General features: G+C 59.0%; 44 protein-coding genes and 1 pseudogene (1 of these 45 running past the window's edge). 18 read left to right on the forward strand and 27 right to left on the reverse strand.

Annotation, left to right across the window (positions count from 1 at the left end):
• The first annotated feature begins 48 nt into the window (after positions 1–48).
• From nirB to ACWJJK_RS11925, 6 genes are all read left to right on the forward strand, one after another.
• The gene (gene nirB / locus ACWJJK_RS11900) at positions 49–2,487 is read left to right on the forward strand and encodes a nitrite reductase large subunit NirB (protein WP_156881207.1); all 2,439 of its coding nucleotides are present in this window, start codon (positions 49–51) and stop codon (positions 2,485–2,487) included.
• 5 nt (positions 2,488–2,492) lie between these two features.
• On the forward strand, positions 2,493–2,813 hold the full coding sequence (nirD, locus tag ACWJJK_RS11905; RefSeq protein ID WP_442777779.1) for a nitrite reductase small subunit NirD: 321 nt from the start codon (positions 2,493–2,495) through the stop codon (positions 2,811–2,813).
• Between the two features lie 63 nt (positions 2,814–2,876).
• On the forward strand, positions 2,877–5,603 hold the full coding sequence (locus ACWJJK_RS11910; protein WP_454128105.1) for a molybdopterin-dependent oxidoreductase: 2,727 nt from the start codon (positions 2,877–2,879) through the stop codon (positions 5,601–5,603).
• A gap of 506 nt (positions 5,604–6,109) precedes the next feature.
• Positions 6,110–7,435 (forward strand): CmpA/NrtA family ABC transporter substrate-binding protein, encoded by a 1,326-nt coding sequence (locus ACWJJK_RS11915; RefSeq protein WP_077729547.1) that lies wholly within the window; start codon positions 6,110–6,112, stop codon positions 7,433–7,435.
• Positions 7,432–8,010 (forward strand): ANTAR domain-containing response regulator, encoded by a 579-nt coding sequence (locus ACWJJK_RS11920; RefSeq protein ID WP_077729548.1) that lies wholly within the window; start codon positions 7,432–7,434, stop codon positions 8,008–8,010. The genes ACWJJK_RS11915 and ACWJJK_RS11920 overlap by 4 nt, the downstream gene beginning before the upstream one ends.
• Before the next feature lie 288 nt (positions 8,011–8,298).
• On the forward strand, positions 8,299–9,567 hold the full coding sequence (locus ACWJJK_RS11925; RefSeq protein ID WP_454128106.1) for an alginate export family protein: 1,269 nt from the start codon (positions 8,299–8,301) through the stop codon (positions 9,565–9,567).
• Between the two features lie 195 nt (positions 9,568–9,762).
• Here ACWJJK_RS11925 and pntB read toward each other — a convergent pair whose 3' ends face one another.
• The 3 genes from pntB to ubiG form a co-directional block, all read right to left on the reverse strand.
• On the reverse strand, positions 9,763–11,163 hold the full coding sequence (gene pntB / locus ACWJJK_RS11930; protein WP_077729550.1) for a Re/Si-specific NAD(P)(+) transhydrogenase subunit beta: 1,401 nt from the start codon (positions 11,161–11,163) through the stop codon (positions 9,763–9,765).
• A gap of 15 nt (positions 11,164–11,178) precedes the next feature.
• Positions 11,179–12,741: a Re/Si-specific NAD(P)(+) transhydrogenase subunit alpha gene (locus tag ACWJJK_RS11935; protein ID WP_077729551.1), complete on the reverse strand. Its 1,563-nt coding sequence runs from the start codon at positions 12,739–12,741 to the stop codon at positions 11,179–11,181.
• A 287-nt stretch (positions 12,742–13,028) separates the two neighbouring features.
• Entirely contained in the window at positions 13,029–13,769 is a 741-nt protein-coding gene (gene ubiG / locus ACWJJK_RS11940) for a bifunctional 2-polyprenyl-6-hydroxyphenol methylase/3-demethylubiquinol 3-O-methyltransferase UbiG (protein WP_156881211.1), read from the reverse strand.
• A 107-nt stretch (positions 13,770–13,876) separates the two neighbouring features.
• Here ubiG and purE point away from each other — a divergent pair, with 107 nt between their 5' ends.
• The 3 genes from purE to recQ all read left to right on the forward strand — a co-directional run bounded on the left by purE (position 13,877) and on the right by recQ (position 17,798).
• On the forward strand, positions 13,877–14,365 hold the full coding sequence (gene purE / locus ACWJJK_RS11945; RefSeq protein ID WP_077729553.1) for a 5-(carboxyamino)imidazole ribonucleotide mutase: 489 nt from the start codon (positions 13,877–13,879) through the stop codon (positions 14,363–14,365).
• Between the two features lie 113 nt (positions 14,366–14,478).
• Positions 14,479–15,609, forward strand: coding sequence for a 5-(carboxyamino)imidazole ribonucleotide synthase (locus ACWJJK_RS11950; RefSeq protein ID WP_156881212.1), 1,131 nt, complete (start codon positions 14,479–14,481; stop codon positions 15,607–15,609).
• A 35-nt stretch (positions 15,610–15,644) separates the two neighbouring features.
• The gene (gene recQ / locus ACWJJK_RS11955; RefSeq protein ID WP_077729555.1) at positions 15,645–17,798 is read left to right on the forward strand and encodes a DNA helicase RecQ; all 2,154 of its coding nucleotides are present in this window, start codon (positions 15,645–15,647) and stop codon (positions 17,796–17,798) included.
• Positions 17,799–17,954: 156 nt separating this feature from the next.
• Here recQ and ACWJJK_RS11960 read toward each other — a convergent pair.
• The 7 genes and pseudogenes from ACWJJK_RS11960 to ACWJJK_RS11990 all read right to left on the reverse strand — a co-directional run bounded on the left by ACWJJK_RS11960 (position 17,955) and on the right by ACWJJK_RS11990 (position 26,762).
• A pseudogene (locus ACWJJK_RS11960) lies at positions 17,955–18,910 on the reverse strand (IS110 family transposase).
• A 421-nt stretch (positions 18,911–19,331) separates the two neighbouring features.
• Positions 19,332–20,471 (reverse strand): PhnD/SsuA/transferrin family substrate-binding protein, encoded by a 1,140-nt coding sequence (locus ACWJJK_RS11965; RefSeq protein ID WP_156881839.1) that lies wholly within the window; start codon positions 20,469–20,471, stop codon positions 19,332–19,334.
• Positions 20,443–23,205, reverse strand: coding sequence for a SpoIIE family protein phosphatase (locus tag ACWJJK_RS11970; protein ID WP_454128107.1), 2,763 nt, complete (start codon positions 23,203–23,205; stop codon positions 20,443–20,445). The genes ACWJJK_RS11965 and ACWJJK_RS11970 overlap by 29 nt, the downstream gene beginning before the upstream one ends.
• Before the next feature lie 932 nt (positions 23,206–24,137).
• The gene (locus ACWJJK_RS11975; protein WP_156881840.1) at positions 24,138–25,163 is read right to left on the reverse strand and encodes a chemotaxis protein CheB; all 1,026 of its coding nucleotides are present in this window, start codon (positions 25,161–25,163) and stop codon (positions 24,138–24,140) included.
• Positions 25,164–25,558: 395 nt separating this feature from the next.
• Positions 25,559–26,008 carry a DUF1249 domain-containing protein gene (locus ACWJJK_RS11980; protein ID WP_077729558.1) on the reverse strand — a complete coding sequence of 150 codons (450 nt, stop codon included), beginning with the start codon at positions 26,006–26,008 and terminating at the stop codon, positions 25,559–25,561.
• 19 nt (positions 26,009–26,027) lie between these two features.
• Positions 26,028–26,432 carry a 6-pyruvoyl trahydropterin synthase family protein gene (locus ACWJJK_RS11985; RefSeq protein WP_077729560.1) on the reverse strand — a complete coding sequence of 135 codons (405 nt, stop codon included), beginning with the start codon at positions 26,430–26,432 and terminating at the stop codon, positions 26,028–26,030.
• A 30-nt stretch (positions 26,433–26,462) separates the two neighbouring features.
• The gene (locus ACWJJK_RS11990; protein ID WP_156881841.1) at positions 26,463–26,762 is read right to left on the reverse strand and encodes a PilZ domain-containing protein; all 300 of its coding nucleotides are present in this window, start codon (positions 26,760–26,762) and stop codon (positions 26,463–26,465) included.
• A gap of 174 nt (positions 26,763–26,936) precedes the next feature.
• On the opposite strand from ACWJJK_RS11990, the gene ACWJJK_RS11995 reads away from it, so the two are divergent.
• The 3 genes from ACWJJK_RS11995 to ACWJJK_RS12005 all read left to right on the forward strand — a co-directional run bounded on the left by ACWJJK_RS11995 (position 26,937) and on the right by ACWJJK_RS12005 (position 29,972).
• Entirely contained in the window at positions 26,937–27,953 is a 1,017-nt protein-coding gene (locus ACWJJK_RS11995) for a tryptophan--tRNA ligase (RefSeq protein ID WP_156881842.1), read from the forward strand.
• A gap of 65 nt (positions 27,954–28,018) precedes the next feature.
• Positions 28,019–28,738: a DUF2459 domain-containing protein gene (locus ACWJJK_RS12000; protein ID WP_156881843.1), complete on the forward strand. Its 720-nt coding sequence runs from the start codon at positions 28,019–28,021 to the stop codon at positions 28,736–28,738.
• A gap of 214 nt (positions 28,739–28,952) precedes the next feature.
• Positions 28,953–29,972 carry an FAD-dependent oxidoreductase gene (locus ACWJJK_RS12005; RefSeq protein ID WP_156881844.1) on the forward strand — a complete coding sequence of 340 codons (1,020 nt, stop codon included), beginning with the start codon at positions 28,953–28,955 and terminating at the stop codon, positions 29,970–29,972.
• Between the two features lie 26 nt (positions 29,973–29,998).
• Here ACWJJK_RS12005 and ACWJJK_RS12010 read toward each other — a convergent pair whose 3' ends face one another.
• The 3 genes from ACWJJK_RS12010 to motA are packed head-to-tail and all read right to left on the reverse strand — an operon-like array spanning position 29,999 to position 32,581.
• The gene (locus tag ACWJJK_RS12010) at positions 29,999–30,748 is read right to left on the reverse strand and encodes a class I SAM-dependent methyltransferase (RefSeq protein ID WP_086134806.1); all 750 of its coding nucleotides are present in this window, start codon (positions 30,746–30,748) and stop codon (positions 29,999–30,001) included.
• A 12-nt stretch (positions 30,749–30,760) separates the two neighbouring features.
• Positions 30,761–31,705 (reverse strand): flagellar motor protein MotB, encoded by a 945-nt coding sequence (gene motB, locus ACWJJK_RS12015; protein WP_086134807.1) that lies wholly within the window; start codon positions 31,703–31,705, stop codon positions 30,761–30,763.
• Between the two features lie 21 nt (positions 31,706–31,726).
• Positions 31,727–32,581 (reverse strand): flagellar motor stator protein MotA, encoded by an 855-nt coding sequence (gene motA / locus ACWJJK_RS12020; protein ID WP_156881845.1) that lies wholly within the window; start codon positions 32,579–32,581, stop codon positions 31,727–31,729.
• A 344-nt stretch (positions 32,582–32,925) separates the two neighbouring features.
• Here motA and htpG point away from each other — a divergent pair, with 344 nt between their 5' ends.
• The gene (gene htpG, locus ACWJJK_RS12025; protein ID WP_156881846.1) at positions 32,926–34,827 is read left to right on the forward strand and encodes a molecular chaperone HtpG; all 1,902 of its coding nucleotides are present in this window, start codon (positions 32,926–32,928) and stop codon (positions 34,825–34,827) included.
• Positions 34,828–35,154: 327 nt separating this feature from the next.
• Positions 35,155–35,535 (forward strand): DUF423 domain-containing protein, encoded by a 381-nt coding sequence (locus ACWJJK_RS12030; protein ID WP_205781107.1) that lies wholly within the window; start codon positions 35,155–35,157, stop codon positions 35,533–35,535.
• 8 nt (positions 35,536–35,543) lie between these two features.
• Here the strand turns inward: ACWJJK_RS12030 and ACWJJK_RS12035 are convergent, their stop codons facing one another.
• The 6 genes from ACWJJK_RS12035 to ACWJJK_RS12060 all read right to left on the reverse strand — a co-directional run bounded on the left by ACWJJK_RS12035 (position 35,544) and on the right by ACWJJK_RS12060 (position 43,685).
• Entirely contained in the window at positions 35,544–35,732 is a 189-nt protein-coding gene (locus tag ACWJJK_RS12035) for a hypothetical protein (protein ID WP_077729570.1), read from the reverse strand.
• 195 nt (positions 35,733–35,927) lie between these two features.
• Positions 35,928–36,236 carry a DUF2288 domain-containing protein gene (locus ACWJJK_RS12040; RefSeq protein WP_086134810.1) on the reverse strand — a complete coding sequence of 103 codons (309 nt, stop codon included), beginning with the start codon at positions 36,234–36,236 and terminating at the stop codon, positions 35,928–35,930.
• Between the two features lie 262 nt (positions 36,237–36,498).
• Complete coding sequence (locus ACWJJK_RS12045) at positions 36,499–36,711, reverse strand: DUF2934 domain-containing protein (RefSeq protein WP_077729572.1); 213 nt, start codon at positions 36,709–36,711, stop codon at positions 36,499–36,501.
• A gap of 444 nt (positions 36,712–37,155) precedes the next feature.
• A complete protein-coding gene (locus tag ACWJJK_RS12050) occupies positions 37,156–38,316 on the reverse strand; it encodes a WD40 repeat domain-containing protein (protein ID WP_156881847.1) in 1,161 nt (386 codons plus the stop codon).
• Positions 38,317–38,520: 204 nt separating this feature from the next.
• Positions 38,521–41,970 carry a translocation/assembly module TamB domain-containing protein gene (locus tag ACWJJK_RS12055; RefSeq protein ID WP_156881848.1) on the reverse strand — a complete coding sequence of 1,150 codons (3,450 nt, stop codon included), beginning with the start codon at positions 41,968–41,970 and terminating at the stop codon, positions 38,521–38,523.
• On the reverse strand, positions 41,967–43,685 hold the full coding sequence (locus ACWJJK_RS12060) for an autotransporter assembly complex protein TamA (protein ID WP_454128108.1): 1,719 nt from the start codon (positions 43,683–43,685) through the stop codon (positions 41,967–41,969). The genes ACWJJK_RS12055 and ACWJJK_RS12060 overlap by 4 nt, the downstream gene beginning before the upstream one ends.
• 101 nt (positions 43,686–43,786) lie before the next feature.
• Between ACWJJK_RS12060 and lysM the strand changes: the two genes are divergently transcribed.
• Positions 43,787–44,248: a peptidoglycan-binding protein LysM gene (gene lysM / locus ACWJJK_RS12065; protein ID WP_077729576.1), complete on the forward strand. Its 462-nt coding sequence runs from the start codon at positions 43,787–43,789 to the stop codon at positions 44,246–44,248.
• A 248-nt stretch (positions 44,249–44,496) separates the two neighbouring features.
• On the opposite strand, the gene parC is transcribed toward lysM, so the two are convergent.
• On the reverse strand, positions 44,497–46,731 hold the full coding sequence (parC, locus tag ACWJJK_RS12070) for a DNA topoisomerase IV subunit A (protein WP_454128109.1): 2,235 nt from the start codon (positions 46,729–46,731) through the stop codon (positions 44,497–44,499).
• Between the two features lie 429 nt (positions 46,732–47,160).
• Here parC and pyrC point away from each other — a divergent pair, with 429 nt between their 5' ends.
• Together pyrC and ACWJJK_RS12080 are read left to right on the forward strand one after the other, a co-directional pair.
• Positions 47,161–48,204, forward strand: a complete 1,044-nt coding sequence (gene pyrC / locus ACWJJK_RS12075; protein WP_454128110.1) for a dihydroorotase — start codon at positions 47,161–47,163, stop codon at positions 48,202–48,204.
• Positions 48,205–48,328: 124 nt separating this feature from the next.
• Entirely contained in the window at positions 48,329–49,528 is a 1,200-nt protein-coding gene (locus ACWJJK_RS12080) for a transglycosylase SLT domain-containing protein (protein WP_077729645.1), read from the forward strand.
• A gap of 424 nt (positions 49,529–49,952) precedes the next feature.
• Here the strand turns inward: ACWJJK_RS12080 and ACWJJK_RS12085 are convergent, their stop codons facing one another.
• The gene (locus ACWJJK_RS12085; protein WP_346425837.1) at positions 49,953–50,309 is read right to left on the reverse strand and encodes a DMT family transporter; all 357 of its coding nucleotides are present in this window, start codon (positions 50,307–50,309) and stop codon (positions 49,953–49,955) included.
• A gap of 662 nt (positions 50,310–50,971) precedes the next feature.
• On the opposite strand from ACWJJK_RS12085, the gene ACWJJK_RS12090 reads away from it, so the two are divergent.
• Positions 50,972–51,274: a BON domain-containing protein gene (locus ACWJJK_RS12090; RefSeq protein WP_077729580.1), complete on the forward strand. Its 303-nt coding sequence runs from the start codon at positions 50,972–50,974 to the stop codon at positions 51,272–51,274.
• Between the two features lie 70 nt (positions 51,275–51,344).
• Here the strand turns inward: ACWJJK_RS12090 and ACWJJK_RS12095 are convergent, their stop codons facing one another.
• The 6 genes from ACWJJK_RS12095 to ACWJJK_RS12120 form a co-directional block, all read right to left on the reverse strand.
• Positions 51,345–52,187 carry a metallophosphoesterase family protein gene (locus tag ACWJJK_RS12095; RefSeq protein WP_454128111.1) on the reverse strand — a complete coding sequence of 281 codons (843 nt, stop codon included), beginning with the start codon at positions 52,185–52,187 and terminating at the stop codon, positions 51,345–51,347.
• 39 nt (positions 52,188–52,226) lie between these two features.
• The gene (locus ACWJJK_RS12100) at positions 52,227–53,159 is read right to left on the reverse strand and encodes a diacylglycerol/lipid kinase family protein (RefSeq protein WP_454128112.1); all 933 of its coding nucleotides are present in this window, start codon (positions 53,157–53,159) and stop codon (positions 52,227–52,229) included.
• A 21-nt stretch (positions 53,160–53,180) separates the two neighbouring features.
• On the reverse strand, positions 53,181–54,698 hold the full coding sequence (locus ACWJJK_RS12105) for a R3H domain-containing nucleic acid-binding protein (protein WP_434130337.1): 1,518 nt from the start codon (positions 54,696–54,698) through the stop codon (positions 53,181–53,183).
• 154 nt (positions 54,699–54,852) lie between these two features.
• Positions 54,853–56,343 (reverse strand): SpoVR family protein, encoded by a 1,491-nt coding sequence (locus tag ACWJJK_RS12110; RefSeq protein ID WP_077729584.1) that lies wholly within the window; start codon positions 56,341–56,343, stop codon positions 54,853–54,855.
• Positions 56,340–57,602 carry a YeaH/YhbH family protein gene (locus ACWJJK_RS12115; protein ID WP_077729585.1) on the reverse strand — a complete coding sequence of 421 codons (1,263 nt, stop codon included), beginning with the start codon at positions 57,600–57,602 and terminating at the stop codon, positions 56,340–56,342. The genes ACWJJK_RS12110 and ACWJJK_RS12115 overlap by 4 nt, the downstream gene beginning before the upstream one ends.
• 23 nt (positions 57,603–57,625) lie before the next feature.
• Positions 57,626–57,671, reverse strand: the end of a protein-coding gene (locus tag ACWJJK_RS12120; RefSeq protein WP_077729586.1) for a PrkA family serine protein kinase. The gene runs 1,877 nt beyond the window's last position; only the last 46 of its 1,923 coding nucleotides appear in the window; the start codon falls outside the window, past its right edge — the gene reads right to left on this strand; the stop codon is at positions 57,626–57,628.

The raw sequence follows: 57,671 nt of genomic DNA on the forward strand, positions 1-57,671 counted from the left end.
TACGAAAGTTGATTTGACGAATGGGATTCATCCCGGAGGAGGTAAGCCATGAAAAAACAGAGACTCATCGTAATCGGCAACGGTATGGCCGGCATACGCACAGTCGAGGAGCTGCTGAAAATCGCTCCCGACGCATACGACGTCACCGTGTTCGGTGCCGAACCGCACTGCAATTACAACCGTATCCTCCTGTCCCCGGTCCTGGCCGGCGAGAAGACGCTTAACGACATCATCTTGAACGATGACGACTGGTACGCGTCGAACGGCATCACGCTGCACAAGGGGCGGAAGGTCGTCGCGATCGACCGTCGGCGGCGGCTGGTTCGTACCGAAGACGGACTGGAGGCCGGCTACGACCGGCTGCTGCTCGCCACCGGCTCCATGCCTTTCATGCTGCCGGTCCCAGGCAGGGATCTGCAGGGCGTAATCGGTTTTCGCGACATCCGCGACGTGGAACTGATGCTGGAGGCTTCGCAGAAGTACCGGCATGCGGTCGTCATCGGCGGCGGCCTCTTGGGGCTTGAAGCGGCCAACGGGCTGAAAAAGCGGGGGATGGCGGTTACTGTCGTGCATCTCCTCGATACCCTGATGGAAAGGCAACTGGACAAACCTGCCGCGGACCTTTTGAAACGGGCGCTCGAGGACAGCGGCCTCGATTTCCGAATGGAAGCGCAGACCGAAGCCATCCTCGGCCACGACCGCGTCACCGGCGTACGCTTCAAGGACGGCTCGGAAACCCCCGCCGATCTGGTAGTCATGGCGGTGGGCATCCGCCCCAACGTCGATCTCGCCAAGAGCGCCGGCATCCATTGCGAGCGCGGTATCCTGGTCAACGACACCCTGCAGACTTTCGATCCCCGCATTTATGCCGTAGGCGAATGCGTGCAACACCGGAAGCAGCTTTTCGGCCTGGTGGCCCCGCTTTTCGAGCAGGCCAAGGTCTGCGCGAATCACCTGGCGGAATACGGCATCGCGCGCTACGAGGGCTCGGTGACGTCCACCAAGCTGAAAGTGACCGGCATCGATCTTTTCTCCGCCGGCGAGTTTCAGGGCGGAAACGGCTACGAAGAATTGTTGTTTCAAGATCCCGCCCGAGGCATCTACAAGAAGCTGGTGGTCGAATCCAACCGCATCAAGGGCGCGGTGCTTTATGGCGATACCGGCGACGGCGCCTGGTACTTCCAGTTGATGCGGGACGGCACCGATATCTCCGCTTTCCGGGAAAACATCCTGTTCGGGCAGGCGCATCTGGGCGATGCCGGCCACGGAGCGGACAACCGCGCGGCGCTCATGCCGGACACGGCGGAGGTCTGCGGCTGCAACGGCGTGTGCAAGAAGACGATCGTCGACGCCATCGTTCAGAAAAAGCTATTCACCCTGGAGGACGTGCGCACCCATACCAAGGCATCGGCTTCCTGCGGCTCGTGCACCGGTTTGGTCGAGCAGATCCTGCAAAGCACCCTGGGCAGCGATTACTCGGTCAGTCCGGCCAAAAAGCCGCTGTGCAAATGCACCGACCATACCCATGAAGAAGTGCGAGAGGCGATACGCGCGGAGAGCCTGAAGTCGATTCCCGAGGTGATGCGCTTCCTAAACTGGAAGACAGTCGACGGCTGCCATTCCTGCCGCCCCGCGCTCAATTATTACCTGCTCTGCCAGTGGCCCAACGAATACCGGGACGATCCGCAGTCGCGCTTCATCAACGAGCGGGCCCACGCCAATATCCAGAAGGACGGCACCTATTCGGTGGTGCCGCGGATCTGGGGCGGCGTCACCAATCCTCGGGAGCTGCGCGCCATCGCCGACGTGGCCGAAAAGTTCGAGATTCCGACGGTCAAGATCACCGGCGGCCAGCGTATCGATCTCCTGGGCGTCCCGAAACAGCAGCTTCCGGCGGTTTGGGCGGAACTCGGCAAGCACGGCCTCGTCTCCGGCCATGCCTACGGCAAATCGCTGCGCACGGTGAAAACCTGCGTCGGCAAGGAATGGTGCCGGTTCGGCACGCAAGATTCCACCAAGATGGGCATAGACCTCGAAAAAATGACCTGGGGGTCGTGGACGCCGGCCAAGGTCAAGATGGCGGTATCGGGCTGCCCGCGCAACTGCGCCGAGGCCACGATCAAGGACTTCGGCGTGGTGGCGGTGGATTCAGGCTGGGAACTTCACGTCGGCGGCAACGGCGGCGTGAAGGTCCGCGCCACCGATTTTCTGTGCAAGGTCGATACGGAAGAGGAAGTGAAGGAATACTGCGGCGCCTATATGCAGCTATACCGGGAAGAAGCCCGCTACCTGGAGCGGACCGCGCACTGGATCGAACGCGTCGGTCTCGCTTATGTCCAGGAGCGCATCGTCTCGAATCCGGAAAGCCGACGCGCCTTGTACGAGCGGTTTCTCGAATCGCAGAAAAGCGCCCAGATCGATCCATGGGCGGTTCTCGCCAAGGAATCCGAGCGGCAACACTTCGAACCCTTGAGGAAAGTAGGATGAATGTCATGAGCGACTGGATCGAAATCGGCCGAATCGAGGACATTCCCCGCCAAGGCGCTCGCGTCGTCGCCACGCCGGCCGGCAATGTCGCCATCTTCCGCACCCTGAACGACGAAATTTTCGCGGTTCGCGACCTCTGTCCGCACAAAGGTGGGCCGCTCTCCCAAGGCATCGTATGCGGAAAGCGGGTGGCCTGTCCGTTGCACAACTGGGTGATCGACCTGGCGTCCGGCGATGCCGCTCCGCCGGACGAGGGCCGAACGGCATGCTTTCCGGTAAGGCTGGAAAACGAAAGGTTGTGGTTGCAGCTCGACAGGCCGGAATAGCCGGAATTCCGTGAACGTTTGCCCTTATCCCAGCCACACTTCGTTATTAAGAGGAAGAGAAACGTGAGTTCTGCACCGCTCTCAGATCCGTCCTTAACAGCGGACGATGCGCCCATCGCCACCACCTGTCCCTACTGTGGCGTCGGCTGCGGCGTGCTGGCCAAGCCGCGCGGTCCCGAGTCGGCGGACATCAAGGGCGATCCGGAACATCCGTCCAATTTCGGGCGGCTTTGCTCCAAGGGCTCGTCGCTCGGAGAAACCCTGTCGCTGGAAACTCGGCTGCTTTATCCCGAGATCAGGGGCCGGCGGGTGAGTTGGGACGAAGCGCTAGGCACCGTCGCCGACACGTTTCGACGGATCATCGATATCCACGGTCCCGACTCGGTGGCGTTCTACGTCTCCGGTCAGCTCTTGACCGAGGACTATTACGTCGCGAACAAGCTGATGAAGGGTTTCATCGGCTCTGGAAATATCGATACCAATTCCCGCCTCTGCATGTCGTCCACGGTCGCGGCCCAGAAACGGGCCTTCGGCGAGGATGTCGTGCCCGGCTGTTACGAGGACCTGGAACTGGCCGATCTCGTCGTGCTGGTCGGTTCCAACGCGGCCTGGTGCCATCCGGTGCTGTTTCAGCGTCTGGTTGCGGCCAAACGGGAAAATCCCCGCCTGAAGATCGTCAACATCGATCCGCGCCGCACGGCGACGAGTCAGTCCGCCGATCTATATCTCCCGATACGGCCGGGTACCGACGTGGTTCTGTTCAACGGACTCCTGAATTATCTGCGCCAGGATGACAGGATCGATTTCGCCTTCCTGGAAAATCATCTCGGTCGCTATGCCGAAGCGTTCGAGAACGCGCGCAAAACGGCTCCTTCCTTGCCTGCTGTTGCCAGGATCTGCGGTATTCCCGAAGAGGACCTCGCGAGCTTTTACCAATGGTTCGCCCGCACCGAAAAAGTCGTCACCGCCTGGTCGCAGGGCGTCAACCAGTCGTCCAGCGGCACCGACAAGGTCAACAGCATCATCAACGTTCATCTTGCCACCGGGCGGATCGGCAAGCCGGGCATGGGCCCCTTCTCCCTGACCGGCCAGCCCAACGCCATGGGCGGGCGGGAGGTCGGCGGACTCGCCAATCAGCTCGCGGCGCATCTCGACATCGAGAATCCCGAACACCGGGCTCTCGTGCAGGAGTACTGGAATGCGCCGCGCATGCTGGATAAGTCCGGACTCAAGGCCGTGGAGCTGTTTCAGGCGATCGCCGAGGGACGCATCAAGGCAGTCTGGATCATGGCCACCAATCCGGCCGTTAGCCTGCCGGACGCGAACGCGGTGCGGAACGCGCTCCGCCGCTGCGAATTCGTGGTGGTTTCCGAATGCGAGTCGGGCACCGACTTGGGCGCCTACGCACATGTGAACCTGCCCGCGCTGGCCTGGGGTGAGAAGGACGGCACCGTCACCAACTCGGAGCGTCGCATTTCCCGGCAGCGGGCATTTCTGACAGCGCCGGGCGAAGCCAAGCCGGATTGGTGGATCGTCAGCCGGGTTGCCCAGCGGATGGGATACGAGGAAGGTTTTCGCTACGGGTCAGCTTGGGAAATTTTCCTGGAGCACGCCCATTTGTCCGGCCTTCGGAATGACGGCAAACGGGTGTTCGACATTTCCGGTCTCGCGGAACTCGATCGCGCCGGCTATGAAGCCTTGAAGCCGATCCAGTGGCCGGTAAATGGGCATCATCCGAACGGCGCGTCTCGCCTGTTCGACGCAGGCGGGTTTTCAAACTTCGGCCGCCGCGCCGGAATGGTGCCGGTGGTCCCCAAAGCGCCGGCCAACCCGCCCGACGCGGCCTATCCGCTCGTGCTCAACACCGGGCGCGTCCGCGATCAATGGCACACCATGACCCGCACCGGCAAAACCGCCCGCTTGACCAACCATGTTCCCGAGCCTTACGCCGAGCTGAACCCCCGCGATGCGGCCCGATTCGCCATTCAGGACGGAACCCTGGTTCGCCTCGAGAGCCGGTTCGGCCAAGCCTTGGTCCGCGCCCGCGTCAGTAAAGATCAGCAGCCAGGATCGGTGTTCGTGCCCATGCACTGGAGCGGACCTTATGCCAGCAAAGGCTTGATCAATGCCTTGGTCAACCCGGCAACCGATCCGATGTCCGGCGAACCCGAATCCAAGCACACACCGCTCCGGATCGCGCCCTATCCGCCGGCGTGGCACGGCTTCTTGCTGTCGCGCGAACCGCTGGGCGCTATCGAGGTCGAGTACCGCGTCACGATACGGGGAGACGGCCATTGGCTTTACGAGCTGGCACATTCCGAGTCACCTTCGGACTGGCCTGTCTGGATGCGCGGCTTGTTCGCCCATCCCTCGGGTTCGCGCGAATCCGCGTCCGCCGAGCCGGTGCCCGGCAGGGAAGAATGGCTGGAGTTCGCTGACATCCACTCGGGCCGGTACCGCTGCGCACGCCTCCTCGGCGGACGTTTGCAGTTTTGCGCCTTCATAGACCGGAGCTTCGAGCTGCCGCCGCGCAGTTGGCTAGCCGGTCTATTCGCACTGGATGAAGTGCCCGATCGGGCACGCATGAGCCTTTTGGCCGGAAAACCGGCTTCGGCCGAGGATGATCAGGGGCGTATCGTCTGCTCCTGTTTCGGGGTCGGCATCAATACCTTGAAACGCGCCATTCAGAAGCAAAATCTGTCGACAACGGAACAAATTGGTGCAGCACTCAAAGCGGGAACCAATTGCGGTTCCTGTATTCCCGAGCTCAAGTCCTTATTGCAGGGGTAAAAACACCAGCGCCGCTGCGGCGGCACAAGGCGTCTAGCATTGCCTCGTATTTGTGCACTTCAACGGCCTATGTTCCTATTTAAGGCATCGCTTATCTCGGCCTAATTCAAAATCGCTTTTAATAAAGAATTCATGTTTGTAGGGTGGGTTAGGCCGGAGGCCGTAACCCACCGAGCGACCTCGAATCGGTGGGTTACGCGGAGCCTGTCGAAGGGCCTGTCCCGAGCGGAGACTAGGGGCTAACCCACCATCGATGGGTTTCGCTTCGCTCTACCCATCCTACGATGAATGTTCACTCGAATGCCGAACGGAATGACGTAGGTCGGCAATCCCTTGCCGACTGTCTGGGCTACGGCCAAGCACTGGACCGTATGGCACGATCATTGCTGAAACCATAACGTCGTGGCAGGCTACTCGCGTCGTAACTGCTATCGGAGCCGATACGCTCTTGACGCTTCACAATCCAATCCATCCTGGAGAATTTTGGACAAGGAGACCCTTAACTCATGACCTCGGTTCCCCAATGGCTGCGCCCTGGCGTTCATGCGGCAGGCGGCGAAGGACTCGAGAAAACCCAGATCGACTTGGGTTTCATCCCGCTGACGGACTGCGCACCGCTCGTCATCGCCTACGAAAAAGGTTTTTTCCGGAAACACGGGCTGGAAGCGAGACTTTCCCGAGAGGTGTCCTGGGCCAATATCCGCGACAAGGTATTCGCCGGCTTGCTGGACGGCGGTCATATGCTGGCACCCATGCCCATCGCCACGACGCTCGGTCTCGGGGAACTGAAAAAACCGACCATCGCCGCTCTGTCCCTGGATCTCAACGGCAACGCCATTACCGTTTCCCTGGACTTGTACCGGCGCATGGCCGAACTCGATCCGGCGGCGGCAGCCGAGCGGTCCATGAGCGTCCGTGCACTGAAGAAAGTCATCGATACCGGCAAACACGCGGGGCGCGAGCCCTTGTGCTTCGCAACGGTATTTCCGTTCTCCCCCCATAACTACATGCTGCGCTACTGGCTGGCCGCCGGCGGCATCGATCCGGACCGCGACGTGCGCCTGGTCGTGATCCCGCCGCCGCACATGGTGAAGTACCTGAGCAGCGGAGAAATAGACGGTTACTGCGTCGGAGAACCGTGGAACGCGCAGGCCGTGGCCACCGGCGTCGGACGCACGCTGATCACCGATTATGAAATCTGGAACAACAAGCCGGAAAAAGTGCTGGGCGTGAACCGGGAGTGGGCCGAACAACATCCCAACACTCACCGCGCCATGCTGATGGCGCTGCTGGAGGCGGCGCAATGGATCGATCAACCGGAAAACCGTATCGAAGTGGCCGATATTCTGGCTCGGGAGGAATACGTCAACGCACCGGCTGACGTGGTGAAAATGTCCATGGTCGGCTCGTTTCGCTACCAGGTCGACGCCGCGCCCGCGCCGCTTCCCGACTTCAACGTGTTCTTCCGTTATGCCGCGACGTTTCCCTGGCGCTCCCATGCCGTCTGGTTCATCACTCAGATGTACCGTTGGGGACAACTCCGCGATCCCGTAGACATGCGAAAGCTTGCCGAAGAGGTCTATCGGCCCGATCTTTACCGCGAAGCCGCCCAGGCTCTGGGCCTGCCCTTCCCCACCGCGGACTACAAGACCGAGGGGCAGCACGGCGAACCGTGGACGCTTCGGGAAGCCACCGAGCCGATGATCCTGGGTACGGACCGGTTCCTGGACGGCGGCACCTTCGATGCGCTCCGTCCGGTGGATTATCTGGAGCGCTTCGAACTGCACAATCGGCAGGTTTCACTGGACGAACTGGCCAAGGTCAATCCATGAGCCTCAGAATCATGCTGGTCGATCAGGATTCGGCGCGCAGCGCCATATTGGAGCAAGCGCTGCACGATGCCGGCCATCAGGTCGTCGCCCGGATCAAGCACGGCCACAACCTGCTTCGGGAACTCAAGGAATGTCAGCCGGACATGGTGATCATGGATCTGGAGGCGCCGGGCCGCGACACCTTGGAGCAAATGCGGGAGATCAGCCGCGACCAGCCGAGACCGATCATCCTTTTCTCGAACAAGCGCGACGGCGATTACATCCGCCAGGCCGTGCAGGCCGGGGTAAGCGCCTATGTGGTGGACGGCCTCAGCCAGGAACGCATCATGCCCATCGTCGAGGTGGCCATGGCCCGTTTTCGCGAATTCGAGGCGCTCAAGCGCGAACTGCACGAAACCAAAACCCAGCTAGCCGACCGGAAAGTGGTGGACAAGGCCAAGGGCATTTTGATGCAGCGGAAGGGAATGAGCGAGGACGAAGCGTATCAGTTGCTGCGCAAAACGGCCATGAGCCGCAACATGCGCATCGCGGACGTCGCCAGGACCCTGCTTACCCTGGAAGGGCTGACGGACTGACTTCGGGGCGAATTCCGCCCGCCTTTCGCGCATCGCGCACTCTTTTGTCGCACCCGATGCACCAGCCCACCCGCCCGGCGCCTCCGCACTGCGCCGCCAGCTGCTGTTTCAGAGCTGTTTAGCGCGTTAAACGAGCTTGGCACGCTTCCTGTTAGTCCTATGAAAGCTAGAGTCGCGCGCTGACGGCGGCGCTCGACTTCCGGACAAAGGCGTCCTCCCGCAGCTCTTCAACTGCGGGCGACGCCTTTTTTATTGCTTATCGGATCACAACAGAATGGGGGTACAGTCATGGGGATTATCAGGCAGCCGCTGAGTGGCGGCAGCTTAGCGCGGCTTCTGATGCTGGGGCTCGGCACGGCCAGCCCGGTTTTTGCGGAGGGTATTAACGAGAGTATCGAAAAGGCGTTGAACGTCGGCGGCGGCAAGATCAACATCGATATCCGGTATCGGTTCGAATACGTGGATCAGGCCAATCTGCCCGAAATCGCCAAGGCCGATATGATCCGGGCGCGCATCGGCTATTTGACTCCGGAATTTCACGGGCTCAAGGCCTTCGCCGAATACGAAGGCAACCAGGATATCTTCAGCAACGAGTACAACAGTACCTGGAACAACAAGACTCGACATCCCGTCATCGCCGATCCCCAGAAGAACGAGGTCAACCAGTTATGGCTGAATTACAGCGGTTTACCTCAGACCAACCTAAAAGTCGGCCGTCAACGCATCATCTTCGACAACCATCGTTTCATCGGCAACGTCATCTGGCGGCAGCTGGAACAGACTTATGACGCCGTGGCCATCACCAACGCCAGCCTGCCCGACACCACGATCACCGCCGGTTATATTTGGAAAGTGCAGGACGTCACCTCCCGCACCATCGGCATGAATTCGCCGATCTTCAACATTGCCTACACCGGTCTCCCTTGGGGCAAACTCATCGTCCACGGTGAATGGCTGGATTACGACAATCAAAACGAAAGCTTTCCGACGCGAACCTTCAATACCCTCACCAATTCCACCCAGACGGTAGGCGTTCGCTTTGACGGCGCGACGCCCATCACCGACAAAATCAAGGCCCTCTACACGGCCGAATACGCCTGGCAGGAGGACTATGCGGAAAACCCGAAGGACTTCAAGGTCGATTATTGGCTGGCGGAAGGCGGGGTCGATCTGTGGGGCTTCGTCTTTAAAGGGTCCTTCGAGGAACTGGGCTCGGACAACGGCCAGGGCTTCCGTACGCCGCTCGCGACGCTGCACGCCTTTCAGGGCTGGGCGGACAAATTCCTGGTGACGCCGCCCGACGGCATCCGGGACGTGTACGGCACGTTCAAGACCAGCCTGTACGGCGTGGATTTATGGTTCGTCTACCACGATTTCCGGGACGATACCGGCAGCATCCGCTATGGCGAGGAGTTCGACGTCCAGGTGGAAAAGAAATTCGGCAAGCATTATTCCCTGCTCTTCAAGTTCGCCGACTACAACTCGTCCAACCCGAGAGCGTTTGCCGGCAACGTCGACACTCAAAAATGGTGGCTGCAGGCGGGGATCAGTTTCTAAAAGAAAGCTGGGAATTTAAGGCCGTAGGATGCGGTGAGTATTCGAACCGCATCGATCGCGACAGATGCGGCTCCTACGTCGCCACATCCTACGGTCATTTACGTTTATCCTTGCAAGTGCTTGAGCTTGCGTAGGGCGCATTAGCTTTAGCGTAATGCGCCGCATGGGAAATCCATTCTACGCAAACCGGTATTTCTACCCCTGCAAGTGCTTCAGCACCTCGTCCAGCATCTTCTTGGCGTCGCCGAACAGCATCCGATTGTTCTCCTTGTAGAACAGCGGATTGTCGACGCCGGCATAGCCGGACGCCATCGAGCGCTTCATGACGATCGAGGTTTTCGCCTTCCAGACCTCCAGAACCGGCATGCCGGCGATGGGGCTGTTGGGGTCTTCCTGCGCCGCCGGGTTCACGATGTCGTTGGCACCGATGACCATGGCGACGTCGGTCTCCGGGAAGTCCTCGTTGATTTCGTCCATTTCCAGCACGATGTCGTAAGGAACCTTAGCCTCGGCCAAAAGCACGTTCATATGGCCCGGCATGCGGCCCGCCACCGGGTGGATGGCGAAACGCACGTCGACGCCTTTTTCACGCAGCAGCCTGGTGATCTCGTACACCGTATGCTGGGCCTGAGCCACCGCCATGCCGTAGCCCGGCACCAGAATGGCGCGGCTGGCGTTGCGCAGGAGTTCGGCCGTTTCTTCCGGTGTGATCGGCTGCACCTCGCCTTGTGGCCCCGCCCCAGCCGCCGGCGCTACGCCGGTACCGGTACCGAACCCGCCGGCGATGACCGAGAGGAAATGGCGGTTCATGGCACGGCACATGATGTAGGACAGGATCGCACCGGAAGAACCCACCAGAGCGCCGGTCACGATCAGCAGATCGTTGGACAGCATGAAGCCGGTGGCCGAAGCCGCCCATCCCGAGTAGCTGTTGAGCATGGACACCACCACCGGCATATCGGCGCCGCCGATCGCCATGACCATGTGCACGCCGAAAGCTAGCGCAACGGCCGTCATCAGCAGCAACGGAACGAACCCGCCCGCAGTGGACTGCGCGTTGACGAAGCCGGCCCCCAAGATGATGGCTAGAATCAAAAGGCCCAGATTGAGCCAGTGCCGGGCCGGAAGCAGCATGGGTTTGCCGTCGATCTTGCCCGACAGCTTACCGAATGCGATGACCGAACCGGAAAAGGTCACGGCGCCGATCAGAACGCCGAGATAGATTTCCACCTCATGAATGGTTCTCTCCACCCCGGTAAAGGCAGCGGTCGGATCGATGAAGTTCGCATAACCCACCAGCACCGCAGCCAACCCCACCAGGCTGTGCATCAGCGCGACGAGTTCCGGCATTTCGGTCATCTTGACCTTGATCGCGGCGTAGACCCCGACGCTGCCGCCGATAGCCATGGCGACGATGATCGGAACATAGCTGGTCACCTTCGGCCCGAACACGGTTGCGAGGATGGCGATGGCCATGCCGAGGATGCCGTAGAAATTGCCGCGCCGCGCGGATTCAGGATGGGAAAGCCCCCCGAGGCTCAAGATAAACAGTATCGTCGAGCCGATATAGGAAACGGTAACTAATCCTTCTGACATTGTTATTCTCTCCGCTTATCTTCTGAACATGCGCAGCATGCGCTGGGTGACCCAGAAACCGCCGGCCATGTTGACCGAGGTCAGAACGATGGCGAGCCCCGCCAAGATGGTGATCAACACACCGGGCGAGGAAATCTGGATCAAGGCGCCGATGGCGATGATGCTCGAAATGGCGTTGGTGACGCTCATGAGCGGAGTGTGCAGAGCCGGGGTGACGTTCCAGATCACCATGTAGCCCACGAAACAGGCCAGCACGAAAACGGTGAAGTGGGACATGAACGCCGCCGGAGCCACAGAACCGAGGCCGTAGAACAGGAGACCCGCCACGCCCAGCGTGATGCCGGTTTGCGCCCAGGCGGGCAGCAGCGGCTTCTTTTCCGCCTTCTTGATTTCGACCGGCGGTGCCGGGGTGGCGCCTACCGGGGCTGCGGTGATTTTCGGCGGTGGCGGCGGCCAGGTGATTTCCCCCTCCTTGATCACCGTGGTTCCGCGTATGACCTCGTCCTCCATGTTGACGTCGATCGTGCCGTCCTTGTTCGGGCACAGCTCTTCCATCAGTCTCAGAAGGTTGGTGGCGTACAGCGTGCTGGACTGACGGGCAAGCCGGCTCGGCAGATCGGCATAGCCGATGATGGTGACGCCGTGTCGGACGACGACTTCGCCCGGGACCGTCAGCTCGCAGTTGCCGCCCTGCTCGGCCGCCAGGTCCACGATGACGCTGCCGGGTTTCATGGATTCCACCATTCCCGCGGTGATCAGTGTGGGCGCGGGCTTGCCCGGAATCAGCGCGGTCGTGATAACGATGTCCACGTCCATGCACTGGCGGGCGATCATTTCCTTTTGGGCCTTTTGGTAGCCCTCGCTCATCACTTTGGCATAGCCGCCGACGCCGGTGCCCTCCTCCTGATAGTTGACTTCCACGAACTCTGCGCCCATCGATTTGACTTGGTCTTTGACTTCCGGGCGGGTATCCGTTGCCCGGACGATGGCGCCGAGACCGTTCGCCGCGCCGAGGGCGGCCAACCCGGCGACGCCGCAGCCGATGACGAATACTTTCGCCGGCGGCACTTTGCCGGCGGCGGTCACCTGTCCCGTGAAGAACCGCCCGAAATGCTGGGCCGCCTCGATCACTGCGCGGTAGCCGGCGATATTCGCCATGGAACTCAAGGCGTCCAGCTTCTGCGCGCGGGAAATGCGGGGCACGCTGTCCATCGCCAGCACAGTGGCTTTCTTGGCCGCGAGCCGTTCCATGAGATCGGGGTTCTGGGCCGGCCAGATAAAGCTGATGAGATTGCCGCCCTCGCGCAAATAGTCGACTTCATCCACGGCCAGTTCGGGATGGACTTGAGGACCACGCACCTTGAGCACGATGTCCGAGCCGGCCCATAAGGATTTAGCATCATCGGCGATGTCGCAGCCGACTTCGCGGTAGGCATCGTCGGAAAAGTTGGCGCTGTCGCCGGCCCCGGTTTCCACGGTCACCGAGAAACCGAGTTTCATGAGTTTTTCGGCCACCTCCGGCACGGTTGCAACACGCTTCTCTCCGGCGTGTATTTCTTTGGGAACCCCAATTCGCATAAAACGTACTCCTCCTAGCGCTATCGAGCGCAACAATTACGAACGTTGTTTTTGTTCAAGAGGGCGAAAACAGGGCGCCAGAAGTCCCGTTCCTGGTGGGACGGAAATAGCTAACTTGCGTGCGACAATGAGAAATTCACAATCTATGTCTCGATAATTGACAAAATTTTCTGGCCCGGCGTAACGACCCCCGCACCTTCTTAAAGTAATTGCCGGGAGAGGTCAACTTATTTTGCCTCTGGCAACCCATCCGGATTGGGCTGCGGAACTCTTTGCAACGCCGCCGATCAGCCGGATTTTTCGGCGACCAGCATGTAGTTGACGCTCATTCCGGGACTTAGCCTGAATTTCCGAGTAAAGGGATCGATCTTGACGCCGGTGCGATCGAAAACACGCATGCCGCTTTCGAGAAGCATGCCTTCCAATTCGTCCGGTTTCGGAAACTTCCGCCAATGATGGGTTCCCTTGGGGAGCCAGCGCAGCACGTATTCGGCGCCGACGATCGCGGTAAGAAAGGATGCGGCCGTCCGGTTGAGCGTGCCGATGACCATCAGCCCTCCGGGCCGGACCAATCGGCCGCAGGCGCTCATGAAGAGCGGCAAATCGGCCACGTGCTCGACGACTTCGAGATTCAAGACGGCATCGTACGATTCGCCCTGTTCGGCCAAACCTTCCGCGGTGCCGCAGGTGTACCGGATCGCCAGACCGCTCGCTTCTGCATGCTGCTGCGCGATGCGGATATTCTTTTCCACCATGTCGACGCCGTGCACCTCCGCGCCGAGCCGCGCCATCGCTTCGCTCAGCAACCCTCCGCCGCAGCCGATGTCCAAGAGACGAATCCCCTGAAGCGGCACAGCTCGATTCGCGCTGCGACCGAAGCGTGCGCTCAAACGCTCGGAGATGTAACCGGCTCGAAGCCGATTGAGGCGATGCAAGGGCCAGAATGGGCCGTCGGGGTCCCACCAGGCATGGGCCAGCCGGTCGAAATGCGCCGCCTCGGCGGGATCGATTGTGGTTTTTGTGCTCAAGGTTTATTTTTCCAGAGGAAGGAAGCCCGATATGCGTGCCTTCGTCTTAGCGCGTGGCGAGGAATCGGGATAAAATCGCTTTTTTGATTGGAAAGACCGGATATTCAATGGTTCACGTCGGCATCATCATGGGCAGCAATAGCGACTGGGAGATCATGCAGCATGCCGCCCGTCAGTTGAAAGATTTCAATGTCCCGTTCGAAACGAAGGTGGTTTCCGCTCACCGGACGCCGGATTTGTTGTTTCAATACGCCGAAACGGCGGCCGATCGCGGACTCAAATGCATCATCGCCGGGGCTGGAGGCGCGGCGCATCTGCCCGGCATGATGGCGGCGAAAACCCACCTGCCCGTGCTGGGCGTTCCGGTGCCGACGACATACATGAAAGGCAAGGACTCCCTGTACTCCATCGTCCAGATGCCCAAGGGCATACCGGTCGCGACCTTCGCCATCGGCGAACCGGGCGCGGTGAATGCCGGTCTGTTCGCGGTGGCGCTGCTAGCCGTTCACGATTCGGACTTGGCCGCCAAACTCAAGGCTTATCGCCTTCGGCAAACGGAAGCCGTGCTGGGGCTGACGCTGCCGGAAATCGAATGATGCCGAAAGCAGGCCGCTGATTTTCCGAAACAGGACGTCCTGAAGCTAACTAGAATAAGAACGGCTGTCGTCTATCGACCCGTTCCCGTAGTTCCACATTAACCCTATCGACGATGAAACACATTCTACCGAATGCCATGCTCGGCATCCTGGGCGGTGGTCAATTGGGCCGCATGTTCACCATGGCGGCGCGGGCCATGGGCTATCGCGTCACCGTACTGGATCCCGACGGCGACAGTCCGGCCGGCGGATTGGCCGATGTGCACATCCGCGCTGCCTACGATGACCGGGCGGCTCTCGACAGACTCGCCGAAACCTGCGCCGCGGTCACCACGGAATTCGAGAATGTCCCGGCCGAAAGCCTCAGCTACCTGGCACAGCGCGTACGGGTAAGCCCTTCGGCGGAATGCGTTTCGATCGCTCAGGACCGTATCGCGGAAAAGCGATACATTTCCGGGGCAGGGCTCGGAGTCGCTCCGTTTCTCGCGATCGAGACCGCCACCGACCTGGATCGGAATCTGGCGGACCACTTGCCCGGCATTCTGAAGCTGGCGCGGCTCGGCTACGACGGCAAGGGCCAAATCCGGGTGAAAACCGTCGAGGAAGCGAAAGCCGCATTCGCCGAACTGGGCGGAAAGTCTTGCGTACTGGAGCGGCAACTGAATCTAAAAACCGAGATTTCGGTCATCATCGCCCGTTCTTCGCCGACCGAAGTAGTCTGCTTCCCCGTGGCGGAAAACCAGCACGAATCGGGAATTCTCGACGTCAGCATCGTGCCGGCCAGGGTTGCGCCGGCCGTCGCGACACACGCGCAAGACATGGCGCTTAAGCTCGCTCAAGCCATGGACTATATCGGCGTCCTGGCGGTGGAATTCTTCGTGCTGGACAACGACGACCTGGTCATCAATGAAATCGCCCCGCGCCCCCACAACAGCGGCCACTATACGCTGGATGCCTGCGCCGCCAGCCAGTTCGAACAACAAGTCCGCACCTTGTGCGGATTGCCGCCCGCGGATACCCGCTTGCTGAGTCCGGTGGTGATGGTCAATCTTCTGGGCGATATCTGGCGGGACGACGAGCCGGCCTGGGACAAGCTCTTGAGCCAGCCCAACGTCAAACTCCATCTTTATGGCAAGAAGACTGCCCGCATTGGCCGCAAAATGGGACATTTCAACGTGCTGGCCGAAGACGTGGAAGCCGCTTTGTCGCAGGCACTGGAACTGAAACAGATGCTCCAGGCTTAGCCGGAAAAGCGGCGCTTCCGGCAAGCTGGCGGATCATGCCGAAAGACCCCCTTCAGGTCCTGCGCAGCGTCTTTGGCTACGAACGGTTTCGCGGCCAGCAGCGCGCCGTCATCGATCATCTGACGGCAGGGGGCGATGCGCTGGTGCTGATGCCCACCGGCGGCGGCAAGTCGCTCTGCTACCAGATTCCCGCGCTAATCCGCCCCGGTACGGGCGTCGTGGTCTCGCCCCTGATCGCCCTGATGCAGGATCAGGTCGAAACCCTGCTCCAACTCGGCGTTCGAGCCGCCTTTCTGAATTCCACCCTGGCTTACGACACACAGCGCCAGGTCGAGCGGAACTTTCTGGACGGCCAACTGGACCTCCTCTACGTCGCGCCCGAACGTCTCTTGACCGAGCGCGTGCAGGCGCTCATCGGGCGGGCCGAAGTCAGCCTTTTCGCCATCGACGAAGCGCACTGCGTGTCCCAGTGGGGCCACGACTTCCGCGCCGATTACTGGCAGCTCTCCTTGCTGCACGAACGTTTTCCCGGCATTCCCAGAATCGGCTTGACCGCCACCGCCGACGAGCGGACCCGGCAGGAGATCGTCGAGCGCCTCGGACTGCAGGAGGCCAGGGTCTTTTGCAGCGGTTTCGACCGGCCCAACATACGCTACCGGATATCGCCCAAGCAGGACGCGCGCCGGCAGCTGGTTCAGTTTCTCCGAAACGAACATCCGGGAGATGCCGGCATCGTTTACTGCCTGTCGCGAAAAAAGGTGGAATCGACCGCGGAATGGCTCCGCGCTCAAGGATTCTCCGCCCTGCCCTACCATGCCGGCCTTTCTGCCGAGGAACGCCAGAAAAACCAGCGGCGATTTCTGATGGAGGAAGGCGTCATCGTCGTGGCGACGATCGCCTTCGGCATGGGCATAGATAAACCCAATGTCCGTTTCGTCGCGCACCTCGACCTGCCCAAGAGCCTCGAGGCTTATTATCAGGAGACCGGACGCGCGGGACGCGACGGCTTGCCGGCCAATGCCTGGATGATTTACGGCTTGCAGGATGTGATCACCTTGCGGCAAATGGTGGAGGCCTCCCAAGCGGATGAACTGCATAAACGGGTCGAGCGCCACAAACTCGATTCGATGCTCGGCTTCTGCGAGCTGACCGGTTGCCGTCGGCAAGCGTTGCTCCGCTACTTCGGCGAAATCTCCGACAAACCCTGCGGCAATTGCGACAACTGCCTCAACCCGCCGGACACCTGGGACGGCACCGACGCCGCCCGCAAGGCATTGTCCTGCGTCTACCGCACCGGCCAGCGCTTCGGCGTTCACCACATCATCGACGTACTGCGCGGCAAGTCCAACGAGAGAATACAGCGGCTGGGTCACGACAGGCTCAGCACCTTCGGCATCGGTCACGCCATGGACGAGAAACAGTGGCTCTCGGTATTCCGTCAGATCATCGCCCAAGGCTATTTGACGGTGGACTGGGAGGCTCACGGCGCACTCCGTCTGACCGAGGAATGCCGCCCGGTACTGCGCAGCGAAGTCGACCTTCGGCTAAGGCGGGACAGTTACAAGGAGGCCTCGAGCGGCCGACGCCAGGCCGTCGAGCGCTTTTCCAACCCGGAAGACGAGCGTCTCTGGCAAGCCTTGCGCGCCTTGCGGCGCACGCTGGCCGAGGAGCAGGACGTGCCTGCTTACGTGATTTTTCAGGACGCCGTTCTGATGGAAATGGTCCAGTCGAGACCGACCAGCCGCACCGAAATGAGCCGCCTGGCGGGCATCGGCGAACGCAAGCTGGAGCTCTACGGCGACGAGTTTCTGTCGGTCATCCTGGAGCACGGAAGCGGCGACGGTTCGGCCTCGACCGCCAGCACGACGGCAGACGAAAGCCTGGCGCTATTCCGGCTCGGCATGAACGCCGAACAGATCGCTTATCAGCGCGGATTGACGATTTCGACCGTCTACGGCCATCTGGCCAGGGCCATCGAAACCGGGGCCGTGGAACTCGGCGAGGTGGTGGGTTTGAGCGATTCGGAAATCGGAGAAATAGAAGCAGCGTGGCAGAGCCTGCCGGAAGACCAACGGCGCGCCCTCAAGCCGCTATACCAGGCGCTGAACGGCAAATACAGCTATGAAGTGCTTCGTTGCGTGCGGGCCTATTACGACAGGCTGCGTAACTCGCCTGACTCCGAGGCATAGAGTGAACGCCCCCTCGGTGGGTTACGGTGCGCGTCTAAACCTGCCGGCGCAAATCCGGTCTTTCAAGGCGCACCTAACCACCCTTCCATGGCCCTTTTCAATCGCAAACGGGCCGCGACAGGAGCCACCCAACTGACGTAGATACCGTCTTAGAAATCACGATGCAAGCCCATGATTGGGATCGAACGGTCGGCCGGACTTAAGGACGCCGTAGGCCAGGACGAGGAGCTTGCGCATGGCGGCGCCGACGATGAGTTTGCCGTTCTTGCCTTGGGCTTTAAGGCGCTCGCAGAAGGCCCGGATCAGTGGGTTATGGCGCCGGGCGACGATGGCCGGCATGTAAAGGGCCTTGCGGAGCAAGGCATCGCCGGTCTTGGACAGGCGGGTGTGGCCTTTCCACTTCCCGGACTGGTGCTCTTTGGGCGAGAGGCCCGCAAAGGCGGCGACGCTGCGCGCGTTTTCGAAGCGGTGAACGTCGCCCAGGGCGGCCAGCAGCACCGGGATGGTGGCGTCGCCCAAACCGGGGATGGTGTCGAGCAGGTCACGCCGTTGCCGGAGGTCCGGATCGTGGTCGATGTGCTCGCGGATGCGTTGTTGGGTAGCGGCGATCTCGGCGTCGAGGGTGGCGAGCACGGCTTCGATGGAGGGGCGTACGGTGGGGTCGGCCCCGTCCAGGCGGTTGCGTTCCATCTGCCGCATCTCGAGGAGGCTCTCGAGCCGACGCACTAAGGCTTGTAATGGGCGCACGGCCGGCGGAGGCGGCTGCCAGAGCAGCGGCCGTTGGCTGAGACAGAAGCGGGCGATGCGCTTGGCATCGCTTTTATCGGTCTTGGTGCGGCTCAGTTCGGCTTGGCCGAAGGCGTGGATTTGGGCGGGGTTGACCCGCTGACGGCGAGGCCGTGGTCGACCAGGAACAGGGCCAAGCCCTCACCATAGCGGCCGGTGGCCTCCAGGCACACGTGGGGCGTCGGGAAGGCTTGCAGCCAGGCCAGGAACGCCTTAAACCCTTCGGGCGTGTTCTGGAAGACCTTGGTTTTGTACTTGCCGTTGCGGAGCGCGGCGGCGTCGAACTTGGCTTTGGCGATGTCGATCCCGATGGGGCTGAACGTCATAGGGTCTCCTTGGTCTGCGTTGACGATGGGGCAAAGTGCTGACCGATCGAAACCGCTCCTGCCGGGTTCAGCCTTATCCATCCAGGGTGTTGCCCAAGGCAGCCCTACGATACCGTTCGAACTCTATGGCGAGGAAGGGACGCTGGGGGACGATCTACGGCGCGGGCTTCAGGCCCAAGGTCGGCAACGTCTTGCCCAGCGTCTGGGTCCGATGATCAGTCGGAGATTCTGCCTCTTGTGGAATGCAGAATCGAGATATAAGGTCGGGAATCCTTTCCCGACGTAACAGGTCGGCAAGCGGGTACGTCGGCAAAGGATTGCCGACTTACTTCGCTGGGGAAATTCCGAAAAAGCCCTCCTCGGATCAGACGGCGTGCATGCTGTATCCGGCCCGAAGATCAAAAACTGGGCAGCGCTCCGCTTATTCCGCGTACCTCTCGTACAACCGCATCAGCATGGCGAGCTCTCCTTCCTGCGGCACGCACCAGCCGTCGAACTGGATGTCCTTTAGGATGCTCTTACCCTGCTCGTCGTCGCCCATGCCGGTAAAGACTTTCGCGACGGATTCCCCGAGGTCGGCGATTTGCGGGCTCGCGCAAAGAAGATGGAAGGCAAACTGGGTGTCGCTTTCGTCCACGACACGGGTATTGTTTCGAGTGAGATTGGACAGGCCGTAATAGGTTTTCTTCAGCATGAACAAGACATCCGACTGTTCCTTGAGAAGCAATTGCAGCGCTTTGATTTCGTTGCCCGCGAAGTGATGCTGGAACTTGGACGAGTCCAGCCCGTTCTCGTCGCAAAGGAAACGACCCAGCAGGTAGACGAAACTGCCCTGCGAAGCCGTGACTGCGCGGACGTCTCCCATGTCGGCGAGTGACCGCTCGTCGTTGGCGCGCATGACGATCACTACTTCGTCGGCCTCCCCCAAGGGCCGCAGCAATGGCACGAACTGCTGCCGCCGAATCATGGCACAGGCTTCGAAGGGCTTGGCGAAGAAGATGTCCACCGTTTCGTGGCCGATCTCATGTCCCGCCGGCAACTGCTCGAAATGGATCGCACGCTGCAAGTGCCGTTGCAAATAGGTATTGAGCAGGTACCAGCCGCTCAATTGAGCACCGACCTGTAGACTGGCCACGAAATTCAGTTTGCCCCGGGGATGCAGCGAACCCGATTCGACGGGACGCTCGGGAGCGGCTCGTACGGCGCTGACCACGGACGGCTGGGCCCGCTCCGACGGCAGGCTGACATCGGTGGTGAGGAAACGGCCTAGCCCCGTAATCTTGAACAGCATCGCCACCATGCGATTGGGGTTATTGACTTCGATCTTGATGCCCTGCTTTTCCCAGTGTTCGAACAGCTTGAGGAGCAGAGACAGGCCCATTGAATTGACCCGCTCGACCTGTTTGAAATCCAAACTGACGCGGGCGTTGGCCGGAATGCCGTTCAACTGACCGAGGGTCTGCGCGGAATGGGCGTCTACCGAACCGGCAAAGGCGTAGCATAGCACGCCTTCCTCGCCGGACGGCAGGCTGTTAATGAAAAGTGAATCTGCCAGAGTCATGGCTTACAACCTCATCGTGCTCGCTGTGGTAGAGGAACTGGAATCCGGTTTTCAAGCCGACCTGCAAGGGCCGGCTCAGATCCCACAGAGTGGTGATCTGGGTACGGCGATGCGGTGTGACGCGCACCTGCAAGTAATCCGACATACGCCACATCAGATATAACCCGGCTCCACCGATACCGGCTTCGACGCCTTTCGCAAGCGTGTGAGTCAGATGGTCCAGGAAGATTGCCGGGGTCAAGGTGCCCCAGTTATCGGTAACCGACAAACCGATGGTGTCGGAACCTACCGCCAGGTGGATGCGCACGTGTTCGTTCTCGGACAGATTCCGCGTCGTTCCCTTCAGATAAAACGGGCGGCTTTGGCCGTCACGGGGCGCGCCGTACAACGAGTTCTCCACCATTTCGTCGAGGACCAACAGGATAGACTCGAGTTGGTCCGGCGCCATGACGCCCAGTTCCTCCAGCCAGGCGCGACCTTCCTCCATGAAGAACAGTTTGTCGTCGCTGTGGGTGAGCTGGAATTGCCGCTCTGCGACGCGCCCCGGGACGAGACAGTAAATATCATCATCCGGCGATGCTTGATGCTGACTGAGCAAATGTTCCCAACCGAGCCGATGGTAAAAGGCATCGTCGCGGGGCAATACCCGGCGGATACCGTCCACGCTGAGGCGCGGCAAGAGGTCGTGAAACTCGCCTTCGGACAGGAAAACCACCAGCTGGCGCGAGGTCGGCGAGGTAAAGTGATCGCTTTGGCCTCGGTAAAATCCCTCGGTGATGCGGATGAGCTGAGCCGAGCCCTCGTCGCGCGCGGCCTGGACCTCCACGCGATCGGTATGCTCCAGCACGGCCACGGTTACATCGTCGTCGAAATGGTCGCGTCCGCCGTAAGCCTTGAGTGCAGCGAGAATTTTTTCTTCCAGCACGCGCGGCTCGGCCTCGGCGTTTTCGTTCAGAATGGCTTCTAGCCGCTCGTAGCCGAAGGGTTCGCCGCGCGCCGATTCCTGTTCCACCACGCCATCGGTGTAGAGGAATATCCGGTCGCCGATATCGAGTTGCAGATCCAGTTCTACCGAGAGGTAATCGGAATCGCGGCTCTTTCCCAAGGGCAAGCCGCCCCCCTCGATCATGGTCCAGTGCTTATCCCCGCGCCGCTTGAGGTAAGGCAGCACGTGTCCGGCGTTGGCGAAGCGCAAGTGACCGGTGCGGCTGTCCAGACTCAGACAGCCCATGGTCATCAGCAACGACTGGTGCGCCGTTGCCAACATGGTTTCGTTGAGGGAACGAAGGATCTCCGCGGGGCGGGTCACCCCTTCATTCGCCAGCGGATAGAGACCTGCCTTGGCGGCGCTCACCATGGTGCCCGCCGCCACGCCGTGCCCGCTCACGTCGCCGATCACCATAACGGCGTAATAGCCGCCGACCTTGTAATAGTCGTAGTAGTCGCCGCCCACCTCGCTGGAAGTAGTCAAGGAGGCGACGCCGTGTACGCCCGGCAGAACGATGTCGGGGCTCGGCAGAATGGAATGCTGCAAGGCGGCGGCGAGGTTGATTTCTTCCTGCAGTCGGCTGCTCAGCTTTTCCAGTTCCACCAGGGTGGCTTGCAGACGATCTTCCGCCCGCTTGCGCTCGGTAATGTCGTCGCCGGTGATGAGGAACAGGACCGGCTGCTTGCTGTCCTGATCGCGGACCACCGTGGCATGCCAGATGATGTCCACCAGTTCCTCGCTACGGATTCGCATGGGAACTTCCGTCCCGGTCTCGCCGGACAGACCGCCCTGCACGACATCGTCGAACAAAACCCGCATTTGGCCCTGCTGTTCGGGCGTAAAGAGCATGGCAAAGAACTCGCTACCGCGCACCTCGTCCTCGGTCCAGCCGGAGATTTCCTGGGCATAGCGGTTGAACAAGATGATCTTGCCTCGGGTGTCCAAACCGATGATCAGCGCTTGAGCCGTATTGATGATGTTTTCGTTGAAGTCCCTCTGGGCCTGTAGGTTCGCCATGCTGTCCTTGAGGCGCTTGACCAGAGGATTCAAGAGGCCCATGCCGCCGAAAGCCAAGGCAAACAGGAACAGCGCCAGCATCACGCCTTGCAGGTCTTGGGTATTTTGCAGGCGGAAGTCGGCATTTTGCTGGTAATACGCCACCACCTTGTCGAGGCCGGAGAGGATCTTTTCGGGGGCGTCGGAAGTGAGATACTGAAAATACGGATCGTCCGAATTGACGGCATCCACCGGCCGCGACAATAGCTTACGTATCGCCTCGATGTAAGCATTGATCTGTTGATCGAGTTTGATCGGATCTTCGAAGTAGATGAGGCGCAGTTCCGGAGCCAGTTCGCCCGGCTCGGCCAGTAGACGCGGCCCCTGGCGCACCAGGCGATCGCCGTTCCTGAGATAACCGTGCATGTTCTCGAACAGGCTGATGGTATCCACCATCTGCTGTCGGATGGCCTGGCGCTCGACATGGCTTTCGGTGGCTGTCATTTTCATCGCCAGAACCACGCCGCGCTCCACCAACATGCGCTCGTGGCCGGCCAGGTTCAAGGCAGCGGCGCTGCCCTCCTGACTGCGAAGGTCGGCGATCAGAACGGCGTAGCTCACGACGGCCGTCATCGCCAGAAGGCCCAGCACGGTGCCGTACTGGTCCAATGCCCAGCCGAGAGACTCTCGAAAAAAACCTTGCATTTTCGAGGGTGTTTGCTGGGACAAGGGAAACTTTCCGGGCTCCATAAGTTCTCCTTCCTCTTTCCGTTCTATTAATGAATGCCCCCTTGTAGGGCATTCATTAATAGTAGATGGATTTGTAAACTTCGCCCGAAATGTTGATCTAGATCAGTAACTGATGCTCACAGCTCCAATATATTTGAGAATTTTTGCGTCAGAATGGCGCCTCATGGGACCACGGCGCCGGTGTCGAGGAGCGTAGCGGAAGCACAGCGCGGTGAACGGGAATATCGGGACGTTGCAGGATCTTATTGCTAGTCTTCGGTCTTAGTATGGATAACCCTCACCTCTTAAAAAGGCCGGAATGATCCGACATCGAAAGCCAATCACGGAACCCTGGCCCGAATAGTCGATTGGGCATCGGCCGACGGTCACTCGGCGGGAAACCAACTTCGCCACAGCGCTTCCTACGCGGACCGGCTTGTTTGCCCATCACGTACTTTTTGCCGATTTGTCTGACGTTCCCGCAGAATTACCATCCAATTGCCAGAGACCGCTCGGCCGCGTTCGCGAATCCGTGAAAAACGGAGTATGCACTCTTGGCATCAGCGAACGACTCGCGCACAAGGCCAAGATAGTTCCATTGTCAAGCAGTCATGGCAAAGAAACGCACTCAAAAAACACGGGACGAATCGCAGTCCAAGAAAACCTCACCGTCAACGCATGTCGCCTTATCCCCAAAGCACCCGCTCATGATCGTCGGCACCGGTACCTCTGCCGGCGGCTTCGAAGCTTTCAAGGAGCAGCAAAACCTTCTCAGAATTGTGCTGGTTCCCAAACTCCAGCTTGGGAACCCAGTGCCAACTCGGGCGTCTCGGATATGGCTTCCAAGCGGGAGCCTGGAAGCCAGCGAAAGCCCAGTTGGAAGCATCCCGATTAAAACGACCCCTTGCTATTGAAATGAGAAGTGGGCCGTAACGCACGGGCAAACGCCCGACTCACTCGTTGCCGGCTTCTTCGTCGAGACTGGCTATGTTTTTTCTGCCGTTGAGCAATACGGTACGGATCACGTCGGCGTTTTGTTCGGTTTCCTTCGCCTGATCCGAAAACCTTTGCTCCGAAAAGACGCTGCCGTGCTCGTGGCATTGCGCGGCCATGCGCTTTAGCAGGGCTGCCCGTTCCTCCAGGGAACGGATTGCGGACCAAAGGGCGACTTCAAGCGTTTCGGCCTGTTCATTGAGCAGGCTTTCCGTGGAAAACGCATGTCCGACATGGCAGCGGTACTTAACCATTTCGCCGTGGCCGAGTTCCCACATCACCCCGCCGCATTCCGGACAGGTCAGGACACTGGCAACGCGCGGGTTTCCCCCGGATTCGAACTGTCTTATGTCCTTTTTGACAATCTCACGCTCTTTTTCTGTTTCATCCGGCATGGGGGCACCTCTTCGTTGTCGCACGGGCTGTTGGGCTAACTGCTCGATGGTTGCGGCAATGCCCGCGACGGGCAGGATGTAGTCGACCGCGACGCTTTCGATGGCGTTCAGCGGCATCTCGGAGAAAATGGCTTCCTGTGGATCCTGGACTATCACTATCCCGCCGGCGTTCTTGATGGATTTGAGTCCGAAACTGCCGTCGCCGAGCGTGCCCGATAAAATGACTCCTATCACGCGAGAGTCGTATATCCTCGCCGCCGAGCGGAAAAGCGGATCGATCGCGGGGCGGAAGCCGTTCTCCCTGGGGCCTCCCGAAAGATGAATTTTCCCGTCTCTGAGCACCAGATGCCGGTTAGGCGGGGCGACGTAGATATGCCCCCGCCGAATCGTCTCGCCGTCATCCGGGTGGGTGGCCGGGAGCGGTCCATTTCGCTGGAGAATATTCGGCAGAAAGCTCGTACTATGACTTGGGACATGAAGGACAACGAGAAGGGTCGCCTCAAGATCGGAAGACAGATCGCCGACCAGATTTTTCAACGCTTCCACGCCTCCCGCCGAGGCGCCGATGACGATCATGTCGCGGGTATGCATCGTACGGGTTTTTATTCCAAATACTTACTTAGACCCGAAGGACGCCGAATGGTTGATCAAGGGCGAAATTGGATCGACGTTCGGGTACAACGGATAGGAGTAACTCGACCACCCCTCCAAATCGCTTTCAATCAGGAATCGATTTTCGTAGGGTGGGTTAGGCGCACATTCGCACCGGCCGAATGCCGATCACTGCGCTTCGCGTGCGCCGTAACCCGCCGAGCGACCTTCCATCGGCGGGTTACGCGGGGCCTGTCCTGAGCCCTTCGACGATGCTCGGGACAGGCTTGTCGAAGGGCCTGTCCTGAGCGGAGACTAGGGCTAACCCGCCATCGATGGGTTTCGCTTCGCTCTACCCATCCTACGATGAATATTCACTCGAATGTCGAATGGAATTAGACCGTGGCGAATTCTTCCCGCGAATAACGGGCGGTTCCGAATCGGTAGTCGCTTTGGAGGCAGTGATCCAGCCAGCGGGTGAGAAAGTAGTTCAGCGACCATTTGTAATCGAGCACGCTCTTGGCGCTGGACCGATCCCTTACCGCATCGAGGACCACCGGTCGGCAGTGGTCGCTGAGCGCTTCAGCGGTCTTGGCGTCCAGACTGACGCGGATTCTCACCGCCGGCTCGAAACCCCGCACGAAATCGTGGGTAAGCTCCAGCGTCAGGGTATAAGGCGACCTTTCGAGCAACCTCAGATGCAGGGACGGCTTGCCGTTGACTTGGGCGACGGCGGTCTCGTCGATGCGGTCCAAGTCGGGAATCAGGTGCGCCAGTTTCTCGTAGTTCGATTCGCAGACTTTTTGCAGCCAGAAGGATTTTTCTGCGGGCTGGAAAATGCTCATTACCGGTAAAAACGATCTCTCAAAATTCACTGTAGGTAGCGCAGGCGCTGGATGTCTCCCATAAGGTCACGCTCCTGACGTTGTATCCTCGGCTCGCGACGTGTCCGAATATCAGCTTGGCCAGATACTCGGCCGTAGGATGCTCGTCGAGCGCCAGAAAACGTTCTCCGGCCGAAACTAGCGCCGGCAGGAGTGGGTCATCCTTGTGCAGAAGCAGATTGTGATCGAGCTGCCGGTCGATATACTCCGACGCGACGGCGCTGATCTCCGCGAAATCGCAGACCATGCCCTGTTCGTTCAAACTTTCGGCAATCACGGTAATTGCTGCCTTGACACTATGACCATGGAGATGACGGCACTTGCCCGTATGTTCCATTAGACGGTGTCCGTAGCAAAAATACACTTCTTTGGTAATCGTAAACATGAATTGCGACAAGGATATTGACCAGCGATTTCACTCGCTCTTGATGCCTTTGATGGCGCCGGCAATTCGGTAACCACCCGCTTCGCTCTCCGCGCAGCGGATCGTTTCGATATAGGCGGTCAGAGGCGGGGTGATTTTGTTCTGCGGAACGAGGCACACTTCGACGGCTTTGCCGACATCTAAAGGAATATCGGCCTCGAACAAGATGCCGGAGCCGCTGATATTTACACATACCCCCTCATGTACAATATCGCTGTCGGCCAGCCGGAAGGTCATCTTGCAATCGGCCTGCATGCGGATGAAATCCCGCTTTTCGTCGTACTCCAGCATAGCTGTGCATCTCCCCCTTTAGGTTTCCCGGTATTCTAACCGATAGATCATAGCCGAAGTCGTTCGGACGATTCCGATTTCGGGTTTGGCAATGCGCGCCCTTTTATGCCATAGTGCCGCGCCTAAATCGACACAACCTGTTGGAACGACGCAGTAATCCGACACCTTGAACCTATGAGCACGAAATCCATCGTCCTAACTGGAATAACCACGACCGGTACACCTCATCTCGGCAATTACGTGGGCGCCATACGCCCTGCCATCGAAGCCAGCCGGGATCATAACGTCCTGCCTTTCTATTTTCTGGCGGACTACCATGCCTTGATCAAATGCCAGGACCCGGAACGCGTCCGCCAATCGACACTGGAAATCGCCGCCACCTGGCTGGCCTTGGGCTTGGATACGGAAAACGCCGTGTTTTACCGCCAGTCGGACGTCCCCGAGATCACGGAACTGGCCTGGATACTCAGTTGCGTCACTGCAAAAGGACTGATGAATCGCGCCCATGCCTATAAGGCCGCGGTCCAAGCCAATGAAGAAAGCGGCGAAAGCGATCCCGATAAGGGCGTCACCATGGGATTGTTCAATTATCCCATCCTGATGGCCGCCGATATTCTGATCTTCAACGCCAATAAAGTTCCCGTCGGAAAGGATCAGGTTCAGCATATCGAAATGGCACGCGATATCGCCGGACGCTTCAATCATATTTACGGCGAGCATTTCGTGCTTCCCGAAGCGGACGTCAGCGAGGATACCGCTGTGCTATGCGGATTGGACGGGCGTAAGATGAGCAAGAGCTACGACAACACCATCCCGCTGTTCGCACCCGAAAAACAGCTGCGCAAGCTGATCATGAAGATCAAGACCAACTCTCTGTTGCCGGGCGAACCCAAAGATCCGGACACCTGCACCCTGTTCGGCATCTATAGGGCGTTCGCGACAAAGGAGGAGACTACGGCGATAAGGCGCCGCTACGCGGAAGGCATTGCGTGGGGAGAAATGAAAAACATTTTGTTCGAGTATCTGGACGATCATCTGAAAGCCGCGAGGGAACGTTATGAAGCACTGCTACAAGCACCCGACAAAATCGAGGAAGCATTGCAGGACGGCGCCCGCAAGGCCCGAAGCTACAGCGCCCCGCTGATACGGAAGGTCCGCCACAGCATCGGAATCCGAAGCCTGAGTCTCTGACCTTTGCGCGCCGTTCGGATGCGGCGTCGCCGCCGCTCATCCCGCGCCTTACCGTCGGGAATGACATGTCGCACGATCCCAAATATTGGGCAAAAGGATATCTCGAGGCAGCCGGCTCATTAAGATTGTTCCGGCTGCTGGTCCTGCTGGCGCTGCTCGCCGGCTGTGCGCCGAACCGACTGGACGAGGCGCTGGCCATGGAAGAGGCCAGCGCCGAAAACACTATCTATTTGGTCGATCTGGGCTGGCACACCGGCCTAGCCGTCAAACGAGCCGATATCCCGCCCGGGTTGTGGCCGGAAAGCCAAGACTTTCCGAAAGCGGAGTATCTCGAAGTAGGCTGGGGAGACCGCGATTTTTATCAGGCCGCCGGCTTCAACCTCTGGTACGGGTTCAAAGCCGTCGTGGCCCCCACCGCCAGCGTTCTGCACGTTGTCGGAGTCCCCGTTCATCCGACCGCTTATTTCCCCGCCGCCGAGATCGTTGAGGTCCCCTTGTCGGAACAGCAGCTCAGGCAAATCATCGTATCCATTCACAACACCTACGCCCGCGAGAATACGGCCAGAGCGCAAGCCATCGGCCCGGGTCTATATCCCGACAGCCGCTTTTACGCGGCCGAGGGCAAATTCCATCTGTTCAATACCTGCAATGTCTGGGTTGCGCGAATCCTGCGCGATGCGGGCCTGCCCGTCGTGCCGTTTTTCGCCGTCACGTCGCGGGGGCTCTTGTCCCAGGTGCGAGAGTTCGGCAAGATCGTTCGGCCGGAGTCGGAAGGTCGCTATTAATCAGGCCCGTAAATACCCTCCTGGTATTTCGGGCCGCCGCCCAGGCCGGTACACGCCCGGCCTGGGCTCACGCGGCTTGTCGCCGCGCCGGGGCATCCCTGCCCCGGATTAACCCGGCCTATAAATATAGGCCGGGTTAATAAGTATCGGCGTAGGAATCGCTTCAAGGCTCTTTTTGATATTTCACGCTTACCGGTTATCGCGAGGAAACTCCATGCACGTCGTCATCATTGGTTCAGGTATCGCGGGCATCACTTTCGCGGAGGAACTTCGGAAACTCGCGCCGGAATGCCGAATTTCCGTCGTAACTCAGGAAGGCCACGGCTATTATTCGCGGCCTATGCTATCCCACGGCTTTTCGAGGGACGACATCGAAACCAAGATCATTCTGAAGCCGTTCGATGCACTGCACGATGCCGGCATCGCGATCTATCGCGAAACCAGCGTATTGACACTCAACCGCGACGACAAAACCATTGTCTGCCGGAACAGTTCGGGCGAATTTACCCTGAATTACGACAAGGCGGTGCTCGCGCCCGGCTCGGATGCGCTGATTCCGCCCCCGTTTCAGGCGAGCCGCGATTTGTTCTTTGTCGTCAACAGCCTCGACGACTTGATCGAACTCCGGCGGCATCGGGAAAAAATCGTCGAGACCTCGGCAAAGCCCCTGTGGGCGGTGATCGGTGGCGGGCTGATCGGCTGCGAAGTCGCTTCCGATCTGGCCAAGACGGGCGATCGGGTGGTCTTGTTTCATGCCCTGGCAAGACTCATGGAACGTCAGTTGATCGAGGAAGATTCGGCAACTCTGTTGCAGGTATTGCAGGGCCACGGGATAGAGGTTCGCTTGAATGCCTCGGTCCAGGGCTTCGAAAAAATCGGCAGCCTTTACGCGGTGAAGTTGCAGGACGAACTGGCGAGCGGTTTCCACGGCGTCATCGTCGCCTGCGGTTTCAAGCCGCGAACCGAACTGGCGCGGCGCATCGGGTTAAATGCCAATCGGGGCATATTGGTCGATGAGTTCCTGCGCACCAACGACCCCGACATCCACGCCATAGGCGATGCCGCCGAATTCGTGGACGGCCGCTTGTACGCCTATATCATGCCGATACGGCATCAAGCCTTCTGGCTGGCCCGTTTTCTTGCCGGGCAAACCAACGAGCCATGGCAGCCGCCCGATTTCAAACCGCGCGCCAAAGTGCACGGTTTCAATGCAGTGCACCCTTATATTTTTTGATGGGGCGAGGGTCGAGAAACCGAAGGTCACATCCGCCAAACCAACAGCTTGCCGGAGCGGCCATCTCGCGGGATCAAGGTCTGATCCGGTTCGACACCCGGTACCTCGAACGTGTTGCTGATGAAAAGCGACCCCGGCTTCATTTCCTTCCGCGCCTTGCGCCACAGGCGAGGCATGGGTGCCGGCGATAGAAAGGCGTAAACCACATCGAAACGGCCGAGATCCTCGATCCAAAAATCGCCGAAACGGATACGGCAGTTCTTTTCGTTCCGCAATCGAAACCGGCCGAGCAGGGCCGGCAGAGGCGCCGATTCGACGCCCCGGAATTCGCCGGATTTGCATTGCCCGGCTAAAACCGCCAGGCCGCCGCCCCAGCCGCAACCGAGGTCGATGAATTTGAACGCGGCGTTCCGCGGCAACAACTCGGAAACGGCAAGCCAGGTTTCGCGATCGGTCAAATAAAAAGGAACCCGCTCGCGAAGATTACTGCGAAAAACCAGCCACATCAGGACGAAACCGGCCAAATACAGGACCGGCGGGAGATTCAGCCGCCAGCTGACGGCGATTGCGGGAACGAACAGCGCCTGGATCGGCAGCCACCAATAAGGAAGTCTCAGCATCCAGCCGAAGGCCATGGCGAGAAGACCTTCAAATGCCACGGCGAACTCGAGGGACGCCCAGAACAGGCCGCCGCTCTTTAGAAGCAGGAATGTGCCTAAGATGGCCAAGAGTTGGCTCAGGACGGCCCTGAACCAAACCGGCAGCGCTTCGACCATGAATATGGTGCCCTAGAGTGCGGACGCGGCCTTGTTGGCGGCCGGCACCATGCCTTGGCCCGTAATCGCCCCTTTGTCCAGCGGCTTTTGCATAGATATATCTATCCCGGAACCGCCGGTAATGATTTCTTCGGCCGTATGCTTGTTCATCACGATGATGGAAATGCGCCGATTGGTGGCGGCCAAGGGGTCTTCCCTGACATAAGGAACGCTCGAAGAGAGCCCCACCACCCGCATCATTTTTTCTTCCTTGAGGCCGCTCTTGATCAGCTCCTTGCGGGCGGAATTGGCACGGTCGGCGGATAATTCCCAATTCGTATAACCCTGTCCTTTGCCCGGAAACGGCTTTGCATCCGTATGTCCGGCGATGCTGATCTTGTTCGGCAACTCGTTGATGACCGGCGCGATCTGGCGAAGTATCTCCGATGCATAGCCTTCCATTTTGGCGCTCGCCGAATTGAACATGGGCCGGCCTTCCGAATCGATGATCTGGATACGTAGCCCCTCCTGAGTGATGTCGATCTTCAATTGATTCTGGAACTGTGTGAGCAAAGGGCTGGTTTCGATCATCCGCTCGATCTTTTCCTTCAGCGCCTCGAGTTGTTCCATCTCCTTTTCCGATTCGGCGGCTTCTCCGACGATATCTTCCTTCCCTTGGTCGGTCAGTTTGACTTGACCCTCGGATTGAGTGATGTCCTCCCCTCCTCCCTTGATCACGCTGGTTGCATCGCCCGTGTTGGGACCGCCTTGCCGGGAAGGTTTCCAGGGATCCTTGAAATACTCGGCGATGCCTTGCCTGAAAGCGGGTTCGGTCGTACCTAAAAGCCACATCAGCAAAAAGAACGCCATCATCGCGGTGACGAAATCGGCGTAGGCCAGCTTCCAGGCTCCTCCATGATGGCCGTGACCGCCTTTCTTGATTTTCTTGATGACGATTTGGTTCGAATTATCGGCCATGGTCTTATCCGGATAAGCTCGTTAACGGCTTTCTTTGAGATGCTTCTCCAATTCGGAGAATTCCGGACGCTCCGCGGAAAACATCGCTTTGCGGGCGAATTCCACGGCGGTGGATGGGGCGTAACCGTTTATCGAGGCGATCAGCCCGGCTTTGATGCTTTGATAATACTTCGTCGATTCCGCCAAACGTTGTTCCAACAGACCCGCCAGGGGACTGATGAAACCATAGGCAACCAAAATACCCAGAAATGTGCCGACCAGTGCCGCGGCGATCAGCTTGCCGAGTTCCGCCGGCGGCAAACCCACCGACTCCATGGTATGCACCACGCCCATGACCGCGGCGACGATGCCGAACGCCGGCATGCCGTCCGCGAGGCGCTGCAGCGCCTGTATGGGCAGGTGGCCTTCCTCGTGATGGGTTTCGATGTCGATGTCCATCAGATTGTCGATTTGATGGACGTCCAAACTGCCGCTCGTCATCAAGCGCAAATAATCGGTGATGAACTCGACCGCGTGATGGTCGGCCAGCACCTTGGGCGCGGATTTGAACAATTCGCTTTGATCCGGCGTCTCGATATCCCCTTCGATGGACAACAGCCCATTTTGACGGATCTTGTTGAAGATCCGATACAAGAGCGTCAAGGTTTCAAGATAAAGCGCCTGGTTGTATTTGGAACCCTTCAGGGAGCTCATCAACGCGCCGAAAACGGCTTTCAAGACCTTGGGATTGTTCGACACGACGAATGCGCCGAGCGCGCCGCCGAAAATGATGATGACCTCGTTCGGTTGAATAAGAACGCCGATATGGCCTCCCGCCATCAAAAAACCGCCCAGAATGGCGCCCACGACGATGATGTAACCGATAATGACGAACATGCGTTAACTCTTTGGAGATGCTTAACTGAAGGGCGGCACGGATAGCCGGTCGAAGTTTGGTGCTGGTTGTCCGAGCCACAGCAGGCTCGAAAAAAGTCTAGACGAAAAAAACGTGGCGCTCGTCTCAAAAAACGAAACAGACTTGAAAACGGGAAGGATCGCCCCAAATTCTCATCGTCATCTTATTAACCCAGGGCAGGGATGTTCCGGCGCGGCGACAAGCCGCGTGAGCCAAGGCGGGACGTGTAACCGGCCTTGGCGGTGGTCCGTAAATACCAGGAGGGTATTTACGGGCCTGATTAATAGAGTCGATCCACTTAAACCTCCGGAGGAAAGTCACTGCCATGACCGTAGCAGAAAGCAAGGTAACTTTTGGGTTCGAAGCTGAGGTAAAACAGCTTCTGCACCTGATGATTCACTCCTTGTACAGCAACAAGGAAATCTTCTTGCGCGAGCTCATCTCGAACGGATCCGACGCTGCCGACAAGCTCCGCTTTATGGCACTGGGAAACGATGCGCTGTACGAGGGCGACAGCGAGCTGAAGATTCGGATCGAACACGACAAAACGAACCGGACTTTGACCATTACCGACAACGGCATCGGCATGACCCGCGACGAGGTCCGCGAGAACATCGGGACCATCGCCCGCTCCGGCACCCGCCAGTTCTTCGAGTCGCTGACCGGGGACGAGGCGAAGGACAGCCAGCTCATCGGCCAGTTCGGCGTGGGCTTTTATTCCGCATTCATCGTTGCCGACAAAGTCACCCTGGAAACCCGCAAGGCTGGTCTGGACGCGGCCCAAGGGGTACGCTGGGAATCCAAGGGCGAAGGCGATTACACGCTGGAAACCATCGAAAAACCCGAGCACGGAACGAAGATTACGCTGCACCTCCGCGAAGGCGAGGACGAGTTCCTGGACGGTTGGAAACTCCGGTCGATCATACGCAAATTCTCCGATCACATTTCCTTGCCGATCCTGATGAAGAAGGAAGCGTACGGAGACGAAAAGCCGGCAGCGGACGAGTGGGAAACCGTCAACAGCGCTTCCGCCTTATGGGCAAAGAACAGGGATGAGATTTCGGACGAGCAATACAACGAATTCTACAAGCACGTTTCCCACGACTTTCAGGAGCCTCTGGCTCGCCTCCACAGCCGCGTGGAGGGCACCAACGAATACACCCTTCTGCTCTACATTCCGTCGCATGCGCCGTTCGATCTGTGGGACCGCGACGCGAAGCACGGCGTAAAGCTTTACGTGCGGAAGGTTTTCATCATGGAAGGATCGGAGAAGCTGATGCCCCGTTATCTCCGCTTCGTCCGCGGCGTGATCGACTCCGATTCGCTCCCCTTGAACGTTTCGCGGGAAATTCTTCAGGAAAACGCGCTGCTCGAAAAAATCCGCTCCGGCGCGGTCAAGAAGGTTCTCGGTCTGTTGGAGGACGTGGCCAGGAACGAGCGGGAAAAATACCAAGCTTTCTGGAAGGAATTCGGCCAGGTCATCAAGGAAGGTCCGATCGAAGACTTCAAGAACCGCGACCGCATCGCCAAACTGCTGCGCTTCGCCTCCACTCATAACGATTCCGATGTCCAGAACGTTTCCCTGGAGGATTACGTCGGCCGCATGAAGGAGGGGCAGGACAAGATTTACTATATTACCGCCGAGAATTACGCCGCGGCCAAAAACAGTCCGCACCTGGAAATCTTCCGTCGCAAGGGATTGGAAGTACTCCTGCTGCACGATCGGGTCGACGACTGGCTGGTCAGCTATCTCACCGATTTCGAAGGAAAGCATCTGCAATCGGTGGCCAAGGGGGATCTGGACCTGGGCACCCTTGCCGACGAAGCGGACAAGAAGCATACCGAGGAAGCCAGCAAGGCGTTCCAGCCCGTTATCGACAAAATCAAGCAAACGCTGGGCGACAAGATCAGCGATGTGAAAATCAGCGCTCGCCTGACCGACTCTCCGGCTTGCCTGGTCAGCGAAACCTACGGGTTAAGCCGTACCATGGAACGCATCATGAAATCGGCCGGGCAAGACGTACCGGCCAGCAAACCGATTTTCGAGATCAATCCCGATCATCCCCTAGTGACAAGGCTCAAGGACGAGGCGGACGAATCGCGCTTCGCCGATCTGACCCATATTCTTTATGACCAGGCGGTCCTCAGCGAAGGCGGCCAGCTGGACGATACCGCCGCCTTCGTCCGCCGTTTGAACGGCTTGCTTCAAGCTGTCATGCACTATTAACCCGGCCTATAAATATAGGCCGGGTTAATCCGGGGCAGGGATGCCCCGGCGCGGCGACAAGCCGCGTGAGCCCAGGCCGGGCGTGTACCGGGCCTGGGCGGCGGCCCGAAATACCAGGAGGGTATTGACGGGCCTGATTAATAATCCATAAGGCGGCGCTGACCGCGACGATGGATTTAGCCGTTCGGCGATCCTCTGCCGACTCAGCGAATCGCCGAACGGCTGCGTCGGGAAAGGATTCCCGACCTACTCGCAACGCTCTTGTAGGTCGGCAATCCCTTGCCGACGAACCGGAAAACGCTTTTAAAACCCGTACTTGGAGTTATTGTGCACAGGACCTTTCTTCTTCTCGGCGCTGCTGCCGGATTCCTCGGCGTCGCCATGGGCGCATTCGGAGCTCACGGATTACGAGCGGTTCTGGACGAATACCACCTCGCGATTTACCGCACCGGCGTGGAATATCAGATGTGGCATGCGCTGGGTCTTGCCTTGATCGGCATAACGGCCAAACAACTCCCCGATACGCGCCTTCTTGTCAAGGCCGGCTGGTTCATGTTCGCAGGAATCGTACTTTTTTCCGGAAGCCTTTATGTCTTGAGTATCACCGGAGTTCGCTGGCTGGGCTGGATTACCCCCTTCGGGGGCTTGTCGTTTCTCACCGGCTGGTTCCTGCTAGGGCTTTCAGCCTGGCGGCTCGAACGGGAATAACCGACCCTTCAGATCTCCTCGTCGGCGCTCACGGTGGTTTTGCCTCGCTCGTCGTACAATCGGTTGACCGTTTCGAGGAACCATCGCGGGCGGTTGATAATGACGTACAATCCGATCAGCCCGACGACCGGTATCGGAAAAATATCCAATATCATCAAGCCTATCAGCGTGATGAAGCATTTCGCTCTGGTGCTCATAATCTCGGATCCAGACGCTTACTATTAACCCGGCCTATAAATATAGGCCGGGTTAATCCGGGGCAGGGATGCCCCGGCGCGGCGACAAGCCGCGTGAGCCCAGGCCGGGCGTGTACCGGGCCTGGGCGGCGGCCCGAAATACCAGGAGGGTATTTACGGGCCTGATTAATAAGATCGATAGTCTGACCAAGGACTCTAGTGCGCTTTGGGCGGTCGACTCTCTTGCACCAACACCCACGGCGCAACGACCACGGCCCAAAAGGTGCACTTCGAATCGACCCATCGCCTGGCGTGATCGTCGGTCGCCCGCACAACCTGCCCTCTTTGGATCCACTCTTGCAAAGCGCTTTTATCGTCTTCGGCTATCTTTGCCGCAGCCTCGACCAAGTTCAATTCCGGTCCAATAACGATTAAGACGCCTCTGGCAAAATGGCGCTCCAGCTCCTGCCAGCCGATTTGTCCGGTTTCCGCCGCAAGTTTCTGGCGCAGTTCGGTATCGTGCATTTTGGCTGTTTCTAAAGTCATCAAATAAAGGATTGGAATCGAGAAACGCTCGCGAATTCACTGAACCGGCAGCCGCCAAGCTTCGCCTATCGGTCGAATCGCTCGATTATGATCGCAGAAATGGAGGGATAAAAGAGAGTCCTGTTTTTATCCTCATCACATGCGGTGGGGATAAAAAAAGAAGAAGGCAGAAACGGTATATTTGGGTGGGGGATATTTCTGCCTTCTGGGGAAACCGAATCTAGAGAGTCGAAAAACCTGCTTAAAGGGAACCCGCTCTGATTTCCTTTTCAGCCTCTAGCCAATCTTCGACTTCGTAACCTGGAACAAAGCCCCGCTTTTCAGCACGGTAATACGCGGCTTCGGCAATCTTTTGGTTTATCTCGTCATCGGGAAATGGAACCGGATTGCTCGGAGCATCCGACATCAAATCTTCCGACATGTCATCCACGGCTTTCAGCGCTTTCCTAGCCATAGCAAGAGAACCTCCTAATTTCTAATTTCTTTTTCCTTAAAGACAGAAGAGAAACGAGAACCTCCCTGTTCGAAATTGCATCCCAGCCGAACTCGGATTGTCCGGTCACATAGGATCAATTCAAATCCATTGCAACCATCCCGGTTGGATTAAGAATTGTCTCAATCTCCTACGGAACATCCCGGATCCGTCAAGAACGTCCTGTCCTTCGGCAAAAATCCCTCTGCTTCTAAGCCGTATTGCGGTCCTTATTGGAACGTTCCGGTTCCGAACTCGACGTCATCCTTCGGAGGTTTTGCCAGCCTACGGCTGTCGTTCGAGTGGGTGTATTTAACCGTCGTGGTTTCGTGTGGAGAATACGTAAGAGTTCGTATCCTGCCGGATTAGATTGCTACGATTCGCGGTCGTGGGCTTCCGCTCGCAGGAGGACAGCCGGACTACCCTTTACTCCTGGCTCGCATGGCGCAGCTTCTCGAGATCCCACACCTTGGCGGCATCCCAACCGACGGTTACCACCTTGCCCTGCCTCGAGCATGCGATCTGCTCGATGGAACCCTCGTGTGCGAGCACACTTCCCAGCTTTTTGGCCTCCGCAATATCCCAAAGGTATAGATTGCCGCTTTTCGTACCCACCGCTATCCAGCCTTTCCGGCTTTCGCGGCAGAAACCCGCAATCTCGCTGTCATGATCTCCCAAGCTGGCGATGAGTGTGCCTGATCGCGTATCCCAGAGTTCGAGAACAGGCCCCTCGCGAAACGCCACCAAGAAACCGTCCTGACTCAAACCCAGAAGGGATCGGTCGGTATTGAGCTCGGATTGCTTGGCGATCTCCATGGACGCCGCATCCCAAAACCAAACTTCCCTGCCCGAGGCAGTGACCAAAAGGGGCTTGCCGTCGTCCCTGCGAACGAACGCCAAAGCGTCCGATCCCTCATGCGTAGCGCGCAAGAATTTTCCGCTGCCCGGTTCCCAGATTCCGGCCGGTCCACGGGCGATCCACCCCACGGATTTGCCGTCCGGCGAAAATGCGACGGACTTCACGTCGTACCACTCCACGGCGTAGTCCGCCAGCAGCTCTCCGGTTTTTTGATCCCACAACACGAGATACCCGCCTTCGTGCCCGGACATTCCGGCCGCGATCCGGAGGCCGTCCGGAGAATATGCCAAAGCCTCCAAATAGCGACCGCCGCGGGTCTGAAAGCCGTTCTTGTCCCGGATCAACCGCCGTCCCGTGGTCGAATCCCAAAAATATAGGCTGGTTCCGCCCACCGCCAGAATGTCCCGTCCGTCAGGCGAAAAAATGGGAAGGGCGATGCCGGCGCGTGGCGGCAAGTGCGTGCGCTCGAGCCGGGCGACCAATCCCCGCTGGCGCTGAAGCTGATCCAATGCTTTTTCCGCATCCTGCTCGTGTGGACACGCTTGGCAATCCCGCAGATAGTCCAAGTATCCCTCGATGGTATTCTGGGTTTTGGCCTGCTTCCAGGATTTTCGATCCTTACCTTCATCGCCCTGGTAACGAATCAGCGCGACCAGTACCAGCACCGCAAGGCCTAGTACGAACAATCCGATGAGCAGTTTTTGGATAAACGACAACAACGCGTTCATGATTGAAACAGAATTCCTGAGCGTTTCGATGCAATACCGATGACAAGCTTATTCTTTAAATAACCCTACCGCTACCGGGGTTCATGGAAAGGAATGCTAGCGAACCGATTGCGCCAACGGCAAGCTTGTCCCCTTTCGACGCATTGGCCGATGCGACGCAAGAAATCCGATATCGCTCGTCGACGAGTCGATGGCTCCGGAGCGTTATCTCTCCCATTCGAAAAGAATGTCCGCCCCGCTCTGCTCTCCGGTCTCCGATTGAAGCCGCCAATGCTCATTGAGCTTATAGCGCAGCTTGAACACGTTGCTCGACTGGAATATGCCGAGACCGTATTGCAGGTAAAGCCGCGGCGTTAGGTATTTCCCCAAGAATAGCGATGTGGTTTCGGTGCCGTTCGGTGTTCCGACTCCGATCTCGTCCAATAGTCCCCCCAGTCCGAACCGGCTGCTGATTTCTCTCGCGAGCAGACTTCCGGCCGCTCCGCCCAGGGAAGAAGCGGCATTTCTCAGCCTGTCGCCTTCCTCGCGCGGCGCAAAGTCCATGGGTTTTCCGGCGATCAGGTAGGCGAGAATGTCCGCTTCGGGCAACGGCGGTATGGAGTACAAGGAAACGTTGGGGTTCTTGAGCGAGCCGAGTACCCGCACACCGGCCACTACCTGGTCCAGCCTGCGGGTGACGGTAACGTCCAATCCGGGGTTGTCCACCGGCGTGTCCGTGAAAATCAAACGCCCGTCGTCTATGGTCAAGTCAACCCCATAGAAGGAATAGGTACCGTCCTGAACCACGATCTGCCCGGTTCCGCGCGCCTCTTCGTTCGGCTCCTGAACGATTCTTACCCTGCCGCCGATTTCGCCTTGGAAGCCGGCGGCCTTTACTTGAATCTTGTCGCCGAGGACGACTTGAACGTCGCTATGCAGTCGAAACTCTGTTTCCTCCTCGCCCGGTTCGCCGTTGACCAGCACGACGTCCTCGGACGGGGTCACGGCCTGTTCCTTCTTGGGAACGTTGATAAACGCTTCCGGAACATCTACCCGTCCCCGCATATCGATCCGCTGCCGTTCGGTCATGATGTTGATATCCGGCGACAAGTAGACCTTGGCTTCCGGCGTGTCGACGCCGAGAAACCGGGTTCCGTCCAGATTCAAGGTCAAGGGCCAGCCCGCCGTACCGTCAAGCCGCCAGAGGCCGCTCATCCGTACGGTTCCGCCACCCGACATCGCGCTCCCTTCGAGCCGGATTTGTCGTTGGTCTACCGAATTCGCCCGCAGCGTCAAATGTTCGATACCGATGCCCAACTGAGGTACGCGAAAACCGGCATCCGGCACGCTGGCCTCGAGATCCAACAAAGGCGCTCTCGCTGTGCCTTTGATCCCTAAATCCGCCCGGAACGAGCCGCTCAAGCCTTCGATTTGCGCCAGCCAGGGTTCGAACACCGCCAAGGTTTCCAAATCGACGGTCAGACGTCCCGACACCGGCAGATCCTGAAGCTCGGCCAATCGGAAGGTTCCCCGGCTCTCCAGCGCCCCTTGGATGTCCAGGAGTCCCGCCTGACGTATTCCGACTTGCATCGTCAATATTTGGCCGGAAAGATCCGCGTATATCGATGCCGTTTCCGGTCTTATCCGAACCTTCTTCGACTCGTTGACGGTAAGATCGAACGCTAAGCCTTCCGCATCGAGATCCAGAATGCCTTGATCTATCAGATCGTCTTTGCCGCGAAGTACGGCGCTGCCTTCCAGCATGCCCGAGATAGGCATCGGCTCCGGCAATTCAGCCCCGAATAGCTTTAAGGGAACACCCGACACGCGGGCGGCGGCCCACCATTCGCCGCCTTCGGCGATCTCTCCTTCGAAACACCAGCGTGCGTCCCGGTTGGTCAAACAGATTTCCTCGATCTCGCTTCGGGTTCGCCCGAGCTTCAATCTTGCGGGCTCGCGCAGGGTCCAGGAACCCGATCGAGGTTCCTTGAGATCGAACCTGCTCAGTACGCCGCTCCAGGCATCTTCGCGCAACCCGCCTTCCGCTTCGAAGGCTAGCGCATAGGGCGGGCTGTCGATCCGTCCGGTCAATTCATGTCTTTCCCGGCTGCCGCGTCCGGAAAGTCCGATATCCATGGTATATGTGTCGAAGCGGACCGAATTCCCTTGTAGATCGAAGGTCAACGGCGCGTTGGGCGCGGCGCCCGCATTGAGCGTCAGGCTCAAATCCCGTACGCCGTACTCCTGGTATTTCAAGCCGGCGGCATTGAGCTCCGCTTCGACGGCAGGCGCCGATCGGGCTCCTTCCAGCTTTCCGCTGCTCGTCATCCGGCCTTTGGCGCCCGGCAGCCAGATTCCCAAATCGTCGGACCTCAGTGTCCAGCGGAGATTCAACTGCGGCCCCCAAGCGCCGTCCACCACCAGGGCCGTGGACACGCTGTTCACGCGAAAATCCCGGAACACGACGGCGTCTTCCGGAAATCCGATGTTTCCTTTCGCCTGAACCCGCTGATCCCTTATCAGCCCGTCAAGTTCGACCCGGACATCCGAGCGGGTTCCGGCAACGGTCAACCTTCCTTCGGGACTCCGCCATGCGCCATCCGCTTGCGGCGGCCAGAGCAGGTTCTTCCATCGGGCCTCCAGATCGATTTCCGGTGTTTCCTGAAGACCGCGAACCTGCCCCGAGATAGCGATCTCCGTTCCGGTCTCGGGGAGCCTCAGGATGAGCGCTTCGAGCGCAAGTTCGCCGGGGTCCCGGTAGCTCAGGTCCAAGCGCCCTCGCGCTTGGCCCACGTCCGGCACGGTCAACGCGAAATCTCCGGAAACCTTGGCTGTGCGGCTGGTGCCCTCGCCTTTCAACTGTGCGGAGAACGGCCACGCCTTCCAGTCCCGATCGAGCCGGTCCAACGGAAATTCGGGAAGATCGACCTCGGCATTCCAAGCGCGGGAATTTTCTCGGATCAGGACCTCCGCCGTCACGCGCATTGCCGTCGGAGCCGTAATCCGCTGGACCGTCGAAATCCGCTCCAGGTCTCCTGTAATCCTTCCGCCCCCGGCAATTTTCGGCCGGTCCGGCAGCTCGACGGTCCATGCGGTATCGAGGTCGATAGGTCGTTCTTCGCCGGGAGCGATGGTTCCGCCGAGCGATGCGCTGACCTCGGGCGTTTTTACGCTGAGCCGTTCGACCGTCATGCGGCCTTCGCGAAGTTTCAGACCCGCATCGATCCGTTCCAGACGGATCGGCTCCGCCGCTTCGGACGACTGCCACGTGGCATCGCGGACTTCTACGTCGCCGATCGCCACATCCAGCGGCAAGCGTAAATCGGGCAACCGGGGAGCTTTCGGCTCCGGCGCGGCTTCAGCGGTTTGCACAACTCGGACATCCCTTAAGCGAACCGCATCGAGATGCAAGGTTCCACGCAATAAGGCGCTCGGCTGCCATTCGATCTCGAGTTCCCGGAGCTCGACGCTCAGTCCCTCATCCCGATATCCCAGATCCTGTAGCGAAAATCCGCCCAACACCGAACCCGCCGTTCGTCCGACCTTCAGATTCTCGAGGCTGCGCTCAGCTCCCTGAACCAGCCAGGTCAGGCCGATCTCGGTCGCGAGCAGCACGTAGCCGACGGCGGCAAAGACAAGAAAGACGGCCAATACAACCGCCGCAACACGTTTCATAGGTCGGGACCCAGAACCAGATGCACCTGAAACGCATCCTCCGACCTCGACAGGGGCACGGCGAAATCGAGCCGAACCGGACCTATGGGCGAACGCCACCGGGCTCCCAAGCCCACCCCATGACTGAACGGATCGTCGAAATCGTTGACGGCCCGTCCGACATCGTAAAATGCGGCTACGCTCCAAGGCCCGAACAAGGTTCGCTCGTATTCGAGGCTGCCGACGGTCAAATAGCGTCCGCCTATTCGATCCCCGTCCTCATTCCTCGCGCTGATTTCGTTCAGACGATAGCCGCGCACCGACTTGTCGCCGCCGGCATAAAAGCGTTGCGTAAGCGGCAGCTCGCTGAATTCGTCGGTCGCGATATAGCCGAGCTGGGCGCGCGCGATCAGCCGGTTGCGCTCCCCCAGGCTGTAGATCCCCTTGGCGTTGAGCCGCAGCTTGAAAAACGAAACATCGGATAGCAGGTCTTTCGAAGCTCCGTTCCCGATCAGGTCGATACGCGCCCCGCGCTCGGGATTCAGCACGTTTTCCGAGCTCAACCAGGTATAACCCAGGCTCGGAAGCAACAAAACCGCAGTCTGCGGACCCTCGCCCACATCGAAACGCTCGCGCTGCAGATCCAGCGACAATACTTCCCGCAAACCCCAACGGGCGGTCGAATGCCTGATGCCGATGCGTGCGACTTCGGCTGTACCGGCCAGGGTATCCTCGGTGCCGATTTGCGCGGCAAAGCCGAGCTGATCCTTTTCCGGACGCTTCAAGGGAATGGCGTATAGCGCGTCGAGTTCGGTACGGATGAGCGACAGCCGCAGGTCGGCGTAGAAGCTATGTCCATGGCGATTCAGGTAACGATTGCGATAGCCCAGGGTTAAGCGCGGGCCGGTGTCCGTGCCGTATCCCGCACCGGCCTGAAATCGGTTTTTCGGCTGCATCGCCAATGAAACCGAAACCGGGACCTGTCGAGCATCCGCCTGCTCGGGGTGCGGGATGACGTCGGCCTTGCTGAAATAACTGCTGTCGAGCAGGTTCTTCTGAAGCCTGACCAGGGTCGAAGAACGAAAAGGTTCGCCCGCGTGGAAATTCACGAAGCGTTCGAGCAGCGACGGCTTGAGCGGTGTCTCCGAGAACGAGACTTCGCCGAAGTGGTAACGTTTGCCGGTATCGAAATGCAGATGGATCTCGGATCGGTAATCCGAAAGATGCACCAAAATTTCAGCACGGCTGAAGCTGGCGTCGAAAAACCCGAACTCGGTCGCGGCTTCCGAGAACGCCTCCTTTCCCTTTTCGTAACGGGTATGGTCGAGAACATCACCCTCCTTCAGCGGAAAGCGTGCAATCAAGGTTTTGAATTCCCGCAGTTCGAGACCTTCGCCCGTCAAGCGGACATCCACTTCGCTCAGCTTGATCGGATCTCCCGGATCGATTCGGTAGACCGCCAGCCAGCCCGGCCCTTCGCGCGTCAACGCCGCGTCGATTTTCGGGCGGTAGTACCCGAACGGTTCCAGCGCTCTTCGGATCTCGTCCGGCGCGCGCTCGTGAGCGATGCGAATCCTGTGCGGGTCGCTCATGCTTTCCGCCTGGGCGATGGTCAGCAGCGCACGGACGTTTCTTTCCAGCCTCTCGTCGAGCCCCTCGATTCTGATCGCAACCTGTTCGGCGCTCCATGCGGATGCGAAACATAGCAAGCAACTGAGCAATAAGATCCACCGCACCCCTGTTCCCCGTAATCCCGTTTGCGCCGAATAAACTCGCAGCACAGATGGTCTAATGATCGCAGAGGCTACAAACACGGAAAAGCAAAGGAGTAACAATCATGGGACTTTTCGATTTTGCAAAGGACATCGGACATCGGCTCTTCAGCGAGGAAGGCCAGGCCGCCCGAAAAATAGAAGAGCACATCAACGAAAACAATCCCGGCATCAAGAACCTGAAGGTGGATTACCGTGATTCCGTCGCCTATCTCTCCGGCGAGGCGGACTCGGCGGAGGCTTTGCAGAAAGCCGCACTGATGGCCGGCAACATCAAGGGCGTCGAAGCGGTGAAGGTGGAAGGCGTCAAGCTGCCGGCAGGCGTAGCTAGCCCCCAGGCGGCGGAGACCTACGGCGACACGCAGTACTACGTCATCCAGTCCGGCGACACCCTTTCCAAAATCGCGCAGCAGTTCTACAAGGATCCCAACAAGTATTCGAAGATTTTCGAAGCGAACCGCGAGGTCATCAAGAACCCCGACCTGATCTTTCCGGGGCAGAAGATACGGATTCCGACCGAGCATTAGAGAGCTGGCGACCGATAACGCCTCGTTCTCCTCGAAACCGATTGTGGGGTGGGTTAGGCACGCATCGCACGGAATCCACAAAGTTCCAGCGGAGTTTCCGCGCGCCGTAACCCACCGGACAAGGCCGCGGTGTCGGTGGGTTACGGCGCGCTGAGAGTCCTGCGATCACGGCATCGTTCGTGGTCATGCGCGCCTAACCCACCCTACACCAGGAGCGCCAATCGGAACCTTGTTTTCGGCCACGTCCCTCAGACTAGGAGCGTCAGTTGCTCCACCCGCTGAAAGCCTTTCGGCAGCGGATTTCCGCGCCGCGCGCGCGATCCTTGGTAATGGGCCAGATCCTTGGCCGTCACGCTCAGGCTACGCTTGCCGCAGTGAACCTTCAGACCGGCGTCGGGGGGCACGGCAGTCATGGCTACTACGTAATCCTGCCGCGCGGCCAGATCCGCCGGTTGAATCTGGATCAGCTTATTGCCTTTGCCCTTGTTGAGGACCGGGATCTCGCTGATGGGGAATACCAGAAACCGGCCTTGCGCGGTGGCGATCGCCACCAGATCGGACTCGGGTTGACCGACCAGTACCGGCGTCAGGACCTTCGCATGTTCCGGTACCGTCAGCAGGGCTTTGCCCGCCCGGTTCTTGGTGTGGAGCTCCTTGAGCTGGGTAATGAAACCATAGCCGCTGTCGGTCGCGAACAGATACCAGTCGTCGTCCGCACCTGCCAGCACTGCCTTGAACAGCGCACCCGGCGGCGGGTTGAGCCGTCCGGTCAGGGGTTCTCCCTGGGAGCGGGCGGATGGGAACTCATGGGCCGGCACGGCGTAACTTCGGCCCGTTGAATCGAGGAAATAGGCCGGCTGGTTGCTGCGCCCGAGCGCGGCAGAGAGAAAGCTGTCGCCGGACCGGAAAGCGAGCGTGGTCGGATCGATATCATGCCCTTTGGCGGCGCGAATCCAGCCTTTTTCGGAAAGAATGAGCGTGACCGGCTCGCTGCCGATCACTACGGTAATGTCCAGGGCTTGGGACGCCTGGCGAGCGACGATGGGGGAACGGCGCGCATCGCCGTATTTTTCGGCGTCCTGTTTCAGCTCGTTCTTGATCAGAGCGTTTAGCTTCTTCTGTGAACCCAGCGTGGCTTCAAGGCTGGCCCGTTCCTTTTCCAGCTCGTCCTGTTCGCCGCGAATCTTGATTTCCTCGAGCTTGGCCAGATGACGCAGCTTCAGTTCCAGAATGGCCTCGGCCTGCACGTCGCTCAGCCCGAAACGCTCCATCAGCACGGGCTTAGGTTCGTCTTCGTTCCGGATGATCGCGATCACCTCGTCGATATTGAGGTAGGCGATCAGCAAGCCTTCGAGGATGTGCAAACGCGCGATGACCTTGTCCAGCCGGTACTGAAGCCGCCGGCGCACGGTCTCGGTGCGGTAGCTCAGCCATTCCAGCAGGATTTCCTGAAGATTCTTGACCTGCGGCTTGCCGTTCAGCCCGATCATGTTGAGATTGACCCGGTAGGTCTTCTCCAGATCGGTGGTCGCGAACAGATGCGACATCAGCTGATCCGCGTCGATGCGCCGCCCGCGCGACATGATGACCAGCCGGGTCGGGTTCTCGTGATCGGATTCGTCGCGGAGATCCTCCACCATGGGGAGTTTCTTCGCCTGCATCTGCGCGGCGATCTGCTCCATGATCGTGTTGCCGGACACCTGATGAGGCAATGCGGTGACGACGATATTCCCTTCTTCCAGCTCCCACCGCGCCCGCAAGCGGATCGAACCGTTCCCGGTCTGGTACATGCGGACGATATCTTGGCGCGGGGTGATGATCTCGGCTTCAGTCGTGAAATCCGGACCCTTGATCGAGTCGCATAGCTCTTCGACGCTGAGCCGGGGGTCGTCCAACAAACGAATGCAGGCTCCGACCACCTCGCGCAGGTTATGCGGCGGAATATCCGTCGCCATGCCTACCGCGATGCCGGTCGAGCCGTTCAGCAGCACGTTCGGCAAGCGCGCCGGCAGCAGGGCCGGTTCGTCGAGGGTGCCGTCGAAGTTCGGCAACCAGTCGACCGTACCCTGCTCCAGCTCCGACAACAGGGTCTGCGCGTACGGCGTCAGGCGCGCCTCGGTATAGCGCATGGCTGCGAAGGATTTGGGATCGTCCGGCGAGCCCCAGTTCCCCTGTCCGTCGATCAAGGGATAGCGGTAGGAAAACGGCTGGGCCATCAACACCATGGCCTCGTAACAGGCCGAATCCCCGTGGGGATGGTATTTACCCAATACGTCGCCGACCGTGCGGGCGGATTTTTTATATTTGGCCTGGGCCGATAAACCCAGCTCGGACATGGCGTAGACGATGCGTCTTTGCACCGGCTTGAGTCCGTCGGCGATATTGGGCAAGGCACGGTCGAGAATGACGTACATGGAATAATCCAGGTACGCCTTCTCGGTGAAATCTTTCAATGGTATGCGTTCGTGGGAAACGGAATTCACGGTTTTTTCGGTAGAGAGTGAGCGATTGATAAACAGAAGAGCCTGGGCGGTTGCATCTCCGCCGATGTGTTAAGGAAGCTCTGAGTAAGTGGATTTCGATTATGGTTCGACAAGCTCACCACGAGCGGAATCAATACCTTACCGTTCGTCCTGAGCCTGTCGAAGGACTTAATCAGAGCTTCCTTAACTGATCATTTTAAGTCCTTTCGCAGCCGCCTGCCTTATCACGGTTACGCTCGTTCCCAATCTCCGGATTGGGAACGCTGCCTTGGAAGCTCCGGCTTCGCGAAATACGGCAAGCAGGAGCTTGCAAAACCCGGTTCCCAAACCGGAGCTCGGGAACCGGCACATCGTGGGTTTGTGCTGCCCGTCAAACCACGGCAGCGCCGAATCTTGTAAGATTGCGTCTTTAAACATCCACTGCCATCCATGCAACGACTGACCATCACCTGCCCTGACGACTGGCATTTGCACCTCCGCGACGGCGCCGCCATGCGCGACGTGCTGCCGGACAGCGCACGGCAATTCAGCCGAGCCGTCATCATGCCCAATCTGAAGCCGCCGGTCACCACCGTGGCGGACGCCCTCGCCTACCGCCGCCGCATTCTGGACGCCTTGCCCGCCGGGCTCGAATTCGATCCGCTGATGACGCTCTATCTCACCGAGGGAACCTCGCCCGAGGAAATTCGGCGGGTTGCCGAGGAACCCGAGATCGTGGCGCTGAAACTTTATCCCGCCGGCGCGACGACGCATTCGGAAGCCGGGGTCGCCACCCTCGAAAAGATCTATCCGGTGTTCGAAGCCATGGAGCGATACGATGTGCCCTTGCTGGTGCATGGCGAAGTGACGGATGCCGAGGTCGATATCTTCGACCGCGAAAAAGCGTTCATCGACAGGCATCTGACCGCCATCGCAAGCCGATTTCCGGCGCTCCGCATCGTTCTGGAGCACGTCACCACACGGGACGGCGTCCAATTCGTGCAGGACGGCGGGCCGAACATCGCGGCTACCATTACCGCCCATCATCTGCTTTATAATCGCAACGCCCTGCTGGCCGGAGGCGTTCGTCCCCATTTTTACTGCCTGCCGGTATTGAAACGCGAAACTCATCGCCTGGCCTTGGTCGAGGCGGCAACCAGCGGCAACCCAAATTTTTTCCTGGGAACCGACAGCGCGCCTCATCCACGCAGTCAAAAGGAATCGGTCTGCGGCTGTGCCGGGTGTTATACCGCCCGCGGGGCGCTCGAGCTCTATGCGACGGTTTTCGAATCCGCCGGTGCCCTGGACAAGCTCGAAGCGTTTGCGAGCTTCAACGGCCCGGATTTTTACCGTCTGCCGCGCAATCAGGCAAAAATCGCGATCGAGAAATCCGAGTGGAAGATGCCCGAGGCCATCCCATTCGGTGACGATACCCTGGTGCCGCTCAGGGCGGGCGAGACGATAGGCTGGCGTGTTGTCGAGCGGCTACGATAAACGATAAATCACGCGTCAGACACTCCATTGCTGGAATCGAGGCAGTCCATGGACGGAATTCGGAACTTCCACTAACAGGTGATTCGTGTCCGGTCCCAAGTCGATCTCCAAAGAGAAATCTTCGATGCCTCCTGCTTCGTCCTCCGATTCATTCCTGGCGGCGCCGAGCAAGCCACTCAAGCCCGTACAAGGCGAGCTGGACTTGGTCCCTCCTGCCTCATCCCCTCCCAAAAAGCGGCGATCCAATAACGCGGCCAAGCCGAAAAAGAAACGGACACAGGCCAAGAAAGGCGCCGAGCCCGCGGCAAAACTGAACCCGTGGCGATGGGTCGCCGTTATCGGCACCGAAATCCTGGCATTGGCTGCGTCCGCCCTCATCGGAATCATCGCGGTATTCGGACGCTCGGTGGATTGGTTTGCCGGAACCGGATTATGGTCCAATCTGCTTCCGTTCGCCGCAATGGTACTCGCCGTAGGGATCGCAAATGCGGTGCTGTTGCGCCTCTGGCTGGGCATGCGCGCCAAGCTGGTGCTCAAAGGCATGATTCTGCCTGCGATCCTGGCGGTTTTCGTCGCCGTCGCAGCCGGCTGGTTCGCCGCCCAGGAAGAATTCGGCCGCGATCTCGGCAAGCTTCGCAGCCTGGTCGGCGGCATGCAGGAGGCCGAGCGGAACACGATTGCGCATCAGGTGTTTGCCGCCTATCGGCGTTCCGATCTGACTCAAATGCAGCGCATCATCGAGCGAGCCCAAATCTATCTGCCGACGATCCACGAAGCTGCCAAGGCCTTCGATGTCGACCCCGAAGTCATGGTCGGCATCGGCGCTACGGAATCGTCATTCTATCCGCGGGACAGCAAAGACGGAGGCCGCGGACTCTTCCAGATCACCGCTGCCCCGAAGTCGGCGGTCAGCGTCGTCAAGAAACATCTGGATGTCGACCATCTGGACATGCTCAACCAGCGCCACAATACCTTCGTAGCCGCGGCGACCCTGCGTCTTTATCTGGCGGAGATGCGCGGCGATTTGTTCCTCGGTCTTCTCGCCTACAATATCGGGCCGGCCAACGGCGGTTTGCGCTCGATCATGACGCAGTACGGCGCGCGCGACTTCGTGACGATCCAGCCCTATCTGCAAAACCTTCCGCGCGATTATCCGATCCGGGTTTTGACGGCCGCCCTGGCTTATCGATTGTGGCACACCGAAGGGCGGCTCCCGCGTTATGAGGAAGGCAGCAACGCCATGCACATCCAGAGCGTCGGCATACCCGGCTTGAATCAGGGATTCTCGCCGAAAATAAGCATCGGCAAGGACAAAGCAGCCTAAAAAGTGGCGAAACCGGCTAAGTACATTCAGGGAAGTCTTGCGGCATAGGCAACCTGCCGGACAACCCCGCCAATCAAGCCAATCTGTCGAGATTCCGCAAATATTTGCGGAATGTACTTAGAGCGTTTTCATCTCGCTCGTACGGCAAAACCGGCTCGGCGGGCGTCATTGGCGCCTTCGGCGACGGTAAATTGATTCAAGCATTCGTAGGTCGGCAATCCTTTGCCGACGAACCCGTTACCCCAACGGCACCGTCGGGAAGGGCGGCTTCGGCGCTCCCGAAGACGCCGTTTGCGATTGGAAGGGTCGCGACTAAAGCGACCGTTTGCGATTGGGAGGGATTCCCGACCTACGCGCGAGTGCCCGTACAGTAGGCATGAAAATGCTCGAATCGATCGTCCGCTCCCGGAAGCAAAGCCGGGCATCAGTTTTCCGTGTAGAGCAGCTTCAAGCCTACGACGCCCAAGACGATTAGCAGAATGCAGACGATCCGGACCAGGTCCGTGGATTCGTTGAACAGTATGATGCCGATAATCGCGGTCCCGGCGGCGCCTATTCCAGTCCAAACGGCGTAACCGGTGCCTAACGGTATCGTCCTCAGCGCCAGGGACAAGAACACCAGACTGATTATCATGGCGGCGCCTACGCCTAAACTCGGCCACCAACGCGTAAAGCCCTCGGTGAATTTCAATCCCACCGCCCAGACGATCTCGAATATCCCCGCAACAAGTAAATATGTCCAACCCATGCTTAAAAGAATGTCGCTACGCAGCGAAGCCATAGCCTAGTTTAGACAGACGATATTACCCGATCTTTCTGCCGAGTCGGTTTGCGAGATTTGATTTTCCACAAGACTCGCATACGTTGATTCCCGATCTTCGAGCCAGCTGATCTTCCGTTCCGCTGATTCGGTTAACTGCTCCCAAGTCCTTTCAAAAGGTACGGAAATGTACGTATGTTTAATTTGGGGGTGGTGAGCTTAAATACATCCACCTGAGCTGATCTCGGGTCCGGAACATGGATGCTCCCGCAGGACGGGATTACGGCGAATGGACTTAAGGATGTCGCCAAGAACAGGACGTTCCCAAACGCAACCAGGATGTTGCGAAGGGAGTTGGAGTGTTTCAACGGATTCTGGACGCTCCCTATCCTCGGGCCAGGATGCTCGACACGGAAATGGAATGCTCCGCATGTAACTGGACTGATCCGAATTTGGCTGGGATGTATTTTTGGGAACACGGAAGTTCCATTTTTCTTTCTCCCGTCGTTCACACACTTGCTCATCCAGCTTCACGGCCGGCAAAGTCGCCAGGCGCCCTGCCGTTCCGTCAAAAACGTATCCTCGTTTTCGATGTTGCGTCCGGCGCCATCCAAGGTCGGAAATCCCTTTCTGACATAGCTGCCTGAAATCCTTGGCCGTTCATCGAAGGAGTGAACAGCGTGATGAAAAGAAGACAGTTTCTCGCCCTGGCCGCAGCCGCAATGGTCGTCGGGTGCGCCGGTTCGAAGACCCGCGAGAGCACCGGCGAATATCTCGATGACACGGCCGTTACCACCAAGGTCAAATCGGCTCTGCTGCGCGATGAAGTGGTCAAAGGGCTGGACATCCAGGTCGAAACGTTCAAAGGTACCGTGCAACTCAGCGGCTTCGTCAACACGGCCTCGGAAAAGCAGCGCGCCGAAGCGATCGCGAGAGACGTCGCCGGCGTTCGATCCGTCAAGAACGATATCCGCGTGATGCAATAACCGCTACCGTAAGCCGTGGCCGACTCACATTCAACGGCCGACGCAACATCGTCTCAAACTCGATCCAGTGTCAGGAGCGCCGGCACGGCCCGGCGGCATCATCCTTTATACGCATCCAACCATCCGCGCGGCGCTCGAAATACTCCGCGGCAGAGGGAACGAAACGCGCATTTTCGGATTCCCATGTGCAACGCTCCAGGACAACCTTCGGATGCTCGATCCGGAGCACGTTAAACGCGTTTTTTTCCTTTCGCGTGCGGACCGAAAGCGCGGTTCCGGCGCTGATCACGAGCGCCTTGTAACCGGCGATGCGATACCGTTCTCCCGTGTGCCCCGAATGGCTGACATGGAGATGCCCGGCTAAGAACATATCGACTCCGCAGCTCGCCAGCGCTTCCATGGCCATCCGCGCCCGGCCGACCAGATCGCCCTCACGGAAGCCCTCGGGCAGGTCGAAAGGGTGATGGGTCACCACGATCTTGATGACCGCACCGGGGTAATCACACAAGCGTTCCCGAATGCGGTCCAGCTGCCTTCGATTGACCCGCCCGTTCTTGATGGTCAGCGAGCGCGCCGTATTGACGCCGACCACGGCGATCTGCTCATCGGCATAGAAGGGCTCGATGTTTTCACCGATATAGCGCCGGTATTTGACCAGCGGCCGGAAAAAACGGGCCAGCGGATTATAGAGGGGTACGTCATGATTGCCGGGCACCACGATTTGCGGCTTCGGCAGCGCATCGAGAAAGCGCCGGGCTTCGAGAAATTGAGCGGTTCGTGCGCGTTGGGTCAGATCGCCAGAGATCGCGACCAGATCGGGCCCTATCTCCCGAACCGATTGGATCAGCGGATCGACCAGGGAGCTGTCGACGCGGCCGAAGTGCAGATCCGAAAGATGGACGATGGTTCGCATGCGCCGCGTTACGCCTCGCCGACCGATCGGCAGCCGGACCTAGCTCGCAATGGCGCTTCCGCGAGACTCGACCTTCGTGTTCGGCACTATCACCCGTAGAGCGCCCGGCCGAATTCGATAATGCAGCGGAGTCTGCATGACGATCACCTCGCCGTCGGTAGCGACCCGAAGGCGGCTGCTGTGCCTAGCCTCGATAACGATCTCCTTGGTCCGCATCATGTCGAAGTCCTTGTCTTTACGCAAACTCCGCAAGAGCGCGCGGAGCCCGAATCGCAAAAGGCCGAGCCGGCCGATTTCTCGAGTGGTATACAGCCACAGCCAGCCCGAATCGAGGGTGGTCCGCGCTCCGATATTGAATCCTTCGACCTGGTACCGATTGTTCCCGACGAAAATGAAAGGCGTGTGCCGCACGAGTTCCCGGTCGTCGACACGCAATCGGGCTTCCAGAATGGCATACCGGCGCAAGACGGACAGAGATGCCCAGAGAAACGCCGGCCATTTGCCGTATTCCAGGCGGTCCTGCAGGGTCTCCCGACCGTGTACGATGCTGGGATACAGCCCCAGGCTGGAATTGTTGACGAAAATCCTGCCGTTGACCTCTCCGATGTCGATTTGGGATACCCTGCCGTCGACAAGAACTTGCGCGGCTTGCTCCAAATCCAGGGGAATCCCGAGATCCTTGGCGAAGTGGTTGAGCGTGCCGAGCGGCAGTACGCCCAGTATCTTGCCGGTTTCGGCGAGCACCGAGGCAACCGCATTGATGGTGCCGTCTCCGCCGCCTGCCGCTATCAGATCGGCGTTCTCGGCCAGGGCTCGCCGCGCGAGGTCCGGAACTTCATCGCCGCTGTTCGCAACCCATATCCGGGCATCCCGGTTGCGTGAGACGAAGAACTCTTCGAGCCGCTTTTCCAGTCCCTTTTTTTCGTCACTACCCGCAGAAGTGCTAACGATAATCGCCAAACGGGCGGCCATAAGCTGATTTTACCGGGGGAATTACATGGGATAGATCACCAAATGCCGGTGTGGTTCACAGCCAATGCTTTCGGCGACCAAGCCGTGGCGGGTAACGATGCGATGTTGCATCTGGCGCAAGGCGGCCGAACGCGGCGAGAGTTCCGCCATGACGCCTTCGGCCTTGACCTGCTGCACGGCACGCTCGGTCTCGCGCACCATTTCCCCGACCTCGTCCTGTTTGTCGCCGGGAACGATGTGAAACAGACTGCGCAGGAGCTGCCGAATCTGAGCGGTCGTGTTCTTCTTGACGGCATGCACCGGCAATTGACCGCCTTGAACGATGCGTTGCAGGCTTGCATCGTCTTCCCGCGCGCGCAGCGTCACGACAAGATCGGCCTGGTCCGGATATCTCACCGTGCGGGCCTCCAAGTGGAGGTCGCGGATCACGCGTTCCACCGAGTCCCGGCTGAGCGCATAAGCATAGATGCGAACCGGACGCTGCCGGTCGGAGCGGACGAATAAGACCTCTCTCGCGATTTCCACGGCCGACTCGGGTTCGCTCGCCGTCACCGGCGACTGAACGGCAACCGGGCCTTGGCGGCGTATGCCTTTGGGCTGTGTGCCGCTCAGGATGGCATCGACCGCCTGCGCGGTGTCCAGGTGCACGACCACCTCGTCCCTGGCGGTAATCTCTACGACGATATCGAAGGTGGGCGGAGCCTTCCGCTCGCTTACGGTTTTTTGCGTGCCCCGAAGCCGGGCCTCTTCGTCGCTGAGAGTCACCGTTTGCACGCCGCCGACCAGATCGCACAGCGTGGGATTCAGAACTAAATTCTCCAGCGTGTTGCCGTGAGCCGTGCCGATCAGCTGAACGCCACGCTCGGCGATGGTGCGCGCGGCCATTGCCTCCGTGGCTGTGCCGATTTCGTCGACGATGATCGCTTCGGGCATATGGTTTTCCACCGCCTCGATCATCACTGCATGTTGTCGATCCGGATGCGCGACCATCATTCGCCGGGCACTGCCGATGGCCGGGTGCGGGACATCGCCGTCGCCGGCAATCTCATTGGATGTATCGATCACGACGACGCGCTTGCCGAAATCGTCGGCCAGTACGCGCGCCACCTCTCTCAATTTGGTCGTCTTTCCGACGCCGGGCCGGCCGAGCAATACGAGGCTCTTGCCGCTCTCGACGAGATCACGTATCAGATCGATGGTTCCGAATACCGCGCGCCCCACGCGCAAGGTCAAACCGATGATCTCGCCCCGCCGGTTGCGAATGGCGGAAATGCGGTGCAAAGTCCCCTCGATGCCGGCGCGGTTGTCCGCGCCGAATTCACCCAAGGCGCCGATTACGGCATCAAGGTCTTCGCGGGTAACCGGTTGATTCGATAAGTTCAGGGCGGCGTGGGGATAGCGTGCCTGGGGCAGGCGCCCTAAGTCCAAGATGATTTCGAGCAATTCCCCCTGGCCTTGCAGCGCTAGGGATTTCTGGAGCTCCGGTGGAAGGAGCTTTATGAGCAGGTGGAGATCATCGAGATGGGTCTTGGCGGTCACATCTTTGCACGGGGTGTTCTTTCAAGCCCTGTCCGACGCCGTAACGGCATCCAATCGCGTGTCCGCAGCTCCGCCGAGCCGTCAGGTCGATGATTCGAGAACATCTCTATCGACCATTACCTTCCCCGCCCGTCCGGCCGCGGACGCCTCCTGGTCAGTCGCATTCGTACGATTTCTGGATCCGTCCGTTCTCGTCCACCGTTTCGAGTCTCGCCTTGAATCCCCACAGCCGGCGCACATGCCGCAGCATCTCGTTGGTGCTCTCTCCCAAGGGGCGGCGATGATGCTGATAATGCCGCAGGGTCAACGACCGGTCTCCTCGGGTGTCCACCCGGTAGACCTGAATGCTGGGCTCCAGGTTGCCGAGGTTGTACTGATCCGAAAGCACGTGGCGAACGGCTCGATAGCCGTCCTCGTCGTGAATGTGGGTGATTTCCAGTTCGTCGTTCAAATCGTCGTCCAGCACGCTGAACAGCTTGAAATCCCGAATGACCTTGGGCGAGAGGTATTGGGCGATGAAACTCTCGTCCTTGAAATTGCGCATGGCGAAGTCCAGCGTCTTGGTCCAATCGGTATCCACAAGATCGGGGAACCATTTCCGATCTTCGTCGGCGGGATGTTCGCAGATCCGCCGAATGTCGCTCATCATGGCGAATCCCAAGGCATAAGGATTGAGTCCCGAAAAGTGATTGCTGTAATACGGCGGCTGGCTGATGACGTTGGTATGCGATTGCAGGAATTCCAGCATGAATCCGTCGGTCACCAAGCCTTCGTCATAGAGCCTGTTCAGAAGGGTGTAGTGCCAGAAGGTCGCCCAACCCTCGTTCATTACCTTGGTTTGACGCTGGGGATAGAGATATTGCGCGATCTTGCGGACGATTCGAATGATTTCCCGCTGCCAAGACTCCAGCAGCGGCGCGTTCTTCTCGAAGAAATAAAGGAGATTTTCCTCGGGTTCGGCCGGAAACTGATGGGCTTGCTCCTGGAAGTATCTTTCCTTCTTTGGAACGGTGCGCAGCCATAAATCGTTAATCTGCGACTGAAGATATTCCTCCCGCTCTTTCTGCCTATGCTTCTCCTCGGTTATCGAAAGCGCCGGCGGCCGGCGGTAACGGTCCACGCCGTAGTTCATCAAGGCATGACAGGAATCCAGCAGCTCCTCTACGGCCGAGACGCCGTAACGTTCTTCGCATTCCGCGATGTAGTTCCGGGCGAACACCAGGTAATCGATGATGGCGTCGGCATTGGTCCAGGTCTTGAACAAATAATTGTTTTTGAAGAAGGAGTTATGGCCATAACAGGCATGCGCGATGACCAGCGCCTGCATGGTCATGCTGTTCTCCTCCATGAGATAGGCGATACACGGGTTGGAATTGATGACCAGCTCGTAGGCCAGCCCCATGTATCCGCGCCGATAGCTTTTCTCGACGGTCAGAAACTGCTTGCCGAAGGACCAATGCGGGTAGAACACCGGCATGCCCGTGCTCGAATAGCAGTCCATCATCTGTTCCGAGGTGATGATCTCGATTTGGTTGGGATAAGTGTCCAGGCCGAAACCCGCCGCGATTCGGGCGATCTCGGTGTCATAGCTCTGAAGGAGTTCGAAAGTCCATTCGGAGCCTTCTGAAAGGGGTTTGCGGCTCATGCCTGCTGCTTCTTGAAGAGTTCTCTAAAGACCGGATAAATGTCCGCCGCGCTATAAATCGGCTGCATGGCAAAGTTGGGCCAGTATTCCGCCACTTTTTCGTATTCCATCCACAGGCTGTGGGGCTCGTGGTTGTTGATCTCGATATAGGCGTAATACTGCACGCTCGCCATGATGTCTTCGATCAGCAAGCGCGAACAATTCGTCGAGTCCTCGGGCCAGTTGTCGCCGTCCGACGCCTGGGCGCCGTAGATGTTCCAGTCGCCCGAGGGGTAGCGGTCGCGGATGATGTCCTTCATCAACTCGAGTGCGCTCGACACAACGGTCCCACCGGTTTCCCGCGAATAGAAGAAATCCTGTTCATCCACCTCCAGCGCCACCGTATGATGACGAATGAAAACCACGTCCGTCTTTTCGTAATTTCGCGTAAGAAACAAGTAAAGCAACAAGAAAAAACGTTTCGCAAGATTCTTTTTCACCTCGTCCATGGAACCGGAGACGTCCATGAGGCAAAACATCACGGCCTGGGTGCTGGGCTTCGGAACTTGAATGCGGTTTCGGTAACGGAGATCGATGGTGTCGAGGAACGGCACTGCCCGAATCCTGCGCTCCAGCAGGGCGATCTCCTCGCTCAATGCGGCGATACGCTCCTCGTCAGGCTCACCGCCAGTTAGCAAAGCCGCGAGTTCGACTTCCAGCTCCCGCTTCCGGTCCGCCGATGGCGCGCGCAAGGCCGTGCGGCGCGCCAAGGCCTCCCGCATCGAGCGGATGACGTGCAGGTTCGAGGGCGATCCGTCGCTGGTAAAACCCGCGTGCTGACTCTTGAAAGTGGCTTCTCTCGCCAGTTGCCGCTTCACCATGTTCGGCAGCTCGAGATCTTCGAAAATGAATTCCAAGAACTCTTCGCGCGACAATTCGAAAACGAATTCGTCCATGCCCTCGCCGGTATCGCTGGCACGGTTGCCCGAACCGCCCTCCTCGCCTTCCGGACGGGGTACCTTGTCGCCCGCTATAAACTCCTTATTGCCGGGTTGAACGACCTCCCGCCGCCCGCCTTGGCCATGCCGAAACGTCGGTTCCGAAATATCCTTGGTCGGAATCTGAATCTTTTCGCCACGGTCTACGTCCGTTACCGACCGCTTCGCGACGGCATCGGCAACGGCCTTGCGAATCTGACCGCGGAAGCGTTGGAGAAAGCGCTGCCGATTGACAGCGCTCTTGTTCTTGGGGTTTAAGCGGCGGTCTATAAATTGACTCATGGGCTTGAATACCTATCGCTCGGTTAAGAGGACTTGCGCACCCTGAGATACCATTCGCACAACAGCCGC

Source organism: Methylocaldum gracile (assembly GCF_053646815.1).

Bases quoted from the DNA above. Each gene is read 5' to 3' on its own strand.
- purE (WP_077729553.1), top strand. From the start codon at position 13,877: ATGGTTCACGTCGGCATCATCATGGGCAGCAATAGCGACTGGGAGATC.
- ACWJJK_RS12090 (WP_077729580.1), top strand. From the start codon at position 50,972: ATGAAAAGAAGACAGTTTCTCGCCCTGGCCGCAGCCGCAATGGTCGTC.
- ACWJJK_RS12095 (WP_454128111.1), bottom strand. From the start codon at position 52,187: ATGCGAACCATCGTCCATCTTTCGGATCTGCACTTCGGCCGCGTCGAC.
- ACWJJK_RS11925 (WP_454128106.1), top strand. From the start codon at position 8,299: ATGGGGATTATCAGGCAGCCGCTGAGTGGCGGCAGCTTAGCGCGGCTT.
- ACWJJK_RS12045 (WP_077729572.1), bottom strand. From the start codon at position 36,711: ATGGCTAGGAAAGCGCTGAAAGCCGTGGATGACATGTCGGAAGATTTG.
- motB (WP_086134807.1), bottom strand. From the start codon at position 31,705: ATGGCCGATAATTCGAACCAAATCGTCATCAAGAAAATCAAGAAAGGC.
- ACWJJK_RS11935 (WP_077729551.1), bottom strand. From the start codon at position 12,741: ATGCGAATTGGGGTTCCCAAAGAAATACACGCCGGAGAGAAGCGTGTT.
- ACWJJK_RS12050 (WP_156881847.1), bottom strand. From the start codon at position 38,316: ATGAACGCGTTGTTGTCGTTTATCCAAAAACTGCTCATCGGATTGTTC.
- ACWJJK_RS12055 (WP_156881848.1), bottom strand. From the start codon at position 41,970: ATGAAACGTGTTGCGGCGGTTGTATTGGCCGTCTTTCTTGTCTTTGCC.
- ACWJJK_RS11920 (WP_077729548.1), top strand. From the start codon at position 7,432: ATGAGCCTCAGAATCATGCTGGTCGATCAGGATTCGGCGCGCAGCGCC.
- ACWJJK_RS11990 (WP_156881841.1), bottom strand. From the start codon at position 26,762: ATGCTGGAGTACGACGAAAAGCGGGATTTCATCCGCATGCAGGCCGAT.
- ACWJJK_RS12010 (WP_086134806.1), bottom strand. From the start codon at position 30,748: ATGGTCGAAGCGCTGCCGGTTTGGTTCAGGGCCGTCCTGAGCCAACTC.
- pyrC (WP_454128110.1), top strand. From the start codon at position 47,161: ATGCAACGACTGACCATCACCTGCCCTGACGACTGGCATTTGCACCTC.
- ACWJJK_RS11970 (WP_454128107.1), bottom strand. From the start codon at position 23,205: ATGGAGCCCGGAAAGTTTCCCTTGTCCCAGCAAACACCCTCGAAAATG.
- ACWJJK_RS12040 (WP_086134810.1), bottom strand. From the start codon at position 36,236: ATGCACGATACCGAACTGCGCCAGAAACTTGCGGCGGAAACCGGACAA.
- ACWJJK_RS11975 (WP_156881840.1), bottom strand. From the start codon at position 25,163: ATGCATACCCGCGACATGATCGTCATCGGCGCCTCGGCGGGAGGCGTG.
- ACWJJK_RS11965 (WP_156881839.1), bottom strand. From the start codon at position 20,471: ATGACTCTGGCAGATTCACTTTTCATTAACAGCCTGCCGTCCGGCGAG.
- nirD (WP_442777779.1), top strand. From the start codon at position 2,493: ATGAGCGACTGGATCGAAATCGGCCGAATCGAGGACATTCCCCGCCAA.
- lysM (WP_077729576.1), top strand. From the start codon at position 43,787: ATGGGACTTTTCGATTTTGCAAAGGACATCGGACATCGGCTCTTCAGC.
- pntB (WP_077729550.1), bottom strand. From the start codon at position 11,163: ATGTCAGAAGGATTAGTTACCGTTTCCTATATCGGCTCGACGATACTG.
- ACWJJK_RS12005 (WP_156881844.1), top strand. From the start codon at position 28,953: ATGCACGTCGTCATCATTGGTTCAGGTATCGCGGGCATCACTTTCGCG.
- ACWJJK_RS12000 (WP_156881843.1), top strand. From the start codon at position 28,019: ATGTCGCACGATCCCAAATATTGGGCAAAAGGATATCTCGAGGCAGCC.
- nirB (WP_156881207.1), top strand. From the start codon at position 49: ATGAAAAAACAGAGACTCATCGTAATCGGCAACGGTATGGCCGGCATA.
- ACWJJK_RS11950 (WP_156881212.1), top strand. From the start codon at position 14,479: ATGAAACACATTCTACCGAATGCCATGCTCGGCATCCTGGGCGGTGGT.
- ACWJJK_RS12080 (WP_077729645.1), top strand. From the start codon at position 48,329: ATGCCTCCTGCTTCGTCCTCCGATTCATTCCTGGCGGCGCCGAGCAAG.
- ACWJJK_RS12085 (WP_346425837.1), bottom strand. From the start codon at position 50,309: ATGGCTTCGCTGCGTAGCGACATTCTTTTAAGCATGGGTTGGACATAT.
- ACWJJK_RS11980 (WP_077729558.1), bottom strand. From the start codon at position 26,008: ATGAGCATTTTCCAGCCCGCAGAAAAATCCTTCTGGCTGCAAAAAGTC.
- ACWJJK_RS12035 (WP_077729570.1), bottom strand. From the start codon at position 35,732: ATGAGCACCAGAGCGAAATGCTTCATCACGCTGATAGGCTTGATGATA.
- ACWJJK_RS12115 (WP_077729585.1), bottom strand. From the start codon at position 57,602: ATGAGTCAATTTATAGACCGCCGCTTAAACCCCAAGAACAAGAGCGCT.
- ACWJJK_RS12100 (WP_454128112.1), bottom strand. From the start codon at position 53,159: ATGGCCGCCCGTTTGGCGATTATCGTTAGCACTTCTGCGGGTAGTGAC.
- recQ (WP_077729555.1), top strand. From the start codon at position 15,645: ATGCCGAAAGACCCCCTTCAGGTCCTGCGCAGCGTCTTTGGCTACGAA.
- ACWJJK_RS11985 (WP_077729560.1), bottom strand. From the start codon at position 26,432: ATGTTTACGATTACCAAAGAAGTGTATTTTTGCTACGGACACCGTCTA.
- ACWJJK_RS11915 (WP_077729547.1), top strand. From the start codon at position 6,110: ATGACCTCGGTTCCCCAATGGCTGCGCCCTGGCGTTCATGCGGCAGGC.
- htpG (WP_156881846.1), top strand. From the start codon at position 32,926: ATGACCGTAGCAGAAAGCAAGGTAACTTTTGGGTTCGAAGCTGAGGTA.
- ACWJJK_RS11995 (WP_156881842.1), top strand. From the start codon at position 26,937: ATGAGCACGAAATCCATCGTCCTAACTGGAATAACCACGACCGGTACA.
- ACWJJK_RS12110 (WP_077729584.1), bottom strand. From the start codon at position 56,343: ATGAGCCGCAAACCCCTTTCAGAAGGCTCCGAATGGACTTTCGAACTC.
- motA (WP_156881845.1), bottom strand. From the start codon at position 32,581: ATGTTCGTCATTATCGGTTACATCATCGTCGTGGGCGCCATTCTGGGC.